This window comes from Solirubrobacter deserti (assembly GCF_027587175.1).
Taxonomy (GTDB): domain Bacteria; phylum Actinomycetota; class Thermoleophilia; order Solirubrobacterales; family Solirubrobacteraceae; genus Solirubrobacter; species Solirubrobacter deserti.
This window is the reverse complement of sequence record NZ_JAPCID010000050.1, coordinates 1-55,245: the sequence shown is the minus strand read 5'-3', so window position 1 is coordinate 55,245 and position 55,245 is coordinate 1. Positions and strand designations below refer to the sequence as shown.

The following is a 55,245-nucleotide window of genomic DNA, read 5'->3' as shown; positions in this document are numbered from 1 at the left end:
CGCAACCCGGCCCGGACGGCGGCGTCTCAATGATGTGCTCGCGCTCCGCATGGTCGCCGTCGTGGCGGCTCTCCTGCTCGTTCCCGTCGCCGCGGTCCACGCGCAGGAGTGGGACCCGATCGTCGTCGACTGCGTCGACGACAGCGTCCTGCAGGGCGACTACTCCGTCACGGAGATGCGCACGGCGATCAACAACCTGCCGGCGGGCATCTCCGAGTACGCGGACTGCCAGGACGTGATCTCGCGCGCGATCGCGGAGAAGACCAAGGTGACGAACCCGAACCCGACCCCACCGCCGGAGCCTTCACCAGCGGCGGCAGCCCCGCCCGCGTCCCGGCCGGCCGCCGCGTCCACCCCCTCGCCCGCGCCCGCGGCACAACTCACGGGCAAGGACCCGGGCATCGTCGTCGGCCCTTCGACCGAGCAGGACTGGCGGGCGATCGAGCGCGCCAACGAACGCGGCGGAGACCCGCCGGCGATCGAGGGCCGTCCGATCACACCGGTGGCCAGCATCGGCCGCAACCCGCTGCCCGAGTCGGTGATCGCTGTCCTCGCACTGCTCGCAGCGGCCGCGCTGGCGGCGAGCACGCGGATTCTGCGCAGGCGATGACCACCGCTGAAAGGGCGTTCGCCCCGGCGCGTTGAGCGCCCCCTCTTCACGGGTCAGCGGGCGCGCGCTCACCCGTCCAACCTGGGCGGCGTGCCCGGACACGCGGACCTTCCGTCCTTGCGCTCGCGGCAGCGCTTGCGCCACTCGCGGTACTCGCGCTCGAAGCGGCGCACGTCCGCCGAGCTGTGCACGACGCGCTTGGTCCCTTCAGGCACGACGATCCGCAGCCGCGCCTCGTTCTGCGGCGTGATCGGGAGCCGCTCGAACGCCTCCACCACGAACGTCGACGTCATCGCCGGCCCGCGGTTGCCGAACTTCGTGGTCGTCGACCCGCCGACGGGGGCGAAGGTCGCCGGGTCGACGTCGATCACCGTGTCGACGTGGCGGCTCGTGCGCACGAGGCGGCGCACGGTCCGGCCGCCGGACTGGACCTCGCCCCGGTCCTGCACCGCGCCCGACGCGAGCATGCCGCGCAGGTCGGTGTCCGGCTCGGCGCCCTGCGTAAGCATGTTCGGGAGCCGCGACTGCGGCGTGTCGTCCTTGTAGCCCTGCCGGACCGTCAGCGTCCCGGCGCGCAGCCACGACAGCTCGCCCCCGGCGTACGCGGCCTGCTCCTGCGCCGGCCCGCCGACCCACCACTGCTTCAGGCGCCAGCGCTCGGGTGCCTGCGCGGTCCACGTCTCCTGGTAGGCCTGCTGGATACCGCTGACGCCGGGCGGCGCGTCGGTGCGGATGCGCATGTGCAGGATCACCCCGCGGGGGTCGAGCGCGCGGCGGGCGGCGGCGACCGCGTCCACGGGCTGCGTCCCGCCGCCCGGCCCGAGCGCCAGCACGGCGCCGAGGACCGCCACGGCGACGACGAGCAGCGTCCCGGCCGCGAGCTGCCCGCGCCGCCGCGGCGGCTTGGCGCCGCGGACCTGCGCGCCGAAGCGCTCGAGGTAGGCGTCGAGCTCGCTCATGATGACCTCGCGTGTTCGATGGTGGCCGCGTCGAGCAGCCCGGCGAGCCTCGCCAGGCCGCGCGATACGCGGGTGCGAGCCGCCTGCTCGCTCATGCCCAGGCGGCCCGCGAGCTCCGCGTACGGGACGTCGTCGACGACCCGTAGGTGGACCGCCTCCCGCACGCCCGGAGAGAGCTGCGCGAGCGCACCCGCGAGCTCGGCGCGCAGCTCGCTCAGGCCGGCGCGCTCGGCCAGCTCGGCGAGCAGATTCGGGGACGCCGGCTCGCGCTCGAAGCGCAGCCGCTGCACCGCGCGCTGCTCGGTCCGCCCTCGCTCGTAGTAGCGGGCGAGCTGGCGGCGGGCGATCGTGTACAGCCACGCCGCCGCCTCTTCACCCGTCCGCCCGCGGAACCGCCGCGAGGCGGCGATCGCCTGCGCGAACGTCTCAGCCCACAGGTCGAGCGCGACCTGCGGGTCGGCCGTGCGGCGCGTGAGGAACAGCAGCAGCTCCTCGCCGTGCCGGCCGTACAGCGCGTCGATGTCCAAGCGGCCCATACGATCCCATCAGTGCGACCAGGCGCCGATCTGTGTCAGTCAAGCGCATGGGCGCAGCATCACGGACTAGAGCAACCGCGCGGTCCTCTCCTTGACCGCGCAGCTGCTCGCCCGGCTCAGTCCTGAGCCGCGGCGCGCTTGAAGTGCAGGACACCGAGCTCGGTCGCGAAGACGCCCTCGGTGCCGCGCGAGGCGCTTTCCGCCGCGATGGCGAGCGCCTGCTCCTGGGTCTTGGCCAGTAGCTTGTTGAGTTTCTTGAACGCCTTCTCGTCGAGCTCGAGCGGCGTGCGCGTGATCACGACCTCCGCGTCCTCGAGCGCGCCGGCGTCTGCCGCCGCCGCGAGATCGGAGACGAGCTCGCCGATCGTCTCGTCCGCCAGCTCGCCGCGCAGCCCGGACGGGAGCGTGCGCCACTGCCCCTCGTCGAGGTTCGGACGAGCCGTGGCCTTGTAGAAGTGCTGCAGCGCGCCGCGGCGCGGCTCCGTGCGCACGAGCTCGACGCAGTCGTAGTCGCGCAGCATGCGCACGTGGTAGCTGACGACGCCGAGGGGAGCCCCGAGCTCCACCGCGAGATCGCCAGGGCTGGCCACCCGCTCGCCGAGGCGCTGGAGGATGCGCGCGCGCAGCGGATGCGCGAGTGCTTTCGCGATCCGCGCCTCCGACGTCTCCCCCGCGGGCCGATGGCCATTACTAGATGAGGTTGATGCAGTACTGGGCATGGTCAGGATGCAGACTACCTTCCCGAGCGGTCGAACGTCCGTCAGCCTACGGACCGGTCGGTCCGATTACTAGCAGATCAGCGGCCGTTCGTGACATCGCGACCACTTCGAGGTGAGGTTCGACTTGCGGGAAACCGGTGAGGCGTGGTAGTGGCTCGATTCACTTGCTTGACACGCGTGTAAACCCTGCGCTACGGTCCGGGTATACAGCGATGTAAAGGAGCACGGCATGCGGCACTTCATTCGGCACTACGTGGAGATGGTCATCGCGATGTTCGCCGGGATGATCGTCCTCGGCCTTCCGGCGGAAGGCGCGTTGCGGGCGCTCGGGTCCAGCTCGTCCGAGCTGCAGGTCGACGCGCCGGCGCTGCTGCTGCTCGGCATGGCGGTCACGATGACCGTGCCGATGGTGGCCTGGATGCGCTTCCGCGGGCACGGCTGGCGGCCGTGCGCGGAGATGACGGCGGCGATGTTCGTGCCGACGTTCGCGGCGATCACGCTGCTCGGCGCCGTGGACTTCGACGCGCTGATGATGTGGGAGCACGTCGGGATGCTGCTTGCCATGCTGGGCGCGATGGCCGCGCGTCCCGCCGAGTACCTGCATGCCCACCAGCACTGACCACCGCCGCGCGACCGCCGAGCGCAACGCGGTCGCGATCCTCGACGCGGCCGAGCGGCTGCTCGGCCGCGGGGAGCCGCTGACGATGGTCTCCGTCGCGGGCGAAGCGCGGTTGTCGCGACCGACCGTCTACGCGCACTACAAGAGCGTGGGCGAGATCGTGGAGGCGGCGGTCGAGCGCACCGTGGTGGCCTCCACCGCCGCGTTCGCCGCCGCCCGACCGGACGAAGGGCCCGCGGACGCGGCGCTCGAGCGCATGGTCGCGGCCTCCTGGGGCCAGCTCGCCGGCTCGGAGGGCCTCGTGCGGCGTGCCGGCGAGTACGTGTCCGACGGCGCACGCCACCGCACGCACGGCGCGCTGATCGCGCCGGTGGAGGCGCTCGTCGTGCGCGGGCGCAGGCAGGGCGCGTTCCGTACCGACGTCCCCGTCGACTGGCTGATCACGATGTACCTCGCGCTCGTGCACGCGGCGGCCGAGCACGCGGTCGTGCACGACACGCCGCGTGAGGCCGCGCTCGCTCTACTGCAGCGGACGATCGGGGAGCTGTTCAGCGCGGCACGCTGAGCGACCGCGCGGCGTGCGACCATCCCGCGCCAGGATGATCGGCCGCGCACGCGAACTGGCCCGCCTGGACGAGGCGCTCACGCGGCTTCCCGCCGTGGTGGCCATCACCGGCGAGCCCGGGATCGGCAAGTCGCGCCTGCTGGCCGCGCTGCGCGAGCGCGTGGCGGGCGCGCTCGTGCTGAGCGGCCGGGCGGCGGAGTTCGAGCGCGAGGTGCCGTACGGGCCGTTCGTGGACGCGCTCGACGCGCACGTCGCCACGCTGTCGGACACGCAGCTGCGCGGCCTGGACCTCGCGCAGCTCGGCGGCATCTTCCCGTCGCTCGCAGACAACGCGACGCCGACCCTCGCCGTCGAGCGCTACCGCGCGCACCGGGCGCTGATCGAGCTGCTCGGGCGGCTCGCCGCGACGCGCCCGCTCGTGCTCACCCTCGACGACATGCACGACGCCGACCCGGCCTCGATCGAGCTGCTGCTCGCGCTGATCCGGCGCCCACCGTCGGCGCAGGTGCTCGTGGCCGCGGCCCTGCGGCCGCCGGCGCCGGACGGGTTCCGCGACGGAGAGTTGGTCCGGATCGACCTCGGCCCGCTCGACCCCGACGAGGCGCTGCAGCTGATCGGGAGCGAGCTGCCCACCGCGCGGCGCGACGCCGTCCTGCGCGAGAGCGGCGGGAACCCGTTCTACATCGAGCAGCTCGCGCGCGCGGGCGTCGCGCTGCCCGGCGGCGTCGCGGAGGCGATCGCGGGCGAGCTGCGCGCGCTCGACCTCCCGGCGCGCCGGCTGCTCGAGGGTGCGGCGGTCGCCGGCGACCCGTTCGAGCCCGAGCTGGCCGCCGCGGCGGCGGACCTCGCCGACCCGCTGGAGCCGCTGGACGCGCTGCTCGCCGCCGGGCTGATCCGCGCGACCGACGTGCCGCGCCAGTTCACGTTCCGCCACCCGCTCGTGCGGCGCGCCGTGTACGAGGGCGCGCCGGGCGGTTGGCGGCTCGCCGCGCACGCCCGCGTGGCGCGCACGCTCGCGAGCCGTGGGGCGCCCCCGACGATCCTCGCCCACCACGTCGAGTTCTCCGCCCAGCCGGGCGACGCGCAGGCGGTCGCGCTCCTGCGCGCCGCGGGTGACATGGTGCGGCCGCGCACGCCCGCGAGCGCCGCGCGCTGGTACGAGGCGGCGCTGCGGCTGGTCGCCGGGGCCGAGCTCGACCCGGCCGTCGGCGGCACGCGGCGTGCGATCCTCGGCGACCTCGCCCGCGCCGAGGCCGCCGCCGGGCACCTCGAGCGCAGCCGCCGCGCCGTCCTCGAGGCGCTCGTGCTCGTCGACCCCGCTTCGCCCGAGTACGTGCGGCTCGTGACCGAGTGCGCGGCCGTGGAGCACTGGCTGGGCCGCCACGAGGACGCGCGCCGGCGCCTGCACGCCGCGCTCGACCAGCACGGCGACTCGCAGGCGCTCAAGCTCGAGCTCGCGTTCGACGCGCTCTACGGCCTCGACCTGGCGACCAGCGCGGAGCGTGCCCGCGCCGCGCTCGACGGGCCCGATCGTGGCGCGAGCGCCTCCGCCGCCGCGCTGCTCGCGCTCGTGCTCGCCGCCGACGGCCAGCGCAGCGCGGCCGAGGACGCCGCGCGCGCGGCCACCACCACGCTCGCCGGCCTCGACGAGCGCACGCTCGCTGCTCAGCTGCAGTCGCTCTGGTACCTCGCGTGGGCGGAGACGTTCCTCGACCACTACGACGCGTCGCTCGAGCACAGCCGCCGCGGCCTGGAGCTCTCACGCGCGACCGGCCAGGACTGGCTCGTGGTCCCGCTGCTGCTCGCGCCGGTGTTCGCGCTCGAGATGCAGGGCCGCCTCACCGAGGCGCGCGAGACGGCGACAGCCGCCGTCGAGGCCGCGCGGCTCGCCGGCAACCCGCACCACCTGGCGTGGGCGCTGTGGGAGTACGGGCTCACGCTGTGGTACGGCGGCGACATCCCGGGCTCCCGGGTTGCGCTGGAGGAGAGCCACGCGCTCGCGGACGAGACGGGCCGCAACGTGCTGTGGGAGAGCGAGCCGGGCTGGGCGTTCGCGACCGTGCTGGCGGAGGAGGGCGACCTGGTCGCCAGCCGCGCGACCCAGCTGCGCTGGTGCGGCGGCTTCGACCTCGACCTCGTCGTGCCCGCCGAGCGCAGCATCGGCTGGGACATCTTCACCGACACCGCGCTGGCCCTCGGGGACCTCGACGAGGCCGAGCGGACGGTCGAGCGGTTGGAGGCGCACGCCCCCCAGGTCGGCCGCCCGCTCGCGGCCGTGCTGGCGCGTCGTGCCCGCGGCGCGCTGCTGCTCGCGCGCGGCGATGCGAGCGCCGCCGCCGCGACCGCGCGTGAGGCGATGGAGATCGCCGCCGGCGCGGGGTTGAAGCTCGAGTCATGTCGCGCGCAGCTGCTCCTCGGCTCCGCGCTCGCCGTGTCCGACCGCCCGGCGGCGGTGCGCGAGCTGCGCGCGGCGGAGGAGGCGCTGGACGCCGGCGGCGCGCACATCCTGCGCGACCGCGCGCGGCGCGAGCTGCGCCGGCTGGGCCACCGCGTCGACACCGCCCGCCGGCGCGACCCTGCGGGCCTCGAGGGGTTGAGCGCCCGGGAGGCGGAGGTCGTGGCGCTGGTCGCCGCCGGCCACAGCAACCCCGCGATCGCGGCCGAGCTGTTCCTGTCGGTGAAGACCGTCGAGACGCACCTGCGCAACGTGTTCGCGAAGCTCGGCGTCGCCTCGCGGGCCGAGGTGGCCGCGGCCTACGCGCGCTCGAACGGGTGAGACAGGCGGCGTGGTCGCCGGTCACGCGTACGCGCGGGCCATGTGCGCCGCGAGCGCGGCACGGGAGCTCACGCCGCACTTGGCGAAGATGTTCGTGAGGTGACCCTCGACGGTCTTCTCGGCCAGGAACAGCTCCGCGGCGATCTCGCGGTTGCTGCGGCCCTGGGCGACGAGCGTGGCGATCTCGCGCTCGCGGCCAGAGAGCTCGCCGGGGGCGGCGCGGCGTTGGCGGCCCGGCGCCTTCTGCCCGAGGCGGCGCAGGGCCTGGGCGGCTTCGTCGTGCAGGCGGCGGGCGCCCGGGACGGCCTGGGCGGCGACGAGGTCGGCCGCCGAGCCGAGCGCGATGCCGCGGATCAGGTGGGCCTGGGCGGCGTGCAGCGGGAACGGGGAGTCGACGACGGCGTCGGCGAGCGTGGGGTCGCCGGTCATCGCGGCGCGGGCGAGCAGGACGCGGTCGCGGGGGACGCGCAACGGCAGCGGCTCGGCCAGCGCGGCGGCCTCCATGAGGCGCTGGGCGGCGATCTCCGGCCGTCCGAGCGCGGCCTCCGCTCCGGCCGCGACCAGCAGCAGGAGCGCGTGGCGGCCCGGGTCGAGGGCCGTGCCGGTGAGACGGACCTGCTCGAGTGCGCGGTCGGGCTCGCCCGCCTCCAGGAACGTCGCGGCGGCCAGACCGTGGGTGGCGACCGTGAAGAAGCTGCGGTCGAGCTGGGTGGCGAGCGCCGACGCCTCCAGAGCTGAGGTGCTCGCGCGCTCGCGCTCGCCCATGACCGCGGCGATGTAGCCCTCCTCGGCGCGCGCCCACGACAGCAGCTGGTCGTGGCGGGCGCCTTCGACAGCGCGCTCGGCCACCGCCAGGGCCTCGCCCAGGCGGCCCTGGCGCTCGAGCGCGTGCGCGAGCCCGACGAGCATCGGCAACCGGAACTGCCCGTGGCTGGCGCGGCGGAAGTGGCGGATGGCGTCCGCGTCGCGTTCGCACATGTACTCCGCGAAGCCGAGGTAGTAGGCGGCGTCCGTGAGCTGCTCGTCGGGGGTGGCGTCGACGAGCGCGACGGCTTCGTCGAGCGCCTCCTCGGCGGTCGTCAGCTCGCCCAGCGTGCCGTGGGCCAGCGCGAGCAACGCCCAGGCGGACGCGTTGCCGGGGTCCTGCGCGACGGCGCGCTTCGCGCGGGACTTCAGCGCCGCGTAGTCGGGCTGGTAGAGCGCGTCGACGAGCTGGGCGACGTCGTGCTCGGGCAGCGCGGACAGCCGCGCGTGCGCGGCGGCGTGGCGGCCGAGCAGGTGCTCGCACGTGGCGAGCGCGGCGATCAGGCGCTCGTCGCCGGGCACGAGGCCGAGCGCCTCCTGCAGCGCGTCGCGCGCCTGCTCGAGCCGGCCCGTGGCGGCAAGGGCGTGCGCCAGCGGCACGAGCAGCGAGTGGCGACGGTCGCGCTTGAGGCGCTGGGCGGTGGCGTACCAGCGCGCGGCGACCTCCGGCGGCGCCTCCCGAGCGGCTTCGACGAGCACGGCGATCGCCTCGTCGTCCCCGGCCTTCGCGCAGCGCTCGAGGTGGTGCGCGCGGTCCTTGGCCGGTCCGTCGCGGAGGGCGTCGGCGGCGCGGGCGTGCGCGGCCAGCCGCCGGCCGGGGCTCGTGCACTCGTAGGCCGCGAGCCGCGCGATCGGGTGCCGGAAGCGGTACCGGCGCGCGCTGCCCTTCAGCACCCCGGCGTGGATCGCCTCGTCGAGCGCCGCGAGGTCCTCGTCCAGACCGCCCGCGGCGAGCGCGAGGTCGAGGTCCTCCCCCGCCACCGCGACGCCTTCCGCCAGCGCGCGGGCGGCTTCGCTCAGCGCGCTCAGCTCGGCCTGCACGGACGCGACGATCGCGGGCGGGACACCGCGCGGATGCTGGGCCAGCTCGGTCAGATAGAACGGGTTGCCGCCGCTCAACCGTTGCGCGACGGGCGGGAAGCCCGCCATCTCGCCCTGGCTGAGCGGCGCGAGCGGGAGCTCGGTCAGCAACCCGCGCCGCGCCGCGGACTCGAGCGCGCCGAGAAGCGGCGGCGGCGTCCGCCGGTAGGCGAACGCGACCAGCACGCCGCCGCCCGGCGGCTTGCGCAGCAGCGCGGCGAGCGCGGCGGCCTCATCGTCCGCGTCGTCGACGATCGCGACCACCGGCGGGCGCAGGTCGCCGAGGTCGTGCGTGACCCGGACCCGCTCCGCCTGCGCACGGTCGGCGAGCGCCTGCAGCAGCGTCGTCTTGCCGATCCCCGGCTCGCCGTGCAGAGCGAGGAACGCCGTGGACCGCAGCTCCCGCACGGCGGCCTCGATCGTCTTGAGCTCTGGTTCGCGTCCGACGATCTGCCGACACTAACTCACGCCGCCGTCTTTGAACACGGTGTGGATCAGCGGCACGCCCGGGCGGTAGGCGAGATGAACGGGCGAGGGCGCGTCGAGCAGGACGGCGTCGGCGCGCGCGCCCGCGGCGAGGTGGCCGACGTCGTCACGCCGGAGCGCCTGCGCGCCGCCCAGCGTGGCGGCCCGGACGGCCTCCTCCGGCGTCATGTGCATCTCGCGCACGGCGAGCGCGATGCAGAACGGCAGGTTGGTCGTGTAGCTCGAGCCGGGGTTGCAGTCGGCGGCGAGCGCGACCTTCACGCCCGCGTCGAGGAGCCGCCGCGCGTCCGGGTACGGCGCGCGGGTGGAGAACTCCGCGCCGGGCAGGAGCGTCGCGACGGTGTCGGAGTTGGCGAGCGCGTCGATGTCGGCATCGGAGAGGTGGGTGCAGTGGTCCGCGGAGGCGGCGCGCAGCTCGACCGCGATCTGCACGCCCGGCCCGTGACGGAGCTGGTTGGCGTGCACCCGCGGCGTGAGGCCCTTCTCGATTCCCGCCGCGAGGATCGCGCGGGTCTGGTCGGCGTCGAACGCGCCGTCCTCGCAGAAGACGTCGATCCAGGTCGCGTGCGGTGCGCAGGCGTCGAGCATCGCGCCCTTGACGAGGTCGGTGTAGGTGTCCGGCTCGTGCTCGGGCGGGACGACGTGCGCGCCGAGGAACGTGCGCTCGAGGCCCGCGGCGACCTTGAGCGACCGCTCCTCGTCGGGCAAGGTCAGCCCGTAGCCGGACTTGGTCTCGACGGTGGTCGTGCCCGAGCGCAGCGCCTCCGCGACCAGCCGGTCGAGGTTGGCCTTCAGCTGCGCGTCGCTGGCCGCGCGGGTCGCGGCGACCGTGGTCCGGATCCCGCCCGCCGTGTAGGGCCGGCCCGCCATGCGTGCGGCGAACTCCTCCGCGCGCTCGCCCGCGAACACGAGGTGGCCGTGGGAGTCGACGAACCCGGGGATCAGCGCGCGGCCGCCCGCGTCGAGGTGCGTGTCCCCGGCCGCCTCGGGCGGCTTGGTCCCCACCCACGCGACGCGGCCTCCGGCGAAGACGATCGCGGCGTCGTGGAGCGTGCCCAGCTCGGGGTCGTTGGTGACGAGCGTGCCGATGCCCGTGATCAGCATCCGACGACCGTGTGGGAGACGTCCGCGGCGGTCGCGGCGAAGACGATCGACTCGAGCAGCGTGTCCGGCTCGGCCAGCTCCAGCCGGGGCGAGGTGAGGTCGAGCGTGATCAGGTCGGCGCGAAAGCCGGGGGCGATGCGGCCGGCGTCGGCCCACCCGAGGCAGGCGTGGTTGGTGGCGGCGTCGAGGAGCTGGCGCGCCGTGAAGTGGCCGCGACGCTCGGTCTTCAGGCGCAGGTTGAGCTCGACGGCGCGCGCCTCCTCGAACAGGTCGATGATCGCGTGGCTGTCGCTGCCGAGCGCGAGCCGCGGACCGGCGTTCCCGATCCCGTCGGCGAGGTCGCGCTCGGTCGTCGGGCACATGCAGATCGTGGTCTCGCCCAGGTCGTCGTCGGTGTGCGTGGCGTGGACGGCGGTCGAGTCCGGGCCGAGCGCGCCGTGCTCGGCGAGCAGCTGCACGGGGGTGCGGCCCGTCGCGGCCAGGCACGCCTCGTTCTCGGCACGCTGCTCGGAGACGTGGAAGTGCAGTGGCCGGCCGCGCGCGAACTCGACGACGGTGGCGAGCTGGTCGGGCGGCACGGCGCGGACTGAGTGGATCGCCGCGCCGACCTTGCCTTCGATCTGCGCGACCCGTTCGGCCCACTTCGTCGCGTCGCCGTCGCTGAAGCGCTGCTGCGTCTCGTTCGGCGGCTCGCCGAAGCCGCCCGCGAGATAGCACGCGTCGAGCAGCGTGAGCCGGATGCCGGCCTCGCGGGCCGCCGCGACGAGCGCGTCGGAGCAGTGCAGGTAGTCGAACTCGCCGACGGTCGTGATCCCGGCCCGGCGCATCTCGGCGTACGCGCCTTTCGCGAGCTCGAAGCAGCGGTCCGGCGTCATCGTGCGCGCGAGCGCGTACATGTCCTCGCGCCAGGTCCAGAAGCTGCCGCCGCCGCGCTGGGTCCGGCCCCGCAGCGCCCGTTGGAACGCGTGCGAGTGGGCGTTCGCGAGGCCGGGCAGCGTCACGCCGCGCAGGTGCTCGCCCTCGCGCTCGGCGCCTTCGCGCACCGTCACGATCCGGCCGTGGTCGACCTCGATCGCGACGTTCGCGACCACGGTGTCGCCGCCCAGCCAGGCGTAGTCGGCGAAATAGATCACGGCACCCGGATGCCGCGCTCCGCCGCGACCTCCTCCGCGCGCTCGTAGCCCGCGTCCACGTGCCGGATCACGCCCGTCGCGGGGTCGTTCGTGAGCACGCGTTCGAGCTTCTGCGCCGCCAGCTCGGTCCCGTCGGCGACGCTCACCTGTCCGGCGTGCAGCGAGCGCCCGATGCCGACCCCGCCGCCGTGGTGCAGCGACACCCAGGACGCGCCGCTGGCGACGTTGACCATCGCGTTCAGCAGCGGCCAGTCGGCGATCGCGTCGCTGCCGTCGAGCATGCCCTCGGTCTCGCGGTACGGGCTCGCCACGCTGCCGCAGTCGAGGTGGTCGCGGCCGATCACGATCGGCGCCGCCACCTCGCCGCTCTCCACGAGCTCGTTGAACTTCAGGCCCGCGCGGTCCCGCTCGCCCGCGCCGAGCCAGCAGATCCGCGCCGGCAGGCCCTGGAACTGGACCTTCTCGGCGGCCATCCGCATCCAGCGGGTGAGCGTCTCGTGCTCGGGAAACAGGTCGAGGACGGCTTTGTCGGTGGCGGCGATGTCGGCGGAGTCGCCGGAGAGTGCGGCCCACCGGAACGGGCCCTTGCCCTCGCAAAACAGCGGGCGGATGTAGGCCGGGACGAAGCCGGGGAAGTCGAAGGCGCGCTCGTAGCCGGCCAACGCGGCCTCGGCGCGCAGGGAGTTGCCGTAGTCGAACACCTCGGCGCCGGCGTCCTGGAAGCCGACCATCGCCTCGACATGGCGGGCCATCGACTCGCGGGCGCGCTCGACCGACCACTCGTCGCCGGGCGCGGCGCCGGACGGCACGTAGGCGAGCGGGTCATGGGCGCTCGTCTGGTCGGTCACGATGTCGATCGGGGCGCCGCGACGCAGCAGCTCCGGGAAGACGTCGGCGCAGTTGCCGAGCAGGCCGATGCTCAGCGGGCCTTCCGCGCCCGTCGCGAGCTGGAGCGCGTGGTCGACGGAGTCGGCTTCGACATCGAGATAGCCCGTCTGGAGGCGGCGCCGGATGCGCGAGGGATCGACCTCGACGCAGATCGCCACGCCTCCCGCCATCGTGACCGCGAGCGGCTGCGCGCCGCCCATCCCGCCGAGCCCGCCGGTCAGCGTGATGGTGCCGTCGAGCGAGCCGCCGAAGCGCTTGTTCGCGACCGCCGCGAACGTCTCGTAGGTGCCCTGCAGGATGCCCTGGGTACCGATGTAGATCCACGAGCCCGCGGTCATCTGGCCGTACATCGTCAGCCCGAGCGCCTCCAGCCGGCGGAACTCGTCCCACGTCGCCCACTCGCCGACGAGGTTCGAGTTGGCGATCAGCACGCGCGGCGCCCACTCGTGGGTCTGCAGGACACCGACCGGCTTGCCGGACTGGACCAGCAGCGTCTCATCGTCGGCGAGCGTCTGCAGCGTGCGGGAGATGGCGTGGACGCTGTTCCAGTCGCGCGCGGCCTTGCCCGTCCCGCCGTACACGACGAGCTCCTCGGGGTGCTCGGCCACGTCGGGGTCGAGGTTGTTGTGCAGCATGCGCAGGGCGGCTTCCTGCGGCCAGCTGCGGCAGGCCAGCTCGGTGCCGCGAGCGGCGCGGACGGACGTCTTCATGCGAGTGCTCCGGTGATGGCTTCGGCGGCGCTGCGGGCGCGGCCCGATTTGACGAAGTCGGTCGCGGCCGCGATCTCGGGGGCGAGGAAGCGGTCGGGGCCCGGTGCGGTGCCGAGCGCGTCGATCACGGCGTGCGTCGCGGGCGACGGGGCCAGCGGCGCCCGCAACTGGATGCCGCGCGCGGCGGTCAGGAGCTCGATCGCGAGCACCTGCGCCAGCGCGTCGACGGCCGTGCGCAGCTTGCGCGCGGCCGACCAGCCCATCGAGACGTGGTCCTCCTGCATCGCGCTGCTGGGGATCGAGTCCACGGAGGCCGGGACGGCGAGCCGCTTCATGTCCGACACGAGCGCGGCCTGCGTGTACTGGGCGATCATGTAGCCGCTGTCGACGCCCGGGTCGTCCGCCAGGAACGCCGGCAGCCCGTGGTTGCGGGCCACGTCGAGGAAGCGATCCGTCCGCCGCTCCGCCATGCTCGCGACGTCCGCCGCCGCGATCGCGAGGAAGTCGAGCACGTAGCCGACCGGCGCGCCGTGGAAGTTGCCGTTGGACTCGACGCGGCCGTCCGGCGTGATCACCGGGTTGTCGATCGCGGACGCCAGCTCTCGCTCGGCCACTTGCGTGGCGTGCGCGAGCGTGTCGCGGGCGGCGCCGGCGACCTGCGGCGCGCACCGGAGGCTGTACGCGTCCTGCACGCGCGTGTCCTCGGGGCCGCGGTGGCTGGCGACGATCGCGCTGCCTGCGAGCAGTGCGCGCAGGTTGGCCGCCGACTGCTGCTGGCCGTGCTGGGGGCGCAGCGCGTGCAGGTCCCGCGCGAAGACGCGGTCCGTGCCCAGCAGCCCTTCGACGCTCATCGCGGCCGTGATGTCCGCGGTCGGGAGCAGCGTGCGCAGGTCGTCGATCGCCAGCACGAGCATGCCCAACATCCCGTCCGTGCCGTTGATCAGCGCGAGCCCTTCCTTCTCGTGCAGCGTGATCGGGTCCGGTACGGTGGTCAGGGTGCCGTTCGCGTCACGGACCGGGCCCTCGCCGATCAGCGCCAGCGCGCAATGGGCGAGCGGCGCGAGGTCGCCGGAGCAGCCGAGCGAGCCGTGCGCGTGGACGATCGGCGTGAGATTGTCGGTGAGCAGACGCGCGTAGGCGAGGGCGGTCTCGGGGCGCACACCGGTGCGGCCCGTGGCGAGCGTGGAGGCGCGCAGGAACAGCAGCGCGCGGACGACCTCACGTTCCACTTCGGCGCCGGAGCCCGCCGCGTGGCTGCGGATCAGGCTGCGCTGCAGCTGGACGCGGCGGTCCTGCGGGATGTGCCGCGTGGCGAGCGCGCCGAAGCCGGTCGAGACGCCGTAGTGCGGCGTGGTGTCCGCGGCCAGCGCCTCGACGATCTGCCGCGCCGCGGTGATCGCCTCGATCGCCTCGGCACTCAATTGGACCGGCGCGTTGTGCCTGGCGACCGCGACGACGTCCGCGATCGTGGGGGCTCCGACGCCGATGATGATCGGGGGCGGCTTGAACACGCGCTCGATTGGACCAGCGGCCCGGGCCTTTCGCCACGGATTGCAACTCGTACCGTCTCAGATCTGAGACGCGGCACCGAGGCGGGGTGACATCGCCATGTCTCATACCTGAGACGATGGCGCAAGATGGCCAACGCCCCGGCAGCCAGCCACGCGCTGAAGGTCCTCCGCCTGCTGGCTCGCCACGCCCAACCGCTTCCCGCCGCGACGATCGCCACGGCACTGGGGCTCCCGCGATCGAGCACCTACCACCTCCTCAAGGTCCTCGCCGACGAGGGCTTCGTCGTCCACCTCCCCGAGCAGCGCCGGTACGGCCTCGGCGTCGCCGCCCACGAGATCGGCTCCGCCTACCTCAAACAGGAGCCGCTCCGATGGATCGCCCAGACCGTCCTGACACGGCTCACCAGCGCCACGACCCACAACGCGCACCTCGCCGTCCTCCACGGCCGCGATGTCCTCTACGTGATCGAGGAACGCGCGCCCGACCGGCCGGACCTCGTCACCGACGTCGGCGTCCGTCTCCCCGCGCACCTCACCGCTTCCGGCCTGGCCATGCTCGCCGCACTCCCCCAGCCGCAGCTGCAGGCGCTGTTCCCCGACCGCAGCGCCCTCACCCGCCGCAACAACGCGGGCCCGGCCTCGCTCAAGCAGCTCCGCGCGACCCTCACAACCGCCCGCGAGCGCGGCTACGCCGAGGAGGACGGCTACGTCACGCCCGGCTTGGCCAGTGTCGCGACCGCCGTCCTGGACCACGCGCGCCAGCCGATCGCCGCCGTCGCGGTCACGTTTCCCGCCGACGCCGACAAGCAGGACCTCGCGCAGCACACGATGCGGGCGGCGAAGCAGATCGCCGCCCGCATCCGGGGCGTCAGTCCGTGAGGGTCCAGAAGCCGTCGGCGCCCACGTGGTGCTCGACGGCGATGCGGCCCAGCGCCTCACGCGCGCTGAGGACGTCCGTGTCCATCACGACGGCGACCTCCTTGGTCGCCAGCGGCGTGCCCGCCCAGCGCAGCACCTCGGCCACGTCCGTGGCGGCTTCGCGGCGCAGCAGGTCCGGCGCGACGTTCGCCAGCGCGACCTCGTAGGCCGCCCACGGCTGGAAGCCCGGCACCGACAGCGCCCCGCCCGGCCCGCTCAGCTCGTAGGACGGGCACGTGTAGCGCATGCCGCCCTCCCACTGGGCGAGCTTGTGCGCCTGGGCGAGCGCGGCGGGCGTCGGGTTGCGCGCCGCGGCCTTGTCCGCCTCGAACGAGGTGGTCTCGATCCAGCCGGCCAGCTGCACCGGATCGAGGCCGACGTCGACGGCGGCGTCGGCGATCGTGGCGTGCTCGTCCAGCATCTGGCCTGCGAAGTGCCGCACGCGCAACCGGCGCAGCAGCGGCCATTCGAGCTCGGGGGCGTGCTCCCGGGCGGCGACGACGGCGCGGCACGCGGGTGCCGTCGCCCACAGGCGCGGCTTGACCCGCGTGTCCATCGGCATTCCGTGCTCACGCGCCAGCCGGTCGTTCCCGCCGGCCAGGATCTCCGCGGTGAGTCCCTTCGCCGCGTAGTCCTCCACCGATTCGGTCAGCACCACCATCCGTAGGTGCCACTCCAGCTGGTCGCCGTAGAGCCACTTGAGCCGCCACCGGATCGGTTCGGCGGAGAAGGCGAAGGGGCAACCGGGATCGGTGTATTCAGTGATCTGGACCGCAGCCATGGGCTGCGATCTTACGAAACGTTAGTGGCGGCGCTCGGCGGCGGCGCCCAGCGCGATGCTGGACACGGCGACGGCGGCGAACGCGATGAGCTGGGCGGTCTTGACGAAGTTCATGCCGCCACTGTCACGGACCGACGTTGCCACTTCCTTGCCGCAAGGTTGCCCGCTAGCGTTGTCGCCCAACGTGCCGACCGTTCAAGGCCTCGAGTTCGCCTACAGCCTCTACGCGCTGCCGCCCGGCCGGTTCCCGTTCAAGCGCTGGCGTTGGGAGCTCTGGCACGGCGCGAACCTGCTGGCCGCGGGCTGGCGCCTGTCGCGCCCGGACGCCGGCCGCGCGCTGCGCCTGTACGCCGCCGAGCACGGGCACAAGCTGTTCGGGCTCCCGGTCCCGCCGCGCAACGACCGCACGGCGCGCGGCGATCTGCCGCCCGGCACGACCGAGCGGCTGACGATCGGCCCGATCACCGCGCTGCTGGTGCCGCGCGGCCTCGAGCTAGTGACCTAGGTGCCTCCTCTGGGCCTTGCGCTCCTGGCGGCTCAGCTTGCGGCCGCGCTGGATGTCCGAGCCGCCCATGATCGAGATCAGCTTGATGTGGATCGTCGGCCCTCCGGGGTCGGGCAGCATCTCACCGACCTTCGCGTCGTTGCCGCCCATGAACGCGAAGTCGGAGATGACGACGTTCACGTTGTCGGGGACGCGGATCTCCGAGCCGCCCATCAGCGAGAACACGGTGATGGTCGTCTCGCGGTCGGTGAGCTCGGCGTCGTTGAGGTCCACGCTCGCGCCGCCCATCACGCTGACGACCTTCAGGTGCTTGCCGACGCGCCAGCGCCCCTTGCGCTCGTGGCCGCTCATGACCGAGACGACCCACTCGGACCCGCCGCCGCTGCGGACCGGCATGCGTGCGCCCACCCGGTCGCGCTCGCCGGGGACGATGACGTCGGCGGTCAGCCTGTCGAGCTCGCGCTGGGTTCGAGTCTGGTAGACGAGATCGAGCCGCTCGTCGAGCTCCTCCATGGTGAGCCGTCCCTCGCCAGCCGCGTGCCGCAGCAGGTCGGCGGTCTTCTCACGGTCGGCGTCTGAAGCGCGGAGCTCGGGGAGCGCGTCGTCGGTCACGACTTCAGCCTACGGTGTCGGGCGTGCGGAACGCCGTCCACAGCCTCGAGCCCGACCTGGAGCGCGCCCGGCAGATCGCGCTGGACCATCTGATCCTGCGCACGACCGTCGGTTCGGTCGTGCACGGCCTCTCGAACCCGGGCACCGACGACCGCGACGAGATGGGCGTGTGCATCGAGCCGCCCGAGTACCTGCTCGGCTTCAAGCGCTTCGAGCACTTCGTCTACCGGACCCAGCCCGAGGGCCATCCGTCCGGCCCGGGCGACCTCGACCTCACCGTGTACGGTCTGCGCAAGTTCTGCGTGCTCGCGCTCAAGGGCTCGCCGACCGCGCTGCTGCCGCTGTTCGTGACGGGCGAGCACCAGCTGGTGACGAGCCCAGCCGGTGAGGAGCTGCGCGCGCTCGCGCCCGCGTTCGTCGCACGCTCGACCGGCCGCGCCTTCCTCGGCTACCTGACCAACCAGCGACGCGGGCTCACGGGCGAGCGCCACGCGACCCGCACGCGTGAGCTCTCCAGGCTCCACGGCTACGACACCAAGTACGCGATGCACGCGCTGCGGATCGCCGTCCAGGGCATCGAGCTGCTGTCCAGCGGCCGGATCACGCTGCCGGTGCCCGAGCCCGAGCGGACGGGACTGCGCCGCGTGCGCGCGGGCGAGCTGCCGCTGGACGAGGTGCTCGAGCGCATCGACGCCGCCACCGTGCAGCTCGAGGAGCTCGCGACCGACCCGTCCTTGCCCGCCAAGCCCGAGATCGCGCGCGTCGACGAGTTCCTCGTGCGCACCTACCGGGCCGCTTGGGACTAGCCTCCCGGCATGGGCCGGATCACGCTGCACCGAGGAGACATCACCAAGGACGCGGAAGCCGACGCGATCGTCAACGCCGCCAACTCGAGCCTGCTCGGCGGCGGCGGGGTCGACGGGGCGATCCACCGTGCCGCCGGGCCCGCGCTGCTCGACGAGTGCCGGACGCTGGGCGGCTGCGAGACCGGCGACGCCAAGCTCACCGGCGCCGGGGACCTCCCCGTGCGGCACGTCATCCACGCGGTCGGACCGGTCTGGCGCGGCGGCTCCAGCGGAGAGCCGGAGCTCCTCGCGTCGTGCTACCGGCGCGCGATCGAGCTCGCGGCCGAGGCGGGCGACACGCGGGTCGCGTTCCCGGCGATCTCGACCGGCGTGTACGCCTACCCGCTCGAGGACGCCGCGCGCGTGGCGATCGACGCTACCCGGAGCGCTCTGGACGCACACCGTGAAGTCGAGGAGGCGCGCTTCTGGCTCTTCGACGAGCGCGCGTACGCCGCGTTCGAGGCCGCCCTGTGAACGGCGCCGAGAGCGTCCTGCGCACGCTGGCCGCGTCCGGCGTGGAGGTGTGCTTCGCGAACCCGGGCACGTCGGAGATGCACCTCGTCGCCGCGATGGACCGCGTGCCGGAGGTCCGCGGCGTGCTGTGCCTGTTCGAAGGCGTCGCCTCCGCCGCCGCCGACGGCTACGCGCGCATGGCCGGGCGCCCCGCCGCGACGCTCCTGCACCTCGGCCCCGGCTTCGGCAACGCGTTCGCGAACGTGCACAACGCCTACAAGGGCCGCACGCCGATGGTCAACCTCGTCGGCGACCACGCGGTCGCGCACGGGCCGCTGGGCGCGCCGCTGACCAGCGACGTCGAGGGCATCGCCCGCCCCGCCTCGCACTGGCTACGCACCGCCCGCGACGCGCGCGAGGCCGCGACGCTGGCCGCCGAGGCCGTCGCCGCCGCTCGCCGCGGCCAGGTGGCGACGCTCGTGCTGCCCGCCGACGCGGGCTGGGAGCCGAGCCTCGGCCCGGCCTCCCCGGTGCACCAGAGCTCACCCGCGCAGGTCCCGGACGAGGCGGTGTCCGCGGCCGCGCACGCGCTGCGCTCCGGCCGCGCGGCGCTCCTGCTCGGCGGCGTCACCACGCGCGAGCGCGGCCTGCGGGCCGCCGCGCGGATCGCCGCCGGCACCGGCGCGACCGTCTTCCACGACACATTCGCGCCGCGGCTCGCCCGCGGTGGCTCGCGCCCCCGCGCGCGGCTGCTGCCCTACCTGACGGAGATGGCCGTCGACGCGCTGGCCGAGTTCGAGCAGCTGGTCGTCGTCGGAACGCGCCCGCCGGTCGGGTTCTTCGCCTATCCGGGGAAGCCGAGCCTGCTGTGGAACCCCGAGACGAGCGTGACCGTGCTCGCGACCGCCGAGGAGGACGCCCTCACGGCGCTCGAAGCGGTCGCGGACCTCGTCGGGGCCGAACCTGAGCCCGTCGAGCCGCTCGCAGAGCCCGAGCTGCCCACGGGCGGAACGCTCGACCCGGTCACGCTCACCGCGGCCGTGGCCGCGCTGCTGCCCGAGCACGCCGTGGTGGTCGACGAGGCGGTCACCGCTTCCGCCCTCTTCCAGGAGCGCACGGCCGCCTCGCCCGAGCACGACTACTTATTCCTGACCGGCGGCGCGATCGGCTGGGGTCTGCCCGCCGCCACCGGCGCCGCGATCGGCGCGCCCGGCCGGCCCGTCTATGCCTTCGAGGCCGACGGCTCGGCCATGTACACGATCCAGGCCCTGTGGACGCAGGCCCGGGAGGAGCTCGACGTGACCACGATCATCGTCGCCAACCGCTCATACGCGATCCTCGAGTTCGAGTTCTCGCGCGTGGGCGCCGAAGGGGACGGCACCGCCGCGCACGCGCTGATGGACATCGGCACGCCGGAGCTGAACTTCGCGCAGCTCGCCCAGGCACAGGGCGTGCCCGGCCGGCGCGTGGACGACCTGCCAGGCCTGATCGACGCGCTCAACGAAGCGAACCGCGAACCCGGTCCGCACCTCATCGAGGCGCTGGTATGAGCAAAGCGATCGTGACCGGGGGCGCGTCCGGGATCGGCGCCGCGGTCGTCTCCCTCCTGCGCGAGCGCGGCCACGACGTCGTCGTGCTCGACCGCGACCCGTCGGACGGCATCCAGGTGGATGTGACCGACGCGGCGGGCGTCCAGGCCGCCGTCGACGAGGCCGCGAGCCGGCTCGGCGGGCTCGACCTCGTCGTCAACAACGCGGGCGTCGGCGCGGCCGGCACGGTCGCCGACAACGACGACGAGGAGTGGCACCGCGTCTTCGACATCAACGTCGTCGGCATGGTGCGCGTGAGCCGCGCCGCCCTGCCCTACCTCCGCGGCTCCGGCGACGCGGCGATCGTCAACACGTGCAGCGTCGCGGCCACCGCCGGGCTGCCGCAGCGCGCGCTCTACAGCGCGACCAAGGGCGCCGTGTACTCGCTCACCCTCGCGATGGCCGCCGACCACGTGGGCGAGGGCATCCGCGTGAACGCGGTCGCGCCGGGTACGGCCGACACCCCCTGGATCGGGCGCCTGCTGGACGCCGCCGAGGACCCGGAGGCCGAGCGCGCCGCGCTGGAGGCGCGCCAGCCGATGGGCCGCCTGGTGTCCGCCGCCGAGGTCGCCGAGGCGATCGTCTACCTGGCGAGCGCGACCGCCACGACGGGCACGGTGCTCGGAGTCGACGGCGGGATGCAGGGGCTGCGCCTCAGAGCACCCCGCGGCCGGTGAGGTCGGAGATCACCTTACGGCGCTTGAAGAACCCGGCGTTGGCGAGCTTCTCGAGCGCGTTGCGGCGCTCGCGCGACTCGGCCTTGGTGGACGCGAGCTCGGCGCGCAGCTCGGCGGCGTCGCCGCGGGCCGCGTCCAGGGCGGCGCGCAGCTCGATCTGGTCGGCGCGCGAGGCGTCGATGCTCTTGCGGATCGCCTCGAGCTCGGCGCGCAGCTCGAGATGGCCGGCCTCCGACTGTTCGAGCGCCTCGCGCAGCTGCCGGATCTCCTCCTCCGCCATCTCCTCGTGCTCGTTCACGAGCACCGGGTTGCGGCGGGCCTCCCCGCGCGGGGCCAGGGCGGCGCGCAGCTCTCCAGGAGAGACGTGCGGCTCGTTGCGGTGATCCGTCTCGCTCATGCGGGTGCCATTCGCGGCCTTCCCTCCGGCTCCTCCCGGGTGCAATGAGCGGCCCCGCCGAGGTGCGCGCCGCGATCCGCGCCGGTGAGCTGGACGGCCCGACGGCGGCGCTCGCGCCCGGCTTCAGCCAGGCCAATCTCGTGGTCCTGCCCGAGGCGGACGCGTTCGACTTCCTGCGCTTCTGCGTCGCCAACCCGCGGCCCTGCCCGATCCTCGAGGTGCTGGAGCCGGGGAGCGTCGAGCCGGTCGTGACCGCGCCCGGCGCCGACCTGCGCACCGACCTCCCCCGCTACCGCGTCTACGAGCACGGCGAGCTCGTCGACGAGCCCGCGCAGGTCGCGTGGCGTGACGATCTGGTGGCGTTCCTGATCGGCTGCTCGTTCACGTTCGAGCGCGCGCTGCTGGCCGCCGGCTTGCCCGTCCGCCACCTCCAGCAGGACGTGAACGTCCCGATGTACCGGACGACGCTCGCCTGCCGGCCCGCCGGCCGCTTCTCCGGCCCGATGGTCGTCTCCATGCGCCCGATGACGCGCACCCAGGCCGTGCACGCGGCCCGCATCACCGCGCGCTTCACGTCCGCCCACGGCGCGCCGCTGCACGTCGGCGACCCGTCCGCGCTCGGCATCGCCGCCCTCGACGCGCCCGACTACGGCGATCCGGTCGAGATCCACCCCGGCGAGGTGCCCGTCTTCTGGGCCTGCGGCGTGACCCCGCAGGCCGTGGCCGCCGCCAGCCGGCCCGAGCTGATGATCACGCACGCGCCGGGCCACATGTTCGTCACGGACCTAGACGAGGGCGATCGGCCGAACGGGTGAGCCCGTCCCGCCGCGCAGCTTGAGCGGGAGGCACACGAACGCGAACTCGCGCACGCCGTCGGCCGCCAACTCCTCCAGGTACAGGTTCTCGACGATGTGAACCCCGGACTGGACGATCAAGATCGTGTGGCCGGGGATGGAGCCGAGCTCCGGGTCGTGGGCGTCGATCGCGTCCCACGCGACGTTGTCGGCGCCGACCGCGAACGGGCGCCGTTCGGCCAGCCAGCGCGAGCCGGCCGCGGTCACGCCGCCCGCGGCCAGGTAGCGCTCCGGGTCGCTGTAGAGCGCGCCGCAGCCGAGCCGGACGAGCGCCACGTCACCTTCTCGCAGCTCGACGTCGCACGCCTCGAGCTCCGCCGGTCCCACCGCCGAGCATGGCGCCACGTCGAACAGCACCCCGCGCCGCACGATCGGCGCCACGGTGTCGATGCCGAGCTCCGTGAAGCCCGTCGGCGTCTGCACCTCCGGCGTGACCTTCACGCCGCCGTGGAGCTCGCCGTCGTAGGCCTGGTGGCAGAGCGCGTCGATGTGAGTGCCGGTGTGCTCGGCCATCACCAGCAGCGCCGACGCGCCCGTCCGGGACTCGGCCGCGTCCCGCTCGTGGCGGCGGTGCAGCGTCAGCGACACGCCGGGCTCGTGGGCCGGGTGGATCGGCAGCCCGGCGTGGCGGGGCTGCTCGAGGTCGTAGACGCGCGCGTCGAGCAGCTCAGCGAGCAATGTCACGCCCCGCGGTCTCCGGCAGGACGAGGAGCGCGCAGATCGCCAGCACGTAGCCGAAGACGCCGAAGGCGATCGCGCCGCCGAGCCCGATCGCGGCCGCCAGGAAGCCGATGACGCCCGGGAACAGGGCGCCGATGCCGCGGCCGACGTTGTAACAAAAGCCGCCGCCCGTGGCGCGCGCGTGCGTCGGGAACAGCTCGCTCAGGTAGGAGCCGAACCCGCTGAAGCAGCCGGACGCGAAGAAGCCGAGCGGGAAGCCGACGAGCAGCAGCGTCGTGTTGGACCCGGACGGCACCGTGAAGTACAGGACCAGCGACGCGCCCGCCAGCAGCGCGAACAGCGCGAACGCGCGCCGGCGCCCGATCCGGTCGTGCACGAACCCGGCGCTCAGATAGCCCAGGAACGCGCCCGCGATCACCACGAACAGGTAGCCGGACGTGCCGACGATCGTGAGGTCACGCTCCTCCTTCAGGTAGGTCGGGATCCACGTGAACATCGCGTAGTAGCCACCCTGGATGCCGGTCGCCAACACGGACGCGGCCACGGTCGTCTTCAGCAGCGAGCCCGAGAGGATCTGCTTGAGCGGGACGACGTCGGGCTTCTCGGCCTCCCGGAACACCTCCGGGTCCTCCACCCGCGAGCGCACGTACAGGATCAGCACGGCCGGCAGGATGCCCAGGCACATGAGCACGCGCCACGCCGTGCTCTCCGCGAACAGCTCGAACGAGATCAAGTAGGCGATCACGGCCAGCGCCCAGCCCGCCGCCCACGCGCTCTGGATCACGCCGAGCGCCTTCCCGCGCGCCTCGGGCCGCACCAGCTCGGCCACCAAGACCGCGCCCACGCCCCACTCGGCGCCGAACCCGATCCCCTGGAAGACGCGGAACACCATCAGCATCTCGTAGGAGGTCGCGAGCCCGCTCAGGAACGTGAACAGCGAGTACACGCCGACGCTCAGCATCAGCGTCCGCGCCCGCCCGATCCGGTCGGCCAGGACGCCGCCGAGCACGCCGCCGATCGCCGATGCGCTCAGCGTGACGGTGGACAGCGCGCCCGTCGCGCCCGTTCCCACCGAGAACGTCGCCCCGATCGCGGTCAGCGACAGCGTCAGCACGATCAGGTCGAACGCGTCGAGCATGTAGCCCGCGTACGCGGCCCGGAACGCCCGCCGGCCCTTGACGCCGAGCGCGGCGAACCAGCCCTCGCGCGCCGCGGCCCTGCCCGCGGGGATGGCGGTCATGTCCGTCTGGATACCCGGCGCTCAAGCCAGGCACGCCACCGCCCGATGCACCTGCAGATGAAGCGTCTCGGCCTCGCCCTGCTCGCGTGCCTCGCCTTCGCCGGCTGCGGCCAGGAGGAACTCGCGGTCGACCCGGCGGTCCGCGCCGCGACGTGGCGCTGGGACACGACCGTCGCCGCGCCCGACCAGCGCTGGATCCTCGCCGCGATCGACCAGGCCCGGCCGGAGGCGCGTCAGCTGATCGACGACGTCGACGGCATGGTGATCTTCGGCACCTACGCCCAGCCGGGCGCGTCCGAGACCGGGATGATGCGCCCGGTCGGCGACGGCGACTACCAGGTCGTCTTCAACCTCGCCTACCTCAACGGCGAGCGCAAGATCGACCGTGAGATGGTCGTCCTGCACGAGCTCGGCCACGTGATCGACGCCGCGCTCGTGGAGCCGGAGCTGCGCGACGAGCTCGCCGCCGCGCTCCCGCCCGTCGGGTCCTGCCTCTCTCCCGTCCACGGCGACTGCACCGTGCCCGAGGAGCGCTTCGCCGACACGTTCGCCAAGTGGGCGCTGCGCGGCGCGGTGTCCGTCACGGGCGCGGGCTACGGCGTGGCCACGCCCGCCTCGCTCGAGGACTGGGGCGCGCCGCTCGCGAACCTGGCGATCGAGATCGACGTCAGCGCTTCACGCGCAGCGTCTTAGTCACCGTCGTGCGCAGCGTGCCCTGCCGCAGCGTCGCCTTGACGGTGTAGCGGCCGGCGCGCAGCGTCTTCGCCGACAGCACGTTCAGGCTCACCCGCTTGCCCGGCAGGATCGCCGCCCGCGCGGAGCCGCGGCGCGTGCCGGTCGCGCCCTTGACCTCCACCGTCGCTCTGACCGCCGCGTTCGTGTTCCCGGTGGAGCGGACGGGCAGCAGCAGCTGGTCCTTGGACACCTTCGGGCTGCTCGCGCTCAACGCGTAGCGCTTGGTCGCGGCGTGGTAGCGCAGCGCGCCGACGAGCCGGTAGCCGGTGACGACGCCCTTGCGCTGCTCCAGGTCGGTGGGCAGCCCGACGACCTCGAGCGCGCCGTAGAGCGAGCCGCCGGCGGGCGCGCCCGCGAGCGCGACGTCGACCTCGCGCGTCTGGTTCGGCGCGAGCGTGAAGGCGCCTTCGCTGACCCGCACGCCGCCGAGCGTGGAGCGCCGGTTCGGCGCGACGTCACCGGACGAGGACACCGACCACGGCCGCGCCTTCACTTCGATCGTGAGCGCCTCCGGGCTGCGGTTGGCGATCGTGATGCGGTCGGTCGCCCCGGTGACCGCCTGGCGGTCGACCCGCAGGGGCGAGATCAGCAGCCCGCCCTGGCCGTCCGCGATCCGCGAGGTCTTGGCCGTGCCCGCCTGCGAGAGCACCCCGGCACCGATCGCCAGCGCGCCCACCGCCACAACTCCCGTCACCTTCAGCACTCGGATCCTCGCTCCACTCGCGTCCGTCACAGCCCTACCACGGTGGAACCCGCTCGTGACGCGATCGGAGCGGTCCGTAGTCTGTCCGCCGTGACCCGACGTGAGATCCGCTCGTGGCTGATGGACATGGACGGCGTGCTCGTGCACGAGGAGAACGCCATCCCCGGTGCCGACCGCTTCTTGAGCAACCTCCGCAAGCGCGAGGCGCCGTTCCTCGTGCTCACGAACAACTCGATCTACACGCCGCGGGACCTGTCCGCGCGGCTGCGGTCCAGCGGGTTGGACGTGCCGGAGCAGTTCATCTGGACCTCCGCGCTCGCCACCGCGCGTTTCCTGGAGGACCAGCGCCCGGGCGGGTCGGCGTTCGTGATCGGCGAGGCCGGGCTCACGACCGCGCTGCACGACGCGGGCTACACGCTGACCGAGCGCGAGCCGGACTACGTCGTGCTGGGTGAGACGCGCACGTACTCGTTCGAGCGGATCGCGCTCGCCATCCGCCTGATCGTCAACGGCGCGCGCTTCATCGCCACCAACCCGGACCCGACCGGCCCGTCACCCGACGGCCCGCTGCCCGCCACCGGCTCCGTCGCCGCGCTGATCACGCGCGCGACGAGCGTGGAGCCGTACTACGTCGGCAAGCCGAACCCGCTGATGATGCGCAGCGCGCTGAACGCCATCGACGCCCACTCGGAGACGACGGCGATGATCGGCGACCGCATGGACACCGACATCATCTCCGGGCTGGAGGCGGGGCTGGAGACGATCCTGGTGCTGACCGGCATCAGCACCGTCGAGTCCGCGGAGCGCTTCCCGTACCGGCCGTCGCGGATCGTGGACTCGGTCGCCGACCTGGCCGCGCTGCTCGAGTAGGGCCTCCCCTACCGTGACCGTCGTGTTGCCAGGGCTGGCCGCAAGCGGCGCGGGCGCGAATACTCACCTGTAGTGCTCGCCCGCCACCGCACCCCCGCTCTCGCTCTCGCCGGCGTGCTCGCGCTCGTCGCGCTCGTGCTGACGCTCACCGGCGTCGTGAAGATCCCGAGCGTCGAACCGCTGCTGGCCGACTTCGCGGACTCGCTCGGCGCCTGGACCTACGTGCTCGTCGCCGCGATGGCGTTCCTGGAGACGGGCGCGTTCGTCGGCTTCATCGCTCCGGGCGAGACCGTGATCGTGCTCGGCGGCGTCGTGTCCGCCGAGGGCGAGACGAACATCGTCGCGATGCTGCTCGTCGCGTGGCTGTTCGCGCTGCTGGGCGACGTCGCGTCCTTCCTGCTCGGCCGCAAGCTCGGGCGCCGCTTCCTGCTCAAGCACGGCCGCCGCTTCGCGATCACGCCGGAGCGGGTCGCGCGCGTGGACGCCTTCTACGCCCGCCACGGGGCCAAGGCGGTGCTGACGGGCCGCTTCGTCGGCATCATCCGTGCCGTCTCGCCGTTCCTCGCGGGCGCCTCGGGCCTGCGCCCGCGAGTGTTCGTCTTCTTCAGCCTGATCGGGACGCTCGTGTGGGCGAGCCTGTACACGCTGATGGGCTACCTGCTCAACTCCGCGGGCGAGGCCACCGACCTGCTGGCGAAGCTGACGCTGGGCGCGTTCGTGGTCGGCGTCGCCGCCTACTTCATCGCACGCCGATCAGGTCAACGACGAACACCAGCGTCTCGTCCGGCCCGATGACGCCGCCGGCGCCACGCTTGCCGTAGGCCATGTCCGGCGGGATGGTGATCCGCCGCCGGCCCCCGACCTTCATGCCGGCCACGCCCTCGTCCCAGCCGCGGATGACCTGGCCCTTGCCGAGCCCGAACTTGAACGTGTCGCCGCGGTCCCACGACGCGTCGAACTGCTGGCCGGTCTTCCAGGACACGCCGACGTAGTGGACCTCGACGGTAGAGCCCGCCGTGGCCTCCTGGCCGTCGCCGACCGTGATGTCCTCGAGCTCGAGCTGGTAGGAGGGTGAACCCTCCGGAATGGTCACCTCAGGCTTGCTCATGCCCGTCACCTTCGCAGGTCGACCCTTTACGATGGGGTCATGTCGTCGCCTCGGTATGGCAGCTGGGGAGCACGCGTAGGAGCCGCGATCCTCGACGCGCTGATGGTCATCGCCGTCTGGCTCGCGCTGCTGGCGACGGTCGGGATCGGCGCCGTGCTCGTCGGCGCTGCGCTGCAGGGCATCGCCACCGGGCTGCTGCTGATGCTCGCGGGCGGCGTCTACTACGTCGGCACCATGACCCGGCCGGGCGACCGCAACGGGCAGACGCTCGGCAAGCAGGTCTCAGGGCTGCGCGTGGTGCGCGACGACGGCAAGCCGATCGCGATCGGGACGGTCCTGGCCCGCGAGGTCCTGTTCAAGGGCTTCGCCTGGTGGTTCACGGCCGGCATCGTCTGGATCGTGGACGTGCTGTGGCCGCTCGGCGAGCGCAAGCGCCGCGCGCTGCACGACCTCGTCGTGCGCACCCACGTGCTCGACGTCACGCCGCCCAAGCCTCAGCTGACGTGGGCGCGGCCGATGCCGCGGCTGGTCCCGCCGCTCGCACGCCACGTGCAGGCGGCCTACGCCCTGCGCGGGCGCATCACGCAGCTGGACGCGTCGCTCGGCCCGGACATCGACGTGATCGTGCGCGCGCTGGAGGCGTCGGCCGGGCGGGCGCAGATGCTGTGGGACGCGCTGTCGGAGACGCCGCCGCACGTGATCGAGCAGCGCGTCGAGGAGACCGCGCGCGCCGGCAAGGCCGAGCTGCTGGCCGCGCTGCGCGAGCAGCACACGGTCGCGCGGCGGATGGAGAAGCAGCTCGAGCACTACCGCGACGAGTTCGAGCGCGTGATCGTCGAGCTCAACACCATTCGCGGGCACCTGGTGAGCGCGACGGCGTCCACCGACGCCGACAACCGCGAGCGGCTCGCGGTCACCGTCCGCGAGCTGCGCGATCACACCAGCGCGCTCGCGGACGGGGCGTTCGAGGCCTACACGCGCTAGACCGGCTCAGCGGACCACGCCGCAGGCGACGCGGGCGCCGGAGTCACCGGTGTTGAGCGTCTCCGCGTCCGGCTCGCCGTAGCGGTCCGGGATGTTGGCGAAGTTGTCCGGGCCCGCGTGGACCATCAGGGCGCTGCCGTCGGCGTCACGCAGCTGCTGAAGCGTGAAGCGATCGGTCTCGAAGGCGGCCGAGGCGGAGCCGTCGGCGTTCACGAGCAGCGGCGGCAGGTCGCCGGCGTGGGCGCCGTGGGCCTGGCCGGGCGCGCTGAAGTGGCCGCCCGCGGACGTGAAGGACGGACCCTCGCACTTGCCGACGGCGTGCACGTGGAAGCCGTGGAAGCCGGGCGTGATGCCGGTGACGCGGCCGGCGACCGTGACCTTGCCGCGGAACTGCACGAGCGTCACCTTGCCGACGCGTTTGCCGGTCCCGTCGACCAGCGTCGCCGTCGCCTTCTTCGTGTGGCCCTTGTGGCGGTCGTCGCCGCCGGCGATCGCGACGCCGGCCGCGACGGTGCTCAGCACGACGCCGAGCACGAGCGTTGCTCGTAGTGTTCGCATGCGTGAGGCCTACCCACGAGCAAGTGATCGCATGGCGGCGCCATCTGCACCGCCATCCCGAGGTCAGCTTCCACGAGCACGAGACGTCGGCGTTCGTCGCGCAGACGCTCGGCGAGCTCGGCGTCGAGGTCTCGCGGCCGACCGAGACGAGCGTGCTCGGCCGGCTCGCCGGCACCGAGCCCGGGCCGGTGGTGGCGTTGCGCGCGGACATCGACGCGCTGCCGATCACCGAGGAGAGCGGCGTCGAGTTCGCCCCCGAGCGGCCGGGCGCCATGCACGCCTGCGGGCACGACGGGCATACGGCGATGCTGCTCGGCGCGGCCGCGACGCTGGCCGCCGAGGGCGTTCCGCGCGGCGAGGTGCGGTTCATCTTCCAGCACGGCGAGGAGCTCGCACCCGGCGGCGCGCGGGAGCTGATCGCGGCGGGCGTGATGGAGGGCGTGGACTTCGTCTACGGCTGCCATCTGTGGACGCCGCTCGAGTACGGGAAGGTCGCCGCGGTGCCGGGCGACTGGATGGCCGCGGCGGACTTCTTCGAGCTGCGCGTGACCGGGCGCGGCGGGCACGCCGGGCTCCCGCACACGGCGGTGGACACCGTCGCGTGTGCGGCCGAGCTCGTCGGCGCGCTGCAGCACATCGTCTCCCGGCGGCTCGATCCGCTCGCGGCCGCGGTCGTGACGGTCGGGTCCTTCCACGCCGGCGATGCGCCGAACGTGATCCCGGGCGAAGCCGTGCTGCGCGGCACGGCGCGCTCGTTCGACCCGGACGTGCGCGCGCTGATCCCGAAGCTGATCGAGGAGATCGGGCACGGCGTCTGCGCCGCGCACCGCGCCGACTTCGAGCTCGACTTCGTCTACGGGTACGCGCCCGTGGTCAACGACGCGGCAGCGGTCGAGCTCGTCCGTTCGGTCGCGGCCGAGGAGCTCGCGGACCTCGCGCCGATCATGGGCGGCGACGACTTCTCCGCCTACCTCGCCGAGGCGCCCGGCTGCTACGCGTTCATCGGCGCCGGGGGCGCCTTCCCGCATCATCACCCGCGGTTCGTGATCGACGAGCGTGCGCTCGCGATCGGGACGCGGATGCACGTCGACGTCGCACGAAAGGTCCTTGGATGAACCGAGTCCCCGATGAAGTGCTCGACGATCTGCGTCGTCGCCTGGACGCGACGCGCTGGCCCGACGACGGGCCCGGCGGCTTCGCGCTGAGCGCCGCGCGCGAGCTCGCCGCCTACTGGCGCGACGGCTACGACTGGCGCGCCGCCGAGGAGGAACTGCTCGGCTTCACGCACGAGCACGTCGAAGGCGTGCACTGCATCGTCGAGGGCGAGGGCCCGCCGCTGCTGCTGCTGCACGGGTGGCCTTCGACCGTGTGGGAGTTCCACCGCGTGATCCCGCAGCTGCGCGAGCACTTCCGGCTGGTCGTGCCTTCGCTTCCCGGCTATGGCTGGTCGCCTGGCCGCGCGGGCACGGCGGACATGGGCGACGCGTTCCACAAGGTGATGGGCGCGCTCGGCCACGACTCCTACCTGGTCGCCGGCGGAGACTGGGGCGCGCACATCGGCTGCCACATGGGCTGGGCGTATCCCGACGCCGTCCGCGCGCTGCACCTGAACATGCTGCCGATCCGCAACCCCGCCACGTTCCCGGAGTGGGCGAGCGAGGCCCGCGAGGCGCTGGCGGAGTGGACGCGCGAGGAGGCCGGCTACACGGCGATCCAGGGCACCAAGCCGCAGACGCTCGCCTACGGGCTGTTCGACTCCCCCGTCGGGCTGATGAGCTGGATCGCGGAGAAGTTCGAGTCCTGGACCGACGAGCGCGGTGTCTCCCGCGACGACGTGCTCACCACCGTGATGATCTACTGGGTGACCGGGACGATCGGCACCTCGTTCTGGCCCTACTACGCGCGCCTGCACGGCGGGTTCACGCTCGACCAGGTCATCGAGCGCAACGAGCAGATCCGCGTGCCGCTGACGTTCCTGGACTTCCCGAAGGAGATCGTGCACGTCCCGCGCGAGGTCGCCGAGCTCGCGTTCGCGGACATCGAGCGCTGGGAGGCGCCGAGCTACGGCGGGCACTTCCCCGCGTTGGAAGCGCCCGACGTGCTCGTTGAGAGCTTGGTGAAGTTCAGCCGATAGCGACGATCTTCAGCTCGCGGGCGCCGCGCGGCGTCTCGAGCTTGACCGTGTCGCCCACGCGCGCGCCGAGCAGCGCCTTGCCGACGGGCGAGTCCATCGAGAGCTTGCCCTCGGCCGGCGCGGCCTCCGGCGGGGAGACGAGCGTGTAGCTCTGCTGCTTGCCGGACTTGACGTCTTCGACGTCCACCTTGTTGCCGAACCCGACCGAGTCCGTGGAGGTCGCGACCTCGCGCACTTCGGCGTTGAGCAGCTGCTCCCGGATGCGCAGGATCTTCGTCTCCAGGTGCGCCTGGTCGTTCTTGGCGTCGTGGTACTCGGAGTTCTCCTTGAGATCGCCCCACTCGCGCGCGGTCTTGATGCGGTCCGCGATCTCCTTGCGAGCCACCGTCTCCAGGTGCTCGAGCTCGGCCTGCAGCGCCTGCTGGGCCTCGGCGGTCATGACAACACGTTCGCTCAAGCGCAACATTCTAGTCCTCAGGGGCAAAGCAGCGACGCCACTCACCGTGGTCGCAGACGGTCATCAGCGCGTCCGCGACGCGCGCGCGCAGCATGAAGTCACCCGTGTCGCAGACGAAGGTGATCGTGCTCGCGCTGCGCGTCATCGTGATCGGCGGACTGCCGCCCTCGGCGAGCACGGTCTCCAGCTGGGCCCACAGCGTGGGCGGTTGCTCTTGCAGGATCGAGATGCGGTGTACGGCGGGCTCCATGCCGCGCATCGTACACGAACATACGTTCGCTCACTTCAGCCATCCGTCCGCCTCCATCACGGCCGTGGCGACGTCCCAGGCGTCGGCGGCCACCCGAGTGGGATCGTCCCGCCCGACCGTGATCGACGCGCCGTAGGCGCGCAGGCTCTTGCCGTCGCGCACGAGCGTCACCTCGTACTCGATCGACGCCAGGCGCAGCGTCCCCGGATGCGACCGCGTGACGGTCGTGAGGATCACCTCGACGCCGTCGGCTCGCTGGCCGTACAGCCCCGCGATGTGATCCTCGACGCCCAGCCGCTGCAGCTCCTGGTTGACCTTGGGCGGCGCGTAGCGGATGCCCGCCGCGCTCTCGGTCCCGAGGTTGTTGCCGCGGCTGTGCGCGCGCTCCCAGCCCTTCAGATCGACCTCGACCGACGGCGGCAGCAGCCGCTCGAGGTACTTGCGGCCGAGCGGCGGCCCCACCGGCCCGCGGATGATCGTCGCGCCGTCCGGCCCCACCGTCTCCGCCAGCACCGCGCCGCCGCCCTTCGAGGCCGGCCAGGACCCGGGGGGCGACGGGACGCCTGGCCCGCCTGCGCTCGCGAAGGCGAGCCCGTCGCCGGGCACGCCGTCCGAAATCATGCGCACGAGCGCCTCCGCCTCCTCGAACAACGGGTCCAGCGCCGCCCATACCGGCCGGAAGCTCCTCGCCAGATACGGGCGCGCTCGCGCGGCGGCGCGCGCCAGCTCCCGTAGCGCCCGCGCGATGACCTCGACCGCCGCGAGCAGCCCGCGCCCCGCTCGGCCGAGCCGACCCACGGCGGCGACGCCCGCGTGGACCAGCGGCGCGAGGCCATCCGACACGGCGGCGAGGACGATCTCGACCGCGATCGTGCCCGCGATCCGGCCGAGCTGCCCCCCCAGCACGGGCCAGTCCTGCTCGGCCACCTCGAACGCGCCCGACACCGCCTCGCGGCCGAGCCGGTTCGCCATCCCGGCGGCGCCCGTGGTCAGCTGGTCGCCGAGGGACTGCAGCACGCGCACCGCTTCGACCGGATTCTTGAGCACGTCGTCCAGGGCGTGCCGCAGCGCGGCGTCGAGCAGCGCGGCCCGCACCGCGACGGTCTGCGCCTGCGCGAGCACACGCGCCCGGTCGCAGGTCATCACCTCCACCCCGGAGGTGATGACCCACTGCGTGAGTCGGCGGTTGAGGTCGGCGCCGAGGAGCATGACCTCGAACAGGTCCGTCACCGGGCTGACGAGCCCGTGCGCGAAGCCCTTGTTCCAGCCGAACTGGAAGCGCAGGAGGTTGCTGGGGCTGGAGAACAGCTCGGGCAGCCGCGCGCCGAGCCGGCTTGCGCGCTGTGCGTGCAGTTCCTCCGCCACGAGCTGATCGCGCGCGCCGTCCAGGAAGGCGAGCACGAACGCCGCGGTGACCGCCGAGCCGCCGCCGCCCAGCGCGCGGGTCGTCGCGCGGTTGCCGGCGGTCCGCTGCAGCGCGAGCACGGCCGACGGCGAGAGCCCGCGCGAGAGCGGCGCAGCTGCGGGTCCGGCGCCCCGCGACGGCGCCTCGGGCGCCGCCGCAGGTTGCCGCGCGGGGTTCGTCAACACGCGCTCGGCTTCGTCGCGCCCGGTGCCAGGCAGCGCTCGGTGCGCTTGGGCACCGCACCCGCACGCAGCACGAAGCTCACCACGAGACCGATCGCCTCCCGCGGCTGCGCCGTAATCTCGATCCGCGTCCCCGCCGGAAGCCGGCGCGCCCCGAACGGCTTGCGCACGACCAGCGTGCCGGCCCGCGCGGCCGTGTGGCGGCGGCTCTTGTACGGACAGACGCCGCGCTTGCGGCTTGCGCACGACACCGTCACCACCGTCCCGCGCGGGAGGTCGGTGAGCTCCAGGCGCAGCACGTTCGAGCGCGGATCGCGCGCGGCCCACTGCACCGGCATGCGCACGTACGAGCGCAGCACCGGCCACGGCTCGGGCGAGCCGCTGCAGTCCTCGTCCGCGGCGTCGCCCGGGGCGTCGCGGGCGCCCGGGTTGACGGTGGCGTCGGCGTCGTCGCAGTCCTGCGGGACGTTGTAGCCGTCCTCGTCACGGTCACGGCTGGGCGGCGGAGGCGGCGGCGCCGGCGGCGCCTGCGTGTCGACGCCGTCGCAGTTCTCGTCGCGCCCGTTGGCGGGGACCTCCGGCGCGGACGGGTGCACCGCCGGATCGGCGTCGTCGCAGTCCTGGCCGGCGCGGAAGCCGTCCCGGTCGAGGTCGGCGGTGATCGTCCACGTGCGCGTGGCCGGCGTGGGATCGCGATGGCCCGCGACGTCCACGGCCCGGACCTCGAGCGTGTGCGGACCATCGGCGAGGCCGCTCAACGTCAGCTTGGCCGCGCACGCCGCGAACGGCGCCGTGTCCAGGCGGCACTCGAAGCGCCCGGCCTCGCTGCTGGCGAACTCGAAGTACGCGTCGGTCTGGCTGGTCTCGATGCCGTGGCCGTGCCCGACCGGGATCGCCGTCTCCGGCGGCGTCGTGTCGACGCGGAACGTGTGCCGGGCGACCCGCACGTTGCCGTACGCGTCCTCGGCCGCCACCTCGAAGACGTGCTCGCCGTCGGCGATGCGTTCGGCCCGGTGCGTGCGCTGGCTCAGGCTCGTGCACGCGTCGTACGGGTCCGCGTCGATGCGGCAACGGACCGCCGCCGCCTCCTTGTCGTCGTAGGCGAAGACGACCTCAGCGGTGCCGGTCGCCGACAGCGCCGGCCCGCGGACGATGCTCACGGCCGGCGGTGTGCGGTCGACGAGGTACGTCTGACTCGACACGCGGGAGTTGCCTGCCGCGTCGGACGCCGTCGCGGTCACGACCACCGAGGGCGCGTCGAAGCCGATGAACTCGGCGTCGAACGGCGGGTGCGGATCGGTGATGGTGCGGTCGCCGACCGCGAACGTCACGCTGACGGCTCCGGAGTTGTCGCTCGCCGTCGCGGTGAAGCGCCACGGCTGCGACGCCAGCCGGTCACCCGGCGCCTGGGGCGCCAGCTCCACGTCTGGCGCCCCGGTGTCGGTGAACCGGGCGATGACGTCGAGCGTTGACTCCTCCCCGCCGTCGGTGTGGCAGTAGCCGTCCGAGCGCACGACGCATCCGCTCCAGGAGTTGAACGTCCATCCGGCCTTGGCGGCCGCGCGCATCCGGACAGCGGTCGGCTCGTCCTGGCAGGTTCGGTCATCCTCCGGGCCGGTGCACACGTGCACGGTGGAGAGGGGGGCCGTGCAGGTGATCCCGCAGTTCAGGACCCGACTCCACGAGCCGCCGCCCCTGGGCGAGTACACGTAGGCGTCACCGGTGATCGTGCCGGCTCCGGGCGGGTCGGACCGCACGGTGATGGTCCCGGCACGCGCGGTCGCGTTCAAGGACAGCAGGAGCAACACGGCGATGACGGGAAGGCGGCGAAGCATCCGGCGACCGTAAGGACGGCTTTTGGCGAAGTCACTGGACCCCCCCACCTAGGGTTTCATTGGACTCCCATCCAACGTTCTGGTTGCCTGGCTCCGTGACGTTGCTTGAACGCGAAGGGGAGCTGTCGCAGATCGAACAGCGGCTCGCGGCGGTCGCCGTCGGGCAGGGTTCTCTGAGCTTCGTCGAAGGCTTCGCCGGCACCGGCAAAACGACGCTGCTGACGGCCGCCCGGGCGCGGGCCGAGGCCCACGGCCTCCGCTGCCTCACGGCTCGTGGCGGAGCGCTGGAGCGCGAGCTGCCGTTCGGCCTCGTGCGTCAATTGCTCGACGGTCCGGTCGCCGCCGATCGTGATCGCCTGCTCGCCGGCGCCGGCGGGCTCGCGCGTCACCTGTTCGAGACGGCCTGTGTCAGTGGAGAGACACACAGCACGTTCGGGCTCCTGCACGGGCTGTCGTGGATCGTCCAGGACCTCGCCGAGGCGCGGCCGCTCTGCCTGCTCGTCGACGACGCGCACTGGGCCGACGTGCCCTCGCTGCGCTTCTTGGACTACCTCGTGCGGCGGTTGGACGAGCAGCCGGTGGCCGTGCTCATGGCGGCCCGCCCGGGCGAGCCGGGAGCGCCGCCCGAGCTGCTGCAGCTCGCCGCTGACCCCGTCCGGCTCGAGAACCTGAGCCTGCGGGCGGTCGAGCTGTTGGTGCGCGAGCGCTTCCCCTCTGCTGACGCCCAGCTGACCGACGCCTGCGCCGCCGCCACCGGCGGCAACCCGTTCCTGCTCCGCGTCCTGCTCGACGCCGTCGGCGACGACCCGACCGCGGCGCGCGTCGAGGCGCTCGCCCCTGACGCGGTCGTGCGATGGGTGCGCCTGCGTCTGCGCGCGCTGCCGGCCGAGGCCACCGCGCTCGCCGAGGCCGCCGCGGTGCTTGGCGACCGCGCGCCGCTCCGGCTCGCCCGCGCGCTGGCCGGGCTCGACCTCGCCGCTGCGCGCGCCGCCGCGGACGCGCTGATCGCTGTACGGCTGTTGCAGGGCGGTGACCGCCTGACGTTCGCGCATCCGCTGCTGCGCGCCGCCGTCTACGAGACGCTCGGTCCTGTCCGCTCGGCGGCGCTGCACCTCACTGCCGCCGAGCGCCTGCGCGTGGAGGGCGCGGCCGACGCGCAAGTCGCCGCCCAGCTGTTGCGTGCAGGCCGTGAAGGCCGGGCGTGGGTGGTCGACACCCTTCGGGCCGCCGCCCGCGATGCCGTCGGCGAAGGCGCACCCGCAGCCGCCGCAACGCTGCTCACGCGCGCATTGGAGGAGCCGCCGGCGCCGCCTGACCGCGCCTCGGTTCTGGCCGAGCTCGGCCGCGCCCAGGCCGCTTGCGGCGCTCCGGGCGCCCCGGACACGTTCCGGGCCGCGATCGCGGTGACGTCCGACGTGCGCGAGCGCGCGCACCTCACGCGCGAGCTCGCGTCCGCGCTCACCCTGCTCGGCCGGAGCCCGGAAGCGGCCGAGGCGGTCCAGCTCGCGCTCGAGGAGGTCGACGACCGCGAGTCGCGGCTCGCGCTCGTCGCCGAGCTGGCCGCGGCGGCGCGGCTCGACGTGTCGTTGCGCGCCCGCGCGATGGCAGCGTTGCGAGCGCTGATGCCGAGCATCACCGGCGAGACGCCCGCGCAACGCGCGCTGCTCGCGCAGATGTCCGACATGCTGGCCTTCGCGGGCGAGCCGCATCACGAGGTCGCGGCGATGGCCCGCCAAGCGTGGTCCGACGGCCTACTGCTGCGCGACTACGGGCCCGAGGACTGGAGCGTGAGCGCGCCGCTCGCCGCGCTCGGGTGGTGTGATGCCTTCGACGACTACGAGCAGATCGTCGCGTGCCTGCTCGACGAGTCGCGCCGCCGTGGGTCGGTGCACGGCTACGCCTCCGCGATCTACGCCAAGCACTTCACCGACTACCACCGCGGGCGGCTGGCGGACGCGATCGCCGACTGCGAGGAGGCGATCGGCTTCCAGCGGTTCGGCTGGCGGCTCCATCTGCCCGCGGCTGCCGGCCAGCTGGCGTGGGCCCGCCTCGACGCCGGCGATCTCACCGGCGCCGAACGCGCGCTCAGGCTGCCGGCGGTCGAGGCCATGCGCGAATCCGCGTCCTACGGGCTCGTGCTCGAGGCCTCCGGCCGGCTCGCCCTTGCCCGCAGCCGTCCCTCCGAGGCGCTCGAGCACTTCCTCAGCGTCGGTGCGATCACGCGCGCCGCCCGCATCCCGAACCCGAGCTGCGCGGCTTGGCGCTCGGGCGCCGCGCTCGCGGCCGCGCAGCTCGGCGACGCGGAGCGGGCGCGCGAGCTCGTGGGCGAGGAGCTGGCGCTGGCCGAGCGCTTCGGCGCGCCACGTCCGATCGGCGTCGCGCAGCGCGCGGCCGGCTTGGTCGAGGGCGACGTCGAGCGGCTGCGAGCGGCCGTCGCGATCCTCGCCGAGTCGCCTGCCGCGCTCGAGCACTGCCGCGCGCTCGTCGACCTGGGCGCCGCGCTGCGCCGCGCGGGGCACCGGCGCGAGGCGCGCGGGCCGCTGCGCGAAGGGCTCGACCAGGCGCAGCGCTTCGGCGCGCGACGGCTCGCCGAGCAAGCCGCGGACGAGCTGCGCGCGTCCGGAGCGCACCCGCGACGCCGCGCAACCAGCGGGCGCGACGCGCTGACGCCGTCCGAGCAGCGCGTTGCCGCCATGGCCGCCGATGGGATGACGAACCGCGAGATCGCTCAGGCGTTGTTTGTGACGGTCAAGGCCGTCCAGTTTCACCTCGGCAACGTGTACCGCAAGCTCGGCGTGTCCTCGCGCGAGGCGCTCGCGCCGGAGATGTTCGGCGCGTGACGCTGCTCGCGCGCCGGCGCTGATTGACGCCGTCCCGAACGCGACCGGCGCGGGGCTCCTATCGCGCCCAGCGCTGGAACGTCCGTTGCGATGCGCCTCGTGGCGGGCGTCAGGCCACAAGCGCCGGGGCGGGCTCCGCGGCGGGCACAGCCCCCGCGGTGACCCCGCGCCAGGCGAGCGCGAGCCGGTCGACGACGTCGCGCAGGGTGTCGGGCGGCAGCGAGTACGGGATGCGGACGTAGCGCTCGAAGGCCCCGTCGACACCGAACCGGGGCCCCGCGCCCAGCCGCACGCCGTGGCGGTCGGCGAGGGCCGCGAGCGCGGTCGAGCGGGGCGCGTCGAGCTCGACCCACAGGCACAGGCCGCCGGGCGGCGTCGCGAAGCGCCACTCGGGAAGCTGCGTGCGCAGCGCGTCGAGCAGGGCGCCGCGGCGCGCGCGGGCGGCCTCGCGCTGGCGTTCGAGGATCGACTCGGCGCCTTCCAGCAGGGCGACCGCCATCAGCTGCTCCAGTACCGGGCTGGAGATGTCGAGCGCGGCGCGGGCGGCGGCCAGGCGGGCGATCAGCGACGGGTTCGCGCGCACCCAGCCGATCCGCAGGCCGGCCCAGAACGTCTTGCTCATCGAGCCGATCGTGATCACGGTCTCGCCCGGCTCGTCGAGCGCGGCGACCGAGCGCTCGGGCGGCGCGTCCAGGTGCAAGCCGACGATCGCCTCGTCGACCACGAGCGGCGTGCGGGTGGCGCGGGCCAGGCGGACCAGCTGCTCGCGATCCGGCTGGGACATGGAGAGACCGGTCGGGTTCTGGTGGTCGGCGATCAGGTAGGCGAGGCCGGGCGCGGCCTGGCGGAACGTCGCCGCCAGCATCTCCAGGTCCCACCCGTCGTGGAGCATGGGCACCGGGACGGGGCGGGCGCCGGACGCGCGAACGGCGTCGAGGGCCGCGGCGTAGGTCGGGTGCTCGACGACGACACGGTCGCCCGGGCCCGAGAGCACGCGCAGCAGCAGCGTGAGCGCGTGCAGCGCGCCGGCCGTGACGAGGATCTGGTCGGGGGTGGTCGGCGTGCCGAGGCGGGTGAGGTGCGCCGCGATCGCCTCGCGCAGGACCGGGAGGCCCGCGGCGTCGTAGCCCGGGCCGGGCAGGTGGCGCGGGAGCTCGGCGGTGGCCGTCGCGAGCGCGGCGTGCAGGTCGCGCTCGGGAGCGGCGGTCGCGGCGCAGCTGAGGTCGATGACGTCGTCGCCGGTGGACGGCTGCGGTCCGGGCGCGGCGCCGGGGTCGGCGGGTAGGCGCGTCCACGAGCCCGCGCCGCGCCGGCTGGCCAGGAAGCCCTCCTCGCGCAGCGCGGCGTAGGCGGCCGTCGCGGTGGTACGGCTCACCCCGAGCGCCTCGGCGAGCTCGCGCTCCCCGGGCACGCGCGTGCGCAAAGGCAGGCGGCCGTCGAGGACGAGCAGCCGCAGCGCGCGGGCAAGCGCGGCGTAGGCAGGACCACCAGAGCGCCACTCGCCCAGCAGCCGGGCCAGGTGCGGGCCGGAGAGGCCGCGGTCAGCGGTCACGCGGCTCCCTCCGCGGTCGTACCGGCTTCTTGCCGAGAGCCACTGTCACACGCCATGCGGTCCACTTTCTCACGATTGGCTATGGATTTCAATGCCACTTCGCCCGATCATGCGGTCCATGACCCGTCGACTCGTGCAGCTCTACGCCGGATTGCTCCTCTACGGGCTGAGCATGGCGCTGCAGGTGCAGGCGCTGCTCGGCCTCGGCCCGTGGGACGTCTTCCACGAGGGCGTGGCCAAGCACACGGGCCTGAGCTTCGGCACGGTCGTGATCGTCACCAGCGTGTTGGTGCTGCTGCTGTGGATCCCGCTGCGGCAGAAGCCGGGTCTCGGGACGATCTCGAACGTGATCGTCGTCGGGCTTGCCGCCGACCTCGGCCTCGCGCTCATCCCCGAGGGCGAGGGCCTGCTCGTGCAGGTGCTGATGCTCGCCGCGGGCGTGGGTCTGAACGCCGTCGCCGGCGCCGCCTACCTGGGCGCGAACTTCGGGCCGGGCGCCCGTGACGGGCTGATGACCGGGTTCGTCCGGGTGACCGGCGCGTCGGTCGGCAAGGTCCGGACCACGATCGAGCTGTCCGTGATGGCCGCGGGCTTCGCGCTGGGCGGCACCGTGGGGCTCGGCACCATCGTCTACGCGCTGTCGATCGGCCCGCTGTTGCAGCTGATGATCCCGACCTTTCGGGCTCCCGCTCCAGTTCCGACTTGACAAGCCGATCTATACCGGTAAAGTCTTTACCGGTATAGATGTCAGCCACCCGCCCCACACTCGCCACGATCGCCGAAGCGCTCAGCGTTTCGCGCATGACGGTGTCGAACGCGTTCAACCGTCCGGACCAGCTCTCGCCCGAGCTGCGCGAGCGCGTGCTGGCCAAGGCGCGGGAGCTCGGCTACGCCGGGCCGGACCCGGTGGCGCGCACGCTCAGCCGCGGCCGGACGGGCTCGATCGGCGTGATGTTCGACGCGCCCTTGACCGTGGCGTTCTCCGATCCGGCCGCCGTGCAGCTGTTCACCGGCGTGGCGATGGTGTGCGAGCAGCAGGAGCTCGGGATGGCGCTCGTCCCGCGCATCGCGGGCCGGGACGACGCGTTGGTCAGGACCGCGCTGGTCGACGGGTTCGTCGTCTACAGCATGGGCCACGACGATCCGCGGCTGCGAGCCATCCGCGACCGCCAGCTCCCGTTCGTCCTGGTCGACCACGACCCGACTGAGGCGCCGCTGACGGTCAACGTCGAGGACCGTGCCGCCGCCCGCACGACCGCCGAGCACCTGCTCGCGCTCGGACACCGCCGGTTCGGCATCGTGATGGGCGGCGACGAGCCCGACGCCAGCGCCGACCAGGCGCTCGTCACGCTCGAGTACCACGACATCCGCGAACGGCTGACGGGCTGGCGTGAGGCGCTCGAGCCGGCCGGCGTCGCGTGGAGCGGCGTGGCCCTGGCCTCCGCACCCGGCTTCGGCCGTCCCACCGGCCGCGTCGCCGGCGGCAAGCTCCTCGATCGCGGCGACCGCCCGACCGCGATCCTCTGCAGCTCGGACGTGCTCGCCCTCGGCGTCCTGGACGCCGCCGCCGAGCGCGGCGTCGAGGTCCCCACCCAGCTGTCCGTCACCGGCTTCGACGACATCCCCGACGCCGTCCACGCCGGCCTCACCACCGTTCGCCAGCCGCACCAGGAGAAGGGCGCCACGGCGCTTCGCCTCCTGCTCGACAAGGCGGCCCCGCAAGCCTCGGTCCTCCTCCCCGCCGAGTTCATCCCCCGCTCAACCACAGCTCCCATTCCTCCCCATGCTCACCGGTAACCCCCACATGGACGCGCAGCGCGCGTTCGACCGCGCCTCCCGCGCGTCCCGCCGTCACGCCCTGGCCGTCCGCCTGCGCCGTCGTTGCGTCGACCGTGCCCGCCTGCCGGTTCACTCCACGCTCAACCGCGCGCCGTCTCCTCTGGCCTCGGTCAAGGAGATCCCGGTCGAGGCGATCCACGCCACCGTGGAGCCGCACCGCGCGACGCAGTTCGACGCCGCCTTCCGCCCCGCCGGCAAGCGCACCCGCGCGCGCTGGGAGCGGTTGTGGGTCGCGGAGCAGCGCGGCGAGGTGATCCCGCCGATCAGCGTCGTGCGGACGTCGTCGGGCTACGCCGTCGTGGACGGCCACCACCGCGTGTCCGTCGCGCGCGCCCGCGGCGCGGTGACGATCGACGCCGTGGTGAGCGCGGCCTAGGCGCACGCCGTTATCGTCCCTGGCGCATGCGTGTGCTGATCGCCGACGACGACCCCGTGATGCGGATGCTGCTCTCCGCCGTGATCGACGCGGACCCGCAGCTCGACCTGGTCGGCGCCGCCGAGGACGCGACGGAGGCCATCCGCCTCGCGACGGCGCACACGCCCGACGTCGTCCTGCTCGACGTGGAGATGCCGGGCGGCGGCGGGCAGCACGCGGCGCGCGAGATCAAGGCAAGCCGGCCCGCCACGCGCGTCCTCGCCCTGTCCGCGCATGAAGACGGCCCCGCCCGCGACGAGATGCGCGACGCCGGCGCGGACGGCTACGTGATCAAGGGCACGCCACCCGCGGAGATCGCGAAGGCGCTACGCGGCGATTAGCGCGCGGGCGCGGCCCGCGTGCTTGGCGTCGTACAGGGCGGCGTCGGCCCGCGCGAGCAACTCCTCGGCGGTCTCGGTGCCGTCCCACAGCGCGATGCCCGCAGACGCCGTCTGGTCGAACGGGACGACCGCCAGCAGCCGCTCGACGACCCCCCGCGCGCCCTCGATGTCCGAGTGCGGAAGCAGCACCGCGAACTCCTCGCCGCCGTAGCGCGCCAGCGTGTCGGTCGTCCGCAACTCGGGACGCCACGCGCACGCGGCGGCCTCCAGCAGCTCGTCGCCCGCCTGGTGGCCGAACGTGTCGTTGTAGGTCTTGAACTTGTCGAGGTCGAGCATCGCGAGGCACAGGGAGCCGCCGTGGCGGCGGGCGCGGGCGAGCTCGCGGTCCAGGTCCTCGTCCCACACGCGGCGGTTCGGGAGCCCTGTCAAGGGGTCCGTGCGCGCCGTGGACTGCAGGCGGGCGAGCAGGTCGGTGCGGTGGATGGTGATCGCGGCCTCGGCGGCGAGCAGGCGCAGCAGCTCGGCGTCGCGGTCGGACAGGGACGCACGGTGCGACGCCCAGCCGACGGCCAGCACGCCGACGGCGCGCCCGTCGCGCACGACCGGCACCCACGCGGCGGAAGCGGCGCCCGCGACGGCCTGGCAGCTCGACGCGCGCGCGTCGCTGAGCACGTCGGCGACGTGGATCAGCTCGCCCGTCAGGTAGGCCTCGCTCGTGACTGCGCGCGCGTCGATCGCGACCGACATCCGCAGCACGGCCGCGCCGACCGCCGCCGACACCGTCAGCGCGTCCCTGCCCGACGGCTCGAGCAGCGCGACGGACACGGACCCGGTCACGTCCCGCACCGCGCGGCAGAGCGTGTTGCGGGCCGCGAACAGGTCGTTCTCGACCGCCAGCTCGTGCGCGACGTTCGACAGCGTTCGCAGGTCGGCCGCCTGCGCGAGCACGCGCGCCTCGGCCTCACGGCGCTGCAGGAACTGCGAGACCTGCCCGCCGATCGCCTCCAGCAGGCGCGTGAGGCCGTGCTCGGGCTCGCGCGGCGTGCACGACACGAGCACGATCACGCCCTCCGGCGCGCCGTTCGCGCGCAGCGGCAGCGCGACGGTCGAGCGCACGCCCTCCGCGAGCGCCTCCTCGCGCCGGACGAGCCCGCCGTCCACCGCGATGTCGGCCCGCCAGAGCGGCACACGCGACATCCACGACATGCCCGGGAGTCCGTCGCCGACCTCGTAGGACAGCCAGTCGCCCGCGCGGATGAAGCGCTCGAGCCCGCCCGCGTCGGCGGTCCACGCCGCGCTCCGGTGCAGGCGCTCGTCATCGCCCATGCGCCACAGCTCGGCGCCATCCCAGCCGAGCTCGCGGCCGAGGACGTCCAGCAGGACCGGACCTGCGTCCTCGAGCGACTGCATCGTCGTCAGCGCACGCATGACGCCCTGCTCGGCGGCGACGTGCTGCGCCGCACGGCGCTCGTCGGTCACGTCGCGCATGACGCCGACGAACCCCGTCGGGAGCCCGTCCCAGCCGCTGATCGCGCGCACCTGGACCTCGCCCCAGCGCTCGGCGCCCGCGGCCGTCAGGTAGCGGTGCGAGTGGCGCAGCGCGACGCGCTCGCCGCCCATCATCGGCGCGAACGCGCGCGCGTGCTCGGCCCGGTCGTCCGGGTGCACGAAGTCCCACACCGGGCGGTCCAGGCACGCGTCGACGTCGAAGCCGGTCGCGGCCGTCCACGCCTCGGTCAGGTGCGTCCAGCGCCCGGACGCGTCGGTCTCGAACACGCAGTCGGACACGCTCTCGACCACGCGCCGGTGGCGCTCCTCGCTGCGGCGCAGCCGGCCCTCGGCGTCACGGAAGTCGGTCAGGTCGGCGTTGACGATCACCGCGCCGAGGCGCGCGCCGTCGGGACCGGTGACCGGTCCACCGGACGCGAGCAGCGTGCGGCGGCCGGCGTCCGTGTCCACCAGCACCTCGACCGGCTCCACCGGCTCGCCGCGCAGCGCGCGCAGCAGCGGCGTCTCGTGCGGACCGAACGGCCGGCCGTCAAGGTGATGCAGGCCGAAGTGCTCGGCCCATTCCAGCGGGTGCAGGTCGTCGTCGACGGTCGAGCCGTCGAAGGCGTGCAGGCGCCCGTCGGCGTCGGCCACGCGCACGCGGTCGCCGAGCTCGTTGAGCACCGCCTGCAGGAAGATCTGCTGCTTCTCCAGCGACCGGCGCAGCGCGCGCTCGGAGCCGATGTCGCGCATGAGCACCGCCACGTGCGTGATCTCACGACCCTCGGCGAACGGCAGCACGTCCATGCGGAACCACGCGCCCTCGCGCCGCGAGCTCTCGGTCTCGAACGTGCCCGGACGGCCGGCGAGCGCCTTCTCGACCAGCGCGATCAGCGGCTTGCCCCGCTCGGTGTCGAGCGCCTGCGGGAGCACGTTCCCGAGGAACTCGTCGCGCGCCCAGCCCGAGCACTCCAGCGCCTCGCCCTCGAGCTCCACCACGCGCAGGTCGCGGTCGAGGAGCGCGATCGCGACGTGCTGGTCGTGGACGGCGAGCCGGCGCATGCGCCGCTCGGCGGCGAGCGCACGGTCACGCGCACGGGCGGCGCGCCACGCGACCACGCCGGCGCAGAGCGCGGCGAGCACGGCCGCCAGCGTCACGATCACGTTGCGTCCTCGAGCAGCGCCGCGCGCAGGGCGTCCCGCGTGTCGGCGAACACGCGGTCGAGCGCGTCGAGCTGGCCGGGCTCAGCGGCGCGCGCCTGCTCGAGGTCGGCCGCGAGCTTGGCCATGAAACCCGCGCCGATGTTCTGGCAGGAGCCCTTGAGCTTGTGCGCGGTGCGGCGGACGGCGTCGCCGTCACCGGTGACGGCGCTCTCACGCAGCTCGGTGAGCAGCGGCGGCGTGCTCTCCACGAACAGCTCGATCAGCTGGTCGATGATCTCGGGGTAGTCGACGCGGAACACGCGCATGCGGGCCGCGTCGACGAGCGCCTCGAACGGGTCGCCCGCGGGCGCCGCGGCCGGCACCTGCGCGGCCGAGGCGGCGACGCCGCCGAGCATCCGCTCGAGCGTCGCGTCGAGCTCTTCAGGACGCAGCGGCTTGGACAGGTAGTCGTCCATGCCGGCGGCCAGGCAGCGCTCGCGGTCCCCCTTCATCGCGTGTGCCGTCATCGCGACGATCGGCAGGCGGTCGGTGCCGCGCTCGCGGCTGCGGATCGCGGCCGTCGCGGCGTAGCCGTCCATCTCCGGCATCTGGCAGTCCATGAACACCAGCGCGTAGGAGCGCACGGCCAGCATCGACAGCGCCTCGCGCCCGTTGTTGGCGCACTCGACCGTGTAGCCGCGCTTGTCCAGCATCGCCTGCACGACGCGCTGATTGACGACGTTGTCCTCGACGACGAGGATCGTGTCGGCGCCCGCGGACGGCACGGAGGCCGTCGCCGCCGGCGCGACGGCCGACACCTCGCGCGCGGTGCCGAGCGCCTCGGCGATCGCGTCCAGCAGACGCTCGCGGCGCACCGGCTTCTGCAGGTAGCCCGTGACCCCGGCCTCGCGGGCCGCGGCGCGGCGGTCCGTCGTGGACGTGAGCATCACCAGGCGGCTGTCGCGCAGCGACGGCGCCATCTGGATCGCCTGCGCGAGCTCGACCCCGTCCATGCCCGGCATCTGCCCGTCGAGCAGGACGATCTGGAACGGCTCACCCGCGCGTGCGGCCCCGTGCATGACGGCCAGCGCCTCGGCGCCGGAGCCGACGCTGGTGCTCTTGACACCCGGCACGCTCGCCACGTAGGCCTCGAGGATCTCGCGGTTGGTGGCGTTGTCGTCGACGACGAGTACCTTGAGGGTGGGCGGCACCGGGTGCTGGCGGACGGGCGGACGAGGCATGGTCGGCTCGGCGAGCGCGACGGTGAAGGTGAAGGTGGAACCCGCCCCGGGCGTCGAGGTGACGTCGATCCGGCCGCCCATCAGCTCGACGAGCTGGCGGGAGATGGCCAGGCCGAGCCCGGTGCCGCCGTAGCGGCGCGTGGTCGAGGTGTCCGCCTGGGCGAAGGAGTCGAAGAGCTTGCCGACCGCTTTGCGCGAGATGCCGATGCCGGTGTCGGTGACGTCGAAGCGCACGAGCGCGCCCTCCATCCGCACGCGGACCGCGACCTCGCCGGCCTCGGTGAACTTGACCGCGTTGGAGAGCAGGTTCGTGAGCACCTGGCGCACGCGGCCGCGGTCGCCGTTGACCATCGCGGGGACGGCGTCGTCGATCCACGCCATCAGCTCGAGGTCCTTGCCGTGCGCCTGGGGCGCGAGCATCTCGCAGGTGTCCTCGATCGCCTCGCGAAGATCGAAGTCGTGATGGTCGAGCTCGAGCTTGCCGGCCTCGATCTTCGAGAAGTCCAGAATGTCGTTGATGACGTCGAGCAGCGCCTCGCCCGAGTTGGCGGCGGTCTGCGCGTACTCGCGCTGCTGAGCCGCGAGCTCGGTCTGCAGCAGCAGCTCCGTCATCCCGATCACGCCGTTGAGCGGCGTGCGGATCTCGTGGCTCATGTTGGCCAGGAACTCGGACTTCGAGCGGGACGCCTCGACGGCCTCGGCCAGCGCGCGGCGGCGGTCGCTGACGTCGGTGCCCATCGTGCCGGTGGCGTACACGGAGCCGTCAGCGTCGGTGAGCGGGAACTTGACGAGGTGCACGGCGCGCCCGCCCGGGAGGTCGCGCTCGAACTCGGTCGCCTCGCCGGTGCGCAGGACCTCGAGGTCCGTGACGCGGATCGTCGCGGCCTGCTCCGGGGAGAAGAGCTCGTCGTCGGTGCGGCCGATCACGTCCACGCCGACCTGGCCCATGGTCTGGCGCCACTGCTCGTTGACGAGCAGATAGCGGCCCTCGCGGTCCTTGACCGAGATCGTCGTCGTGGTGTGGCTGAGGATGCCGTGCAGGCGGTCGGACTGCACGCGCAGGTCCTCGTCGCGGGCGGCGAGCGCCTCGGCCATCGCGTTGAACGATCGCGCGAGCTGGCCGATCTCGCCCGAGAAGTTGGTGGCGACGCGCGTGTCGAGCGCACCGTGCTCGAGCTTGCGGGCGGCCTGGCCGACCCGGCGCACGGGCTTGAGGACGCGGCGGTCGAGGACGTAGGCGAGCAGGACGAGCAGCGCGACCGAGAGGCCGGCGCCGCCGGCGCCGAGGCCGAGCATGCGCTCACGCAGCGCCTGCGAGCGGGCGCGGCGCTCGAGCGTCAGGGACTGCTGCTCGCTGCTGAGCGCGGCGAACTCGCCGCGCAGCGCGTCGAGACGCTCCTTGCCCTCGGCGGTCGCGGCGAGCACGCTCGGGCGGCGGGTGCCGGCGACCAGCGGCTCGGTGTACTCCGTGACGTACGCGTTGACGTGCTCGGAGATGGAGACGGCACGCGGGCGCATCCGGTCGTCGCTGAGCGTCGCGAGCTGGTTGAGGCGCATCTCGAGCCGTTCGCGGCCGCGGCGGTAGGGCTCCAGGAACTTCTCGTCGTCGGTCAGCAGGTAGCCGCGAACGCCCGTCTCGAGGTCGACGACCGTGCGCTCGAGCTGCTGCGTCGACTGCGTCATGGCGCTCGTCCGCCGCTGCGCCTTGGAGACGTTGTCCAGCGCGCGCACGGACATGAACATGAGCGCGAACATGCCCGCCACGACGGCTGCGATCAGCGCGAGGGCAAGGAGGATGGGGCCGCGCAGGCTGCGCGGGCGGACGCGGAGGACGGACATCTCATACCATCCATCGGCTAAAAGGCGCCGAAGCCGTAGTCGGCGTGAAGGTCAATGAAAATTCTGATCGTCGATGACGAGCCGGGCACGCGCCTGATGGTCGCGTCGACCATCCGCCGCCTCGGGCACGAGGTGGTCGAGGCCGAGGACGGCAACGACGGCTGGCGGCGTTACGAAGCTGACCGCGCCGAGGTCGTGATCACCGACTGGGCGATGCCCGGTCTGGACGGGACCGAGCTGACGCGGCGCATCCGCTCGCTCGAGGGCGGCGGCTACACGTACATCATGATCCTGAGCGCGCGGGTCGACGCCGAGGCCTCACGCGACGCGGTGCGTGCCGGCGCGGACGACGTGCTGGCCAAGCCGGCCGACCCCGCCGAGCTCGAACGCGGGCTGATCGCGGCCGAGCGGCTGGTGACCATGCACCGGCGCATGACGAGCGACCTGCGCCAGGACCCGGCCACCGGGGCGGGCTCCCGCCAGCGGTTGGATGAGGATCTCGCGGCGGTGTGCGCGCGGGTCACGCGCTACGGACACGCGTACTGCGTGGCCATGATCGGCGTGCGAGGCGCAGACGAGGCGGTCCAGCGCGCCGGCGCGGCGCTCGCTCAGGAGATCCGCTCCGGCGATGCGCTCTACCGCTACGGGCCGGCGCAGTTCGTGGCGCTGCTGCCCGAGCAGGGGCTGGAGACCGCGAACGTCGCCGCGAACCGGCTGCGCGCGGCCGCCGAGCGGGCGGCGGCCGCGGAGGCGACGGTGAGCGTCGGGATCGTCACGACGGGCTCGGAGCCGGAGCCGCGCGCGCTGCTCGCGGCGGCCGAGGAGGCGCTCGCGCGGGCGACCCAGTCGGGCTCGATCGTCGGGCAGGGCGGCGCCGCCGGAGAGGGAATCCGGCTCGTGCTGGCCGACGATGACCCCGTGTCGCGCCTGATGCTGGGCGCGATCCTCAAGCGCGAGCCGGGGTTCGACGTCGTCGGCGAGGCCGAGGACGCCAAGGGCGCGGTGGACCTCGCGCTGCGCCGGCGGCCGGACGTGGTCCTGCTCGACGTCAACATGCCCGGCGGGGGCGGCGCGCGCGCCGCCGTGGAGATTCGCGAAGGGCTCCCCGACGTGAAGATCGTCGCGATCAGCGCCGACGACTCGCAGGGCTCTCAGTACGACATGATGCGCGCGGGCGCCGTCGGTTTCATCACGAAGGGCTCGTCTGACGACGAGATTCTCCGTGTGATTCGAAGCTCGGCCCGGTGGTGACTAGTCTAGTCGCCCGCAGTAAGGGGCGCGAAGTCTCCGGTGATGCGCGCACGACGGCGATCACGGACCTCGCGCTGACCGCCGCCCGTGGAACCGGGCAAGCGGCGTTCCTTCTTGCGGCGGTCGACGATGACCGTCACGTTGGGATCGTCTTCGTAGTAGCCCGCGAGCTTCGGGTACAGCTCGTCGGCAAGTGGCTCGGGTACGACGCAGTAGATCACGGCGCCGATCCTAGCCCGTCGAGGTGCGGAAAGTGATCGGTCATGTGTTGATTTGGAGGTGCAATGCGCCTCGCTCATCGGCCGCAGCGTTCGGCACCTGCTCCTCGGGGATCAGCTCGGACAGCTCGTCGCCCTGCGCGTCGCGCCGGACGCCGCCCGCCTCGTCGGACAGGTCGACCTCGAAGCGGTACCACGAGAGCTCCCACATGACGGTGATCGAGACCACCGCGGGACGGTCCGGCCGCGGACGCACGCAGACCGCGGGGGCGCCGAGCGAGCGGGCGACGCCGCCGACGGTGCGCGTGTGGTCGGACGCGTTGAAGACGTCGAGCGCGCGCTGCATCTTGAGCTCGGCGTTGGTCGGGACGGCGCGGATGTGACGCGAGGCCGAGCGCGGTGCCTGGACGGGCTCGGGGCGCGGCGCGGGCTCGCGCTCGCGCTCACGGCGTGGGGCCGGCTCGGGCGGTGCCTCGTAGACGACCGCCGACTCCTCGGCGACCTCCTGGCGCGCGGCGGCGCGGTCGCGCCGTCCGCGGAAGCGCTCGATGAAGCCGCGCCCCTCGTGGCGCGGATGGCGCAGCTCGAGGTCGTCGGCGCCCGACTCGCGAATCCAGCCTTCGTGCTGCGCGCGCGTGATGCAGAGGTCGCAGACCGTCTTGCGCTCACCGCCGGCGAGGTAGTGCTCGGGGTGCTCGCCACGCAGCAGCGTGCGCCCGCAGATGTCGCAGGCGACGTCGAGCTGGTTCGTGCGAATGTCCCTGGTACGCGCCATGCCGGAGGGGTGAGGCTAGCAACGGCGCCCCACCCCTCCGCAACGCTCGAACCACGCCCGCGGACTTCGTCCGCGCACATGGTTCTCACACCGCTCGTGGCCTCGCTAAGCCACTGCTTCGGCTTCCTCGCGCGCCTTGTCGGCGACCTTCTGCGCGAGGTGCGCGGGAATCTCCTCGTAGCGCAAGAACTCGAGCGTGTACTCGCCCTGGCCGCCGGTGATCGCGCGCAGGTCGGGCGCGTAGGAGAGCATCTCGCTCATCGGCACCTCGGCCTTGACCTCGGTCATGCCGCCCACGGCCTCGGTGCCCAGCGGGCGCCCGCGACGGGAGCTCAGATCGCCCATCACGTCACCGACCGACTCGTCCGGAACGGAGCAGGTGGCGAGCATGATCGGCTCCAGCAGCACGGGCGTGCACTGCGACATCGCCTCCTTCATGGCGATGCTGCCGGCCATCTTGAACGCCATCTCCGACGAGTCCACCGTGTGATAGGAGCCGTCGAACAGCGTGACCCGCACGCCCTTGACCGGGTAGCCGGCCACGGCGCCGCTGCGCATCGCCTCGAGCACGCCCTTCTCGACCGCCGGGATGAAGCCCTGTGGGATCACGCCGCCCTTGATCGCGTTGACGAACTCGAAGTCGGCGTCGGGGCACGGTTCGACGGTGATGTGGCAGTCCCCGAACTGGCCGCGGCCGCCCGTCTGCTTCTTGTGGCGCCCGTGCGCCTTGGCGGTGCCGCGGATCGTCTCCTGGTAGGGCACGCGCGGTGGCTTGAGCGTGACCTCGGCGCCGAAGCGCGACTTCATCCGGTCGATGATCACCTCGACGTGGATCTGCGACAGGCCGGCGACGATCTGCTCGCCCGTCTGCTCGTCGCGGTGCAGGTCGATCGTCGGGTCCTCCTCCTGCAGGCGCCGCAGGGCGGTGTAGACCTTGTCCTCGTCGCCCTTGTTCTTGGGCTCCATGGCAAAGGCCATGACCGGCGCGGGCAGCTTGATGCGCGGCATGTGGATCGGCTGGTCGCGCGCGGCGAGCCAGTCGCCCGCGTGCGTCTCCTTGAGCTTGGCCACCGCGCCGATGTCGCCCGGCCCGAACTCGTCCGCGTGGCTGACGTCCTTCCCGCGCGGGACGAGCAGCTGGCCGACACGCTCCTTGTGATGGGTGCGGGTGTTCATCACCTGCGTGTCGTGCGTCATCGTGCCCTGATAGACGCGGAAGAGGTTGATGCGGCCCGCGAACGGGTCGGCGCGCGTCTTGAACACGTAGGCGAACATCTCGCCCTCGGGGTCGGGCTCGAGCTCGAAGCCCTCCTCGACCGTGATCCGCTCGTGCTGGGCGGGGCTCGGGAGGTCGTCCATGATCGCGTCCAGCAGCCGGTTCACGCCCAGCCGCGTGGTCGCCACGCCGCACGTGACCGGGAAGATGTGGCCGGTGTCCGTGCCCTCCTCGAGCGCGTGGACGATCTCGTCGTGGGAGATCTCGTCGCCCTCCAGGTAGCGCTCCATCAGCGCCTCGGAGTTCTCGGCGACCTCGTCCATGAGCTTCTCGCGGTACTCCTGCGCCTGGTCGGCCAGATCATCCGGGATCGGGATCTCCGTGCAGTTGCCCTCCGCGTCGTACCGGTAGGCCTTCATGTCGACGAGGTCGATGAGGCCCGTGAGGTCATGCTCGGCGCCGATCGGGATCTCGGTCGCGACCACGTGCGGACCGAACGCCTCCTTGAGCGAGTCGAGCGTCCGGAAGAAGTCCGCCCGCTCGCGGTCGAGCATGTTCACGTAGACGAGCCGGGCGACGTGCAGTTCCTGCGCGCGCTCCCACAGCCGGCGCGTGGAGACCTCGACGCCCATCACGCCGTTGACCACGAAGATCGCGGACTCGCATACGCGCAGGGCGCCGAGGGCGTCGGCGATGAAGCTGGGCTCGCCGGGGGTGTCGATCAGGTTGACCTTCACGTCGCGCCACTCGAACGAGGCGAGCGACGCGGAGATCGACATGCCACGGGACTTCTCGTCCTCGTCGGCGTCAGAGACCGTGGTGCCGTCAGCCACCGAGCCGAGCCTCGTCGTCGCTCCGGCCTCGAACAACAAGGCTTCGTGCAACGACGTCTTCCCGCTCCCTCGGTGGCCGACTAGGGCCACGTTGCGAATCCTGTCTGCGGCGTGCGGCATGCCTGGCGCTCCTCTCTCCCAGGAAGGTTGAGAGGAACGCTACAGGGTGTTTCGCGCTTGTGACGTTAGTCGCGTAGGTTCTCGGTCTGGAGCCGCGACTTCAGGCGCAGGACGGCCTTCGTGTGCAGCTGCGAGATGCGCGATTCGGTGACGCCGAGAACCTCGCCGATCTCTCGCAGCGTCAGGTTCTCGTAGTAGTAGAGGGCGATGACGAGTTTCTCGCGCTCGGGCAGCGCCGCGATCGCGTCCGCCAGCCGATCCTTGAGCTCGGACTGCGCCAGCAGCGCCTCGGGGTCCGGCGCGTCCGGGTCCTGCAGCGTGTCCAGCAGCGAGACGGAGTCGCCGGAGGAGTCGCTGACGGCCCACAGCTCGTCCAGGGCGACGACGGTCGAGGTCGAGATCTTGACCAGCGACTCCTGGAACTCGTCGTTGGTGATCCCGAGCTCGCGCGCCATCTCCTCGTCGGTGGGAGCGCGGTGCAGCCGGTGCTCGAGCTTGGCGTGGACCTTCTCGATCTCGCGGGCGCGGGCCCGGACGGAGCGCGGCACCCAGTCCAGGGCGCGCAGCTCGTCGATGATCGCGCCCTTGATCCGCGTGATCGCGTACGTCTCGAACTTGATGTCGCGCGAGAGGTCGAAGCGCTCGATCGCGTTGATCAGGCCCAGGAGGCCGTACGAGATCAGGTCGGCTTCTTCGACGTGCGCCGGCAGACCCGAGGACATGCGGCCGGCGACGTACTTGACGAGTGGTGAGTAAGCGACGACGAGCTGCTCACGTGCGCGGTCAGAGCCGTCCGTCTTGTAGACGGTCCATAGCTCCTTCAGCTCGATCGCTTTGACGTTGGTCTCCAGAACGGCCCCTTATTCCCTTAAGCGCGCGGGTGGCTCTTTGCGTACGCCGCCCGCAGCCGCGCTGACTCTACCCGAGTGTAGACCTGGGTCGTCGAGATACTCGCGTGCCCCAGCATCGCCTGGATCGCGCGGAGATCCGCGCCTCCATCCAACAGGTGGGTGGCGAAGGAGTGCCTGAGTGCGTGCGGGTGGACGCCGGTCTGCGTCGCGGCATGCTTTGCCCATACCCGAAGTCGGCGCCGAACATCGCTCGTCGACAGCCTGCGACCGCTTTTGGACAGAAAAAGCGCCGGATCCTGGTCCGCTGAGAGCAGCGCGGGCCGCGCGCGCTCGAGGTAGGCGGTGATGGTGCGCAGCGCGGGCTCCCCCACGGGCACGAAGCGCGTCTTGGCGCCTTTGCCCTCGACGCGTACCTGCTCGTTGTCGAATTCGATCGAAGTCGTGTCGAGATCGACGAGCTCCTCGGCTCTGAGGCCGGAGCTGTAGGCGAGCTCGAAGAGGGCGCGGTCGCGCATCTCGAGCGGCGTGCTGGCCGGGATCTTCTCCAGCAGCCGCTCGATGTCCTCGGGCTTGAGCGTCTTCGGGAGGCTGTGCGGGAGCTTGGGCGCGGGCAGCAGGTCCGCCGGGTTGGCCGTGATCTCGCCGTGCTCGAGCAGGGAGCGGAAGAGACTGCGCGTGGACGCGAGCTTGCGCGCCATCGTGCGGGGGGCCGCGCCCTTCTGGGACAGGCGGGCGGCCCAGCGCCTGAGGGCCTTGTAGTCGACCTCCGTCGGTTCGAGGCCGTTCGCCGTCGCCCAGGCCGCCAGCTCCGCGGCGTCGGTCCCGTAGGCCTTGCGGGTGCGTTCGGCCGCCCCGCGTCTTTGGAGGTCGGCGTCGAAGGTGCGCAGCGCCGCGCGCCAGGGCTCGGAGATGGCCGCCGTACCCTCAGATGGTGTGAGCGCGTTCTTCATCGACACGACAACGGGTCAGATCGCGACCCTGAACCGGCTCGTAGAGACCGGGATCGCGGACGGGAACGACCCACCGCCGCGCCCGTGGCACCCCGTGCGCGGGGACCGGGACGCGAGCACGCTGTGGTACGCGGTGATGCGCAAGCAGACGAAGGGCGTGTTCATCGGCACCCTTGCCATTCGCCATTCCGACCACCATGCCTCCCTGCTCGAAGGCGGATGGTCGGAAGTTGCACCGGAGGAGATCGACGGCGGAGCGGCCGGCGTCGCCGCCGGCCCGTTCTCGCGTTAGCGCTGCTCGCGCTGCGCCGCGTCGATGTTCGGCGCGTCGAGCTTGGCCAAGTTCTCGGGCGTGGCCTCGAGCTGCTCGTAGCGGTCGACGGTGGTCGTGATCGTCAGCGAGCCGGTCGGCTCGCCGTTGACGGGCTTGCCGTCGACGACCTTCGGCTCGTGCATGGTGAGCTTGATGACGCTGCCGAGCGGCATCGCGTTCTCCGGGTCGACGTAGTACGTGGTGTCGCCGGGCAGCCGCCGGCCGCCGGTCCCCTCGGGCACGCGGTACGCCCGGGCGGCCTTGCCGTTGAACGTCGTCATCCCCAGCTCCTGCGCGCCGCGGATCGCCTCGCGGAAGCGGTCCACCAGGGTCGTGACGCCGACCTTGAAGCCGTGTTCGAGCTCCTCCTGGTTCCAGCCCGGGTCGGTCTTGCGGGTCACCTGCAGCTCCTGGCCCCGCTGGTCGCTGTTGATCAGCGTCCGGAACGTGCCGCCGTTCTGGTCGTGCTCGTAGACCCACTCGCCGCGCGGCTGCCGCGTCTCCATGAAGTTGTGCATCCGGTCGCGGTACTGCCACTGGCGCAGCTTGTCGTAGCTCTCCAGCCGCGGGTTGTCGCCGGTCTGGACGGTGGTCGTCTCCGTGTAGGTGATGAAGTCCGGCTTGGGCGCCGTGGCGGCGAAGGCGCGCTCGGCAAGGCTCGCGACGGGCGCGGGCGCGTGGTCGGCGCCGGGCAGCGCGGCGATCGCGACGACGGCGGCCGCGGCGAGGCCGGCGGCGGCGACCGCG

The 55,245-nt window shown here is 73.2% G+C and carries 53 protein-coding genes; 24 read left to right on the top strand and 29 right to left on the bottom strand.

The window, feature by feature from the left end; genetic code table 11:
* Positions 1-61: 61 nt before the first annotated feature.
* Positions 62-610 (top strand): hypothetical protein, encoded by a 549-nt coding sequence (locus OJ962_RS26675; RefSeq protein ID WP_270006717.1) that lies wholly within the window; start codon positions 62-64, stop codon positions 608-610.
* Positions 611-678: 68 nt separating this feature from the next.
* Here the strand turns inward: OJ962_RS26675 and OJ962_RS26670 are convergent, their stop codons facing one another.
* The 3 genes from OJ962_RS26670 to OJ962_RS26660 form a co-directional block, all read right to left on the bottom strand.
* The gene (locus OJ962_RS26670; RefSeq protein WP_202952492.1) at positions 679-1,569 is read right to left on the bottom strand and encodes a hypothetical protein; all 891 of its coding nucleotides are present in this window, start codon (positions 1,567-1,569) and stop codon (positions 679-681) included.
* On the bottom strand, positions 1,566-2,105 hold the full coding sequence (locus OJ962_RS26665) for an RNA polymerase sigma factor (RefSeq protein WP_202952491.1): 540 nt from the start codon (positions 2,103-2,105) through the stop codon (positions 1,566-1,568). Before OJ962_RS26665 ends, OJ962_RS26670 begins: the two co-directional genes overlap by 4 nt.
* Positions 2,106-2,221: 116 nt before the next feature.
* Positions 2,222-2,824, bottom strand: a complete 603-nt coding sequence (locus OJ962_RS26660; RefSeq protein WP_202952490.1) for an ArsR/SmtB family transcription factor — start codon at positions 2,822-2,824, stop codon at positions 2,222-2,224.
* Between the two features lie 229 nt (positions 2,825-3,053).
* On the opposite strand from OJ962_RS26660, the gene OJ962_RS26655 reads away from it, so the two are divergent.
* The 3 genes from OJ962_RS26655 to OJ962_RS26645 are packed head-to-tail and all read left to right on the top strand — an operon-like array spanning position 3,054 to position 6,784.
* Positions 3,054-3,443 carry a hypothetical protein gene (locus tag OJ962_RS26655; RefSeq protein WP_202952489.1) on the top strand — a complete coding sequence of 130 codons (390 nt, stop codon included), beginning with the start codon at positions 3,054-3,056 and terminating at the stop codon, positions 3,441-3,443.
* Complete coding sequence (locus OJ962_RS26650) at positions 3,427-4,008, top strand: TetR/AcrR family transcriptional regulator (protein ID WP_202952488.1); 582 nt, start codon at positions 3,427-3,429, stop codon at positions 4,006-4,008. Before OJ962_RS26655 ends, OJ962_RS26650 begins: the two co-directional genes overlap by 17 nt.
* A 34-nt stretch (positions 4,009-4,042) precedes the next feature.
* Positions 4,043-6,784 (top strand): helix-turn-helix transcriptional regulator, encoded by a 2,742-nt coding sequence (locus tag OJ962_RS26645; RefSeq protein WP_202952487.1) that lies wholly within the window; start codon positions 4,043-4,045, stop codon positions 6,782-6,784.
* Between the two features lie 21 nt (positions 6,785-6,805).
* Here OJ962_RS26645 and OJ962_RS26640 read toward each other — a convergent pair whose 3' ends face one another.
* From OJ962_RS26640 to hutH, 5 genes are read right to left on the bottom strand one after another with little or no spacing between them, the layout of a single operon-like run.
* On the bottom strand, positions 6,806-9,076 hold the full coding sequence (locus tag OJ962_RS26640) for a helix-turn-helix transcriptional regulator (RefSeq protein WP_407697548.1): 2,271 nt from the start codon (positions 9,074-9,076) through the stop codon (positions 6,806-6,808).
* 51 nt (positions 9,077-9,127) lie between these two features.
* Positions 9,128-10,258: an imidazolonepropionase gene (gene hutI / locus OJ962_RS26635; protein WP_202952486.1), complete on the bottom strand. Its 1,131-nt coding sequence runs from the start codon at positions 10,256-10,258 to the stop codon at positions 9,128-9,130.
* On the bottom strand, positions 10,252-11,391 hold the full coding sequence (locus OJ962_RS26630; protein ID WP_202952485.1) for a formimidoylglutamate deiminase: 1,140 nt from the start codon (positions 11,389-11,391) through the stop codon (positions 10,252-10,254). The genes hutI and OJ962_RS26630 overlap by 7 nt, the downstream gene beginning before the upstream one ends.
* On the bottom strand, positions 11,388-12,989 hold the full coding sequence (gene hutU, locus OJ962_RS26625) for a urocanate hydratase (protein WP_202952484.1): 1,602 nt from the start codon (positions 12,987-12,989) through the stop codon (positions 11,388-11,390). The genes OJ962_RS26630 and hutU overlap by 4 nt, the downstream gene beginning before the upstream one ends.
* On the bottom strand, positions 12,986-14,500 hold the full coding sequence (gene hutH, locus OJ962_RS26620; RefSeq protein ID WP_202952483.1) for a histidine ammonia-lyase: 1,515 nt from the start codon (positions 14,498-14,500) through the stop codon (positions 12,986-12,988). Before hutH ends, hutU begins: the two co-directional genes overlap by 4 nt.
* A 126-nt stretch (positions 14,501-14,626) precedes the next feature.
* On the opposite strand from hutH, the gene OJ962_RS26615 reads away from it, so the two are divergent.
* Positions 14,627-15,379: an IclR family transcriptional regulator gene (locus OJ962_RS26615; RefSeq protein ID WP_202952482.1), complete on the top strand. Its 753-nt coding sequence runs from the start codon at positions 14,627-14,629 to the stop codon at positions 15,377-15,379.
* Here the strand turns inward: OJ962_RS26615 and OJ962_RS26610 are convergent.
* The gene (locus OJ962_RS26610) at positions 15,369-16,199 is read right to left on the bottom strand and encodes a DsbA family oxidoreductase (protein WP_202952481.1); all 831 of its coding nucleotides are present in this window, start codon (positions 16,197-16,199) and stop codon (positions 15,369-15,371) included. The two genes, OJ962_RS26615 and OJ962_RS26610, sit on opposite strands and share 11 nt — an antisense overlap.
* 184 nt (positions 16,200-16,383) lie before the next feature.
* Between OJ962_RS26610 and OJ962_RS26605 the strand changes: the two genes are divergently transcribed.
* Positions 16,384-16,704, top strand: a complete 321-nt coding sequence (locus OJ962_RS26605; protein WP_202952480.1) for a hypothetical protein — start codon at positions 16,384-16,386, stop codon at positions 16,702-16,704.
* Here OJ962_RS26605 and OJ962_RS26600 read toward each other — a convergent pair.
* A complete protein-coding gene (locus tag OJ962_RS26600; protein WP_202952479.1) occupies positions 16,693-17,316 on the bottom strand; it encodes a DUF1707 SHOCT-like domain-containing protein in 624 nt (207 codons plus the stop codon). The two genes, OJ962_RS26605 and OJ962_RS26600, sit on opposite strands and share 12 nt — an antisense overlap.
* A 23-nt stretch (positions 17,317-17,339) precedes the next feature.
* Here OJ962_RS26600 and OJ962_RS26595 point away from each other — a divergent pair, with 23 nt between their 5' ends.
* Genes OJ962_RS26595 through OJ962_RS26580 form a run of 4 tightly spaced genes read left to right on the top strand, consistent with a single transcriptional unit; the run spans position 17,340 to position 20,880 of the window.
* Positions 17,340-18,122, top strand: a complete 783-nt coding sequence (locus OJ962_RS26595; protein ID WP_202952478.1) for a nucleotidyltransferase domain-containing protein — start codon at positions 17,340-17,342, stop codon at positions 18,120-18,122.
* 9 nt (positions 18,123-18,131) lie between these two features.
* Positions 18,132-18,635: an O-acetyl-ADP-ribose deacetylase gene (locus OJ962_RS26590; protein ID WP_202952477.1), complete on the top strand. Its 504-nt coding sequence runs from the start codon at positions 18,132-18,134 to the stop codon at positions 18,633-18,635.
* Positions 18,632-20,164, top strand: coding sequence for an acetolactate synthase large subunit (locus tag OJ962_RS26585; protein ID WP_202952476.1), 1,533 nt, complete (start codon positions 18,632-18,634; stop codon positions 20,162-20,164). The genes OJ962_RS26590 and OJ962_RS26585 overlap by 4 nt, the downstream gene beginning before the upstream one ends.
* Positions 20,161-20,880 (top strand): SDR family NAD(P)-dependent oxidoreductase, encoded by a 720-nt coding sequence (locus OJ962_RS26580; protein ID WP_202952475.1) that lies wholly within the window; start codon positions 20,161-20,163, stop codon positions 20,878-20,880. The genes OJ962_RS26585 and OJ962_RS26580 overlap by 4 nt, the downstream gene beginning before the upstream one ends.
* Here the strand turns inward: OJ962_RS26580 and OJ962_RS26575 are convergent.
* A complete protein-coding gene (locus tag OJ962_RS26575; protein ID WP_202952474.1) occupies positions 20,858-21,277 on the bottom strand; it encodes a hypothetical protein in 420 nt (139 codons plus the stop codon). The two genes, OJ962_RS26580 and OJ962_RS26575, sit on opposite strands and share 23 nt — an antisense overlap.
* 44 nt (positions 21,278-21,321) lie before the next feature.
* On the opposite strand from OJ962_RS26575, the gene OJ962_RS26570 reads away from it, so the two are divergent.
* The gene (locus OJ962_RS26570) at positions 21,322-22,092 is read left to right on the top strand and encodes a putative hydro-lyase (protein WP_202952473.1); all 771 of its coding nucleotides are present in this window, start codon (positions 21,322-21,324) and stop codon (positions 22,090-22,092) included.
* On the opposite strand, the gene OJ962_RS26565 is transcribed toward OJ962_RS26570, so the two are convergent.
* Together OJ962_RS26565 and OJ962_RS26560 are read right to left on the bottom strand one after the other, a co-directional pair.
* Positions 22,063-22,815, bottom strand: coding sequence for a cyclase family protein (locus OJ962_RS26565; protein ID WP_202952472.1), 753 nt, complete (start codon positions 22,813-22,815; stop codon positions 22,063-22,065). The two genes, OJ962_RS26570 and OJ962_RS26565, sit on opposite strands and share 30 nt — an antisense overlap.
* Entirely contained in the window at positions 22,799-24,052 is a 1,254-nt protein-coding gene (locus OJ962_RS26560) for an MFS transporter (protein ID WP_202952471.1), read from the bottom strand. The genes OJ962_RS26565 and OJ962_RS26560 overlap by 17 nt, the downstream gene beginning before the upstream one ends.
* Positions 24,053-24,109: 57 nt before the next feature.
* Here OJ962_RS26560 and OJ962_RS26555 point away from each other — a divergent pair, with 57 nt between their 5' ends.
* Positions 24,110-24,745: a hypothetical protein gene (locus OJ962_RS26555; RefSeq protein WP_202952470.1), complete on the top strand. Its 636-nt coding sequence runs from the start codon at positions 24,110-24,112 to the stop codon at positions 24,743-24,745.
* On the opposite strand, the gene OJ962_RS26550 is transcribed toward OJ962_RS26555, so the two are convergent.
* Positions 24,720-25,490, bottom strand: coding sequence for a hypothetical protein (locus OJ962_RS26550; protein WP_202952469.1), 771 nt, complete (start codon positions 25,488-25,490; stop codon positions 24,720-24,722). The genes OJ962_RS26555 and OJ962_RS26550 overlap by 26 nt on opposite strands.
* Before the next feature lie 120 nt (positions 25,491-25,610).
* Between OJ962_RS26550 and OJ962_RS26545 the strand changes: the two genes are divergently transcribed.
* Entirely contained in the window at positions 25,611-26,360 is a 750-nt protein-coding gene (locus OJ962_RS26545) for an HAD-IIA family hydrolase (RefSeq protein ID WP_202953348.1), read from the top strand.
* Between the two features lie 72 nt (positions 26,361-26,432).
* Positions 26,433-27,155 carry a DedA family protein gene (locus OJ962_RS26540; RefSeq protein ID WP_202952468.1) on the top strand — a complete coding sequence of 241 codons (723 nt, stop codon included), beginning with the start codon at positions 26,433-26,435 and terminating at the stop codon, positions 27,153-27,155.
* Here OJ962_RS26540 and OJ962_RS26535 read toward each other — a convergent pair.
* Positions 27,100-27,468, bottom strand: a complete 369-nt coding sequence (locus OJ962_RS26535) for an FKBP-type peptidyl-prolyl cis-trans isomerase (RefSeq protein ID WP_202952467.1) — start codon at positions 27,466-27,468, stop codon at positions 27,100-27,102. The two genes, OJ962_RS26540 and OJ962_RS26535, sit on opposite strands and share 56 nt — an antisense overlap.
* Before the next feature lie 39 nt (positions 27,469-27,507).
* Between OJ962_RS26535 and OJ962_RS26530 the strand changes: the two genes are divergently transcribed.
* Positions 27,508-28,452, top strand: coding sequence for an RDD family protein (locus OJ962_RS26530; RefSeq protein WP_202952466.1), 945 nt, complete (start codon positions 27,508-27,510; stop codon positions 28,450-28,452).
* Positions 28,453-28,458: 6 nt separating this feature from the next.
* Here OJ962_RS26530 and OJ962_RS26525 read toward each other — a convergent pair whose 3' ends face one another.
* Positions 28,459-29,010, bottom strand: a complete 552-nt coding sequence (locus OJ962_RS26525) for a superoxide dismutase family protein (RefSeq protein WP_202952465.1) — start codon at positions 29,008-29,010, stop codon at positions 28,459-28,461.
* 23 nt (positions 29,011-29,033) lie between these two features.
* Between OJ962_RS26525 and OJ962_RS26520 the strand changes: the two genes are divergently transcribed.
* Positions 29,034-30,125 carry an amidohydrolase gene (locus OJ962_RS26520; protein WP_270006715.1) on the top strand — a complete coding sequence of 364 codons (1,092 nt, stop codon included), beginning with the start codon at positions 29,034-29,036 and terminating at the stop codon, positions 30,123-30,125.
* A complete protein-coding gene (locus OJ962_RS26515) occupies positions 30,122-31,144 on the top strand; it encodes an epoxide hydrolase family protein (RefSeq protein ID WP_202952463.1) in 1,023 nt (340 codons plus the stop codon). The genes OJ962_RS26520 and OJ962_RS26515 overlap by 4 nt, the downstream gene beginning before the upstream one ends.
* Here the strand turns inward: OJ962_RS26515 and greA are convergent.
* From greA to OJ962_RS26495, 4 genes are read right to left on the bottom strand one after another with little or no spacing between them, the layout of a single operon-like run.
* Positions 31,134-31,601 (bottom strand): transcription elongation factor GreA, encoded by a 468-nt coding sequence (gene greA / locus OJ962_RS26510; protein WP_238930953.1) that lies wholly within the window; start codon positions 31,599-31,601, stop codon positions 31,134-31,136. The two genes, OJ962_RS26515 and greA, sit on opposite strands and share 11 nt — an antisense overlap.
* Before the next feature lie 10 nt (positions 31,602-31,611).
* The gene (locus tag OJ962_RS26505) at positions 31,612-31,851 is read right to left on the bottom strand and encodes a hypothetical protein (protein ID WP_202952462.1); all 240 of its coding nucleotides are present in this window, start codon (positions 31,849-31,851) and stop codon (positions 31,612-31,614) included.
* A 30-nt stretch (positions 31,852-31,881) separates the two neighbouring features.
* Positions 31,882-33,441, bottom strand: coding sequence for a polymorphic toxin type 4 domain-containing protein (locus tag OJ962_RS26500; RefSeq protein ID WP_202952461.1), 1,560 nt, complete (start codon positions 33,439-33,441; stop codon positions 31,882-31,884).
* Entirely contained in the window at positions 33,435-35,273 is a 1,839-nt protein-coding gene (locus OJ962_RS26495) for a putative metal-binding motif-containing protein (protein ID WP_202952460.1), read from the bottom strand. Before OJ962_RS26495 ends, OJ962_RS26500 begins: the two co-directional genes overlap by 7 nt.
* 95 nt (positions 35,274-35,368) lie before the next feature.
* On the opposite strand from OJ962_RS26495, the gene OJ962_RS26490 reads away from it, so the two are divergent.
* Complete coding sequence (locus tag OJ962_RS26490) at positions 35,369-38,113, top strand: helix-turn-helix transcriptional regulator (protein ID WP_202952459.1); 2,745 nt, start codon at positions 35,369-35,371, stop codon at positions 38,111-38,113.
* A 109-nt stretch (positions 38,114-38,222) separates the two neighbouring features.
* Here OJ962_RS26490 and yczR read toward each other — a convergent pair whose 3' ends face one another.
* Positions 38,223-39,665 (bottom strand): MocR-like transcription factor YczR, encoded by a 1,443-nt coding sequence (gene yczR, locus OJ962_RS26485; protein ID WP_202952458.1) that lies wholly within the window; start codon positions 39,663-39,665, stop codon positions 38,223-38,225.
* Positions 39,666-39,783: 118 nt separating this feature from the next.
* On the opposite strand from yczR, the gene yczE reads away from it, so the two are divergent.
* From yczE to OJ962_RS26465, 4 genes are read left to right on the top strand one after another with little or no spacing between them, the layout of a single operon-like run.
* Positions 39,784-40,371, top strand: coding sequence for a membrane protein YczE (gene yczE, locus OJ962_RS26480; protein WP_202952457.1), 588 nt, complete (start codon positions 39,784-39,786; stop codon positions 40,369-40,371).
* Positions 40,372-40,409: 38 nt separating this feature from the next.
* Positions 40,410-41,462 carry a LacI family DNA-binding transcriptional regulator gene (locus OJ962_RS26475; RefSeq protein ID WP_202952456.1) on the top strand — a complete coding sequence of 351 codons (1,053 nt, stop codon included), beginning with the start codon at positions 40,410-40,412 and terminating at the stop codon, positions 41,460-41,462.
* Positions 41,449-41,880 carry a ParB N-terminal domain-containing protein gene (locus OJ962_RS26470; protein WP_202952455.1) on the top strand — a complete coding sequence of 144 codons (432 nt, stop codon included), beginning with the start codon at positions 41,449-41,451 and terminating at the stop codon, positions 41,878-41,880. Before OJ962_RS26475 ends, OJ962_RS26470 begins: the two co-directional genes overlap by 14 nt.
* A 26-nt stretch (positions 41,881-41,906) precedes the next feature.
* Entirely contained in the window at positions 41,907-42,260 is a 354-nt protein-coding gene (locus OJ962_RS26465; RefSeq protein WP_202952454.1) for a response regulator, read from the top strand.
* Here OJ962_RS26465 and OJ962_RS26460 read toward each other — a convergent pair.
* Both OJ962_RS26460 and OJ962_RS26455 read right to left on the bottom strand, forming a co-directional pair.
* A complete protein-coding gene (locus tag OJ962_RS26460; RefSeq protein ID WP_202952453.1) occupies positions 42,246-44,912 on the bottom strand; it encodes a diguanylate cyclase domain-containing protein in 2,667 nt (888 codons plus the stop codon). The two genes, OJ962_RS26465 and OJ962_RS26460, sit on opposite strands and share 15 nt — an antisense overlap.
* Complete coding sequence (locus OJ962_RS26455; RefSeq protein WP_202952452.1) at positions 44,909-47,971, bottom strand: response regulator; 3,063 nt, start codon at positions 47,969-47,971, stop codon at positions 44,909-44,911. Before OJ962_RS26455 ends, OJ962_RS26460 begins: the two co-directional genes overlap by 4 nt.
* A gap of 54 nt (positions 47,972-48,025) precedes the next feature.
* Between OJ962_RS26455 and OJ962_RS26450 the strand changes: the two genes are divergently transcribed.
* Positions 48,026-49,222: a response regulator gene (locus OJ962_RS26450; protein WP_202952451.1), complete on the top strand. Its 1,197-nt coding sequence runs from the start codon at positions 48,026-48,028 to the stop codon at positions 49,220-49,222.
* A gap of 5 nt (positions 49,223-49,227) precedes the next feature.
* Here OJ962_RS26450 and OJ962_RS26445 read toward each other — a convergent pair whose 3' ends face one another.
* The 5 genes from OJ962_RS26445 to OJ962_RS26425 all read right to left on the bottom strand — a co-directional run bounded on the left by OJ962_RS26445 (position 49,228) and on the right by OJ962_RS26425 (position 54,185).
* Entirely contained in the window at positions 49,228-49,443 is a 216-nt protein-coding gene (locus OJ962_RS26445) for a hypothetical protein (RefSeq protein WP_202952450.1), read from the bottom strand.
* 40 nt (positions 49,444-49,483) lie between these two features.
* Positions 49,484-50,215 (bottom strand): hypothetical protein, encoded by a 732-nt coding sequence (locus OJ962_RS26440; protein ID WP_202952449.1) that lies wholly within the window; start codon positions 50,213-50,215, stop codon positions 49,484-49,486.
* A gap of 105 nt (positions 50,216-50,320) precedes the next feature.
* Positions 50,321-52,384 (bottom strand): elongation factor G, encoded by a 2,064-nt coding sequence (gene fusA, locus OJ962_RS26435; protein ID WP_202952448.1) that lies wholly within the window; start codon positions 52,382-52,384, stop codon positions 50,321-50,323.
* 65 nt (positions 52,385-52,449) lie between these two features.
* Entirely contained in the window at positions 52,450-53,214 is a 765-nt protein-coding gene (gene whiG, locus OJ962_RS26430) for an RNA polymerase sigma factor WhiG (RefSeq protein WP_270006719.1), read from the bottom strand.
* A gap of 38 nt (positions 53,215-53,252) precedes the next feature.
* Positions 53,253-54,185 (bottom strand): tyrosine recombinase XerC, encoded by a 933-nt coding sequence (locus tag OJ962_RS26425; protein ID WP_202952447.1) that lies wholly within the window; start codon positions 54,183-54,185, stop codon positions 53,253-53,255.
* Between OJ962_RS26425 and OJ962_RS26420 the strand changes: the two genes are divergently transcribed.
* Complete coding sequence (locus OJ962_RS26420) at positions 54,169-54,477, top strand: hypothetical protein (protein WP_202952446.1); 309 nt, start codon at positions 54,169-54,171, stop codon at positions 54,475-54,477. The two genes, OJ962_RS26425 and OJ962_RS26420, sit on opposite strands and share 17 nt — an antisense overlap.
* Here OJ962_RS26420 and OJ962_RS26415 read toward each other — a convergent pair.
* Positions 54,474-55,245, bottom strand: a 772-nt coding sequence (locus OJ962_RS26415; RefSeq protein WP_270006714.1) for a hypothetical protein, incomplete at its 5' end; no start/stop codon positions are given. The two genes, OJ962_RS26420 and OJ962_RS26415, sit on opposite strands and share 4 nt — an antisense overlap.

What these genes read in the sequence shown, in the direction of transcription:
- OJ962_RS26670 (WP_202952492.1), bottom strand. Translation starts at nt 1,569, where the DNA reads ATGAGCGAGCTCGACGCCTACCTCGAGCGCTTCGGCGCGCAGGTCCGC.
- OJ962_RS26665 (WP_202952491.1), bottom strand. Translation starts at nt 2,105, where the DNA reads ATGGGCCGCTTGGACATCGACGCGCTGTACGGCCGGCACGGCGAGGAG.
- OJ962_RS26660 (WP_202952490.1), bottom strand. Translation starts at nt 2,824, where the DNA reads ATGCCCAGTACTGCATCAACCTCATCTAGTAATGGCCATCGGCCCGCG.
- OJ962_RS26655 (WP_202952489.1), top strand. Translation starts at nt 3,054, where the DNA reads ATGCGGCACTTCATTCGGCACTACGTGGAGATGGTCATCGCGATGTTC.
- OJ962_RS26650 (WP_202952488.1), top strand. Translation starts at nt 3,427, where the DNA reads ATGCCCACCAGCACTGACCACCGCCGCGCGACCGCCGAGCGCAACGCG.
- OJ962_RS26645 (WP_202952487.1), top strand. Translation starts at nt 4,043, where the DNA reads ATGATCGGCCGCGCACGCGAACTGGCCCGCCTGGACGAGGCGCTCACG.
- hutI (WP_202952486.1), bottom strand. Translation starts at nt 10,258, where the DNA reads ATGCTGATCACGGGCATCGGCACGCTCGTCACCAACGACCCCGAGCTG.
- hutU (WP_202952484.1), bottom strand. Translation starts at nt 12,989, where the DNA reads ATGAAGACGTCCGTCCGCGCCGCTCGCGGCACCGAGCTGGCCTGCCGC.
- OJ962_RS26615 (WP_202952482.1), top strand. Translation starts at nt 14,627, where the DNA reads ATGGCCAACGCCCCGGCAGCCAGCCACGCGCTGAAGGTCCTCCGCCTG.
- OJ962_RS26610 (WP_202952481.1), bottom strand. Translation starts at nt 16,199, where the DNA reads ATGGCTGCGGTCCAGATCACTGAATACACCGATCCCGGTTGCCCCTTC.
- OJ962_RS26590 (WP_202952477.1), top strand. Translation starts at nt 18,132, where the DNA reads ATGGGCCGGATCACGCTGCACCGAGGAGACATCACCAAGGACGCGGAA.
- OJ962_RS26580 (WP_202952475.1), top strand. Translation starts at nt 20,161, where the DNA reads ATGAGCAAAGCGATCGTGACCGGGGGCGCGTCCGGGATCGGCGCCGCG.
- OJ962_RS26575 (WP_202952474.1), bottom strand. Translation starts at nt 21,277, where the DNA reads ATGAGCGAGACGGATCACCGCAACGAGCCGCACGTCTCTCCTGGAGAG.
- OJ962_RS26570 (WP_202952473.1), top strand. Translation starts at nt 21,322, where the DNA reads ATGAGCGGCCCCGCCGAGGTGCGCGCCGCGATCCGCGCCGGTGAGCTG.
- OJ962_RS26560 (WP_202952471.1), bottom strand. Translation starts at nt 24,052, where the DNA reads ATGACCGCCATCCCCGCGGGCAGGGCCGCGGCGCGCGAGGGCTGGTTC.
- OJ962_RS26555 (WP_202952470.1), top strand. Translation starts at nt 24,110, where the DNA reads ATGAAGCGTCTCGGCCTCGCCCTGCTCGCGTGCCTCGCCTTCGCCGGC.
- OJ962_RS26545 (WP_202953348.1), top strand. Translation starts at nt 25,611, where the DNA reads ATGGACATGGACGGCGTGCTCGTGCACGAGGAGAACGCCATCCCCGGT.
- OJ962_RS26535 (WP_202952467.1), bottom strand. Translation starts at nt 27,468, where the DNA reads ATGAGCAAGCCTGAGGTGACCATTCCGGAGGGTTCACCCTCCTACCAG.
- OJ962_RS26530 (WP_202952466.1), top strand. Translation starts at nt 27,508, where the DNA reads ATGTCGTCGCCTCGGTATGGCAGCTGGGGAGCACGCGTAGGAGCCGCG.
- OJ962_RS26525 (WP_202952465.1), bottom strand. Translation starts at nt 29,010, where the DNA reads ATGCGAACACTACGAGCAACGCTCGTGCTCGGCGTCGTGCTGAGCACC.
- OJ962_RS26515 (WP_202952463.1), top strand. Translation starts at nt 30,122, where the DNA reads ATGAACCGAGTCCCCGATGAAGTGCTCGACGATCTGCGTCGTCGCCTG.
- OJ962_RS26505 (WP_202952462.1), bottom strand. Translation starts at nt 31,851, where the DNA reads ATGGAGCCCGCCGTACACCGCATCTCGATCCTGCAAGAGCAACCGCCC.
- OJ962_RS26495 (WP_202952460.1), bottom strand. Translation starts at nt 35,273, where the DNA reads ATGCTTCGCCGCCTTCCCGTCATCGCCGTGTTGCTCCTGCTGTCCTTG.
- yczE (WP_202952457.1), top strand. Translation starts at nt 39,784, where the DNA reads ATGACCCGTCGACTCGTGCAGCTCTACGCCGGATTGCTCCTCTACGGG.
- OJ962_RS26475 (WP_202952456.1), top strand. Translation starts at nt 40,410, where the DNA reads ATGTCAGCCACCCGCCCCACACTCGCCACGATCGCCGAAGCGCTCAGC.
- OJ962_RS26470 (WP_202952455.1), top strand. Translation starts at nt 41,449, where the DNA reads ATGCTCACCGGTAACCCCCACATGGACGCGCAGCGCGCGTTCGACCGC.
- OJ962_RS26465 (WP_202952454.1), top strand. Translation starts at nt 41,907, where the DNA reads ATGCGTGTGCTGATCGCCGACGACGACCCCGTGATGCGGATGCTGCTC.
- OJ962_RS26455 (WP_202952452.1), bottom strand. Translation starts at nt 47,971, where the DNA reads ATGTCCGTCCTCCGCGTCCGCCCGCGCAGCCTGCGCGGCCCCATCCTC.
- OJ962_RS26450 (WP_202952451.1), top strand. Translation starts at nt 48,026, where the DNA reads ATGAAAATTCTGATCGTCGATGACGAGCCGGGCACGCGCCTGATGGTC.
- OJ962_RS26440 (WP_202952449.1), bottom strand. Translation starts at nt 50,215, where the DNA reads ATGGCGCGTACCAGGGACATTCGCACGAACCAGCTCGACGTCGCCTGC.
- fusA (WP_202952448.1), bottom strand. Translation starts at nt 52,384, where the DNA reads ATGCCGCACGCCGCAGACAGGATTCGCAACGTGGCCCTAGTCGGCCAC.
- OJ962_RS26425 (WP_202952447.1), bottom strand. Translation starts at nt 54,185, where the DNA reads ATGAAGAACGCGCTCACACCATCTGAGGGTACGGCGGCCATCTCCGAG.